The sequence below is a fragment of the Micromonospora sp. NPDC049139 genome (genome assembly GCF_055586845.1).
Genome location: NZ_JBVJHK010000012.1, coordinates 168,673 through 225,388, shown reverse-complemented (window position 1 = coordinate 225,388; position 56,716 = coordinate 168,673). Strand labels below are relative to the sequence as shown.

At 73.2% G+C, this 56,716-nt stretch carries 33 protein-coding genes and 2 pseudogenes (1 of these 35 cut by a window edge); 24 read left to right on the top strand and 11 right to left on the bottom strand.

Annotated elements, in window-relative coordinates:
- A pseudogene (locus tag ACZ6Q9_RS21180) lies at positions 1-150 on the top strand (IS701 family transposase); the annotation flags it as partial.
- On the opposite strand, the gene ACZ6Q9_RS21175 reads toward ACZ6Q9_RS21180, so the two are convergent.
- Positions 82-468, bottom strand: coding sequence for a transposase (locus tag ACZ6Q9_RS21175; protein WP_396829456.1), 387 nt, complete (start codon positions 466-468; stop codon positions 82-84). The pseudogene ACZ6Q9_RS21180 and the gene ACZ6Q9_RS21175 sit on opposite strands and share 69 nt — an antisense overlap.
- Positions 469-730: 262 nt before the next feature.
- Here ACZ6Q9_RS21175 and ACZ6Q9_RS21170 point away from each other — a divergent pair, with 262 nt between their 5' ends.
- Positions 731-1,603 (top strand): hypothetical protein, encoded by an 873-nt coding sequence (locus ACZ6Q9_RS21170; RefSeq protein WP_396829455.1) that lies wholly within the window; start codon positions 731-733, stop codon positions 1,601-1,603.
- A 115-nt stretch (positions 1,604-1,718) separates the two neighbouring features.
- Here the strand turns inward: ACZ6Q9_RS21170 and ACZ6Q9_RS21165 are convergent.
- Positions 1,719-2,827, bottom strand: a pseudogene (locus ACZ6Q9_RS21165) (IS630 family transposase).
- 289 nt (positions 2,828-3,116) lie between these two features.
- Here ACZ6Q9_RS21165 and ACZ6Q9_RS21160 point away from each other — a divergent pair.
- Complete coding sequence (locus tag ACZ6Q9_RS21160; RefSeq protein ID WP_393262589.1) at positions 3,117-3,737, top strand: L-threonylcarbamoyladenylate synthase; 621 nt, start codon at positions 3,117-3,119, stop codon at positions 3,735-3,737.
- A 457-nt stretch (positions 3,738-4,194) separates the two neighbouring features.
- A complete protein-coding gene (locus tag ACZ6Q9_RS21155; protein ID WP_396829454.1) occupies positions 4,195-5,832 on the top strand; it encodes a BCCT family transporter in 1,638 nt (545 codons plus the stop codon).
- 85 nt (positions 5,833-5,917) lie between these two features.
- On the opposite strand, the gene ACZ6Q9_RS21150 is transcribed toward ACZ6Q9_RS21155, so the two are convergent.
- Positions 5,918-7,165 carry an MFS transporter gene (locus tag ACZ6Q9_RS21150; RefSeq protein WP_396829453.1) on the bottom strand — a complete coding sequence of 416 codons (1,248 nt, stop codon included), beginning with the start codon at positions 7,163-7,165 and terminating at the stop codon, positions 5,918-5,920.
- Positions 7,166-7,712: 547 nt separating this feature from the next.
- Here ACZ6Q9_RS21150 and ACZ6Q9_RS21145 point away from each other — a divergent pair.
- The 9 genes from ACZ6Q9_RS21145 (at position 7,713) to ACZ6Q9_RS21105 (ending at position 25,328) form a co-directional block, all read left to right on the top strand.
- The gene (locus ACZ6Q9_RS21145) at positions 7,713-8,477 is read left to right on the top strand and encodes a LuxR C-terminal-related transcriptional regulator (RefSeq protein ID WP_393449358.1); all 765 of its coding nucleotides are present in this window, start codon (positions 7,713-7,715) and stop codon (positions 8,475-8,477) included.
- 5 nt (positions 8,478-8,482) lie between these two features.
- Positions 8,483-9,322, top strand: coding sequence for an aminoglycoside phosphotransferase family protein (locus tag ACZ6Q9_RS21140; RefSeq protein ID WP_396829452.1), 840 nt, complete (start codon positions 8,483-8,485; stop codon positions 9,320-9,322).
- A 337-nt stretch (positions 9,323-9,659) separates the two neighbouring features.
- Positions 9,660-10,814 carry a S8 family peptidase gene (locus ACZ6Q9_RS21135; RefSeq protein WP_393262577.1) on the top strand — a complete coding sequence of 385 codons (1,155 nt, stop codon included), beginning with the start codon at positions 9,660-9,662 and terminating at the stop codon, positions 10,812-10,814.
- Positions 10,815-11,120: 306 nt separating this feature from the next.
- Positions 11,121-14,348 (top strand): amino acid adenylation domain-containing protein, encoded by a 3,228-nt coding sequence (locus tag ACZ6Q9_RS21130; RefSeq protein WP_396829451.1) that lies wholly within the window; start codon positions 11,121-11,123, stop codon positions 14,346-14,348.
- Positions 14,341-16,611 (top strand): beta-ketoacyl synthase N-terminal-like domain-containing protein, encoded by a 2,271-nt coding sequence (locus ACZ6Q9_RS21125; protein WP_393449367.1) that lies wholly within the window; start codon positions 14,341-14,343, stop codon positions 16,609-16,611. Before ACZ6Q9_RS21130 ends, ACZ6Q9_RS21125 begins: the two co-directional genes overlap by 8 nt.
- Positions 16,611-16,877 carry a phosphopantetheine-binding protein gene (locus ACZ6Q9_RS21120; protein ID WP_350704528.1) on the top strand — a complete coding sequence of 89 codons (267 nt, stop codon included), beginning with the start codon at positions 16,611-16,613 and terminating at the stop codon, positions 16,875-16,877. The genes ACZ6Q9_RS21125 and ACZ6Q9_RS21120 overlap by 1 nt, the downstream gene beginning before the upstream one ends.
- Positions 16,877-20,431: an amino acid adenylation domain-containing protein gene (locus ACZ6Q9_RS21115; protein WP_396829450.1), complete on the top strand. Its 3,555-nt coding sequence runs from the start codon at positions 16,877-16,879 to the stop codon at positions 20,429-20,431. Before ACZ6Q9_RS21120 ends, ACZ6Q9_RS21115 begins: the two co-directional genes overlap by 1 nt.
- Entirely contained in the window at positions 20,428-23,316 is a 2,889-nt protein-coding gene (locus tag ACZ6Q9_RS21110) for a type I polyketide synthase (RefSeq protein ID WP_396829449.1), read from the top strand. Before ACZ6Q9_RS21115 ends, ACZ6Q9_RS21110 begins: the two co-directional genes overlap by 4 nt.
- Positions 23,313-25,328, top strand: coding sequence for an amino acid adenylation domain-containing protein (locus tag ACZ6Q9_RS21105; protein WP_393449376.1), 2,016 nt, complete (start codon positions 23,313-23,315; stop codon positions 25,326-25,328). The genes ACZ6Q9_RS21110 and ACZ6Q9_RS21105 overlap by 4 nt, the downstream gene beginning before the upstream one ends.
- Positions 25,329-25,347: 19 nt before the next feature.
- Here the strand turns inward: ACZ6Q9_RS21105 and ACZ6Q9_RS21100 are convergent, their stop codons facing one another.
- Positions 25,348-28,167: a condensation domain-containing protein gene (locus ACZ6Q9_RS21100; protein ID WP_396829448.1), complete on the bottom strand. Its 2,820-nt coding sequence runs from the start codon at positions 28,165-28,167 to the stop codon at positions 25,348-25,350.
- 182 nt (positions 28,168-28,349) lie between these two features.
- Between ACZ6Q9_RS21100 and ACZ6Q9_RS21095 the strand changes: the two genes are divergently transcribed.
- The 9 genes from ACZ6Q9_RS21095 to ACZ6Q9_RS21055 all read left to right on the top strand — a co-directional run bounded on the left by ACZ6Q9_RS21095 (position 28,350) and on the right by ACZ6Q9_RS21055 (position 44,738).
- The gene (locus ACZ6Q9_RS21095) at positions 28,350-33,908 is read left to right on the top strand and encodes an amino acid adenylation domain-containing protein (protein ID WP_396829447.1); all 5,559 of its coding nucleotides are present in this window, start codon (positions 28,350-28,352) and stop codon (positions 33,906-33,908) included.
- Between the two features lies 1 nt (position 33,909).
- On the top strand, positions 33,910-35,415 hold the full coding sequence (locus ACZ6Q9_RS21090) for a class I adenylate-forming enzyme family protein (protein ID WP_396829446.1): 1,506 nt from the start codon (positions 33,910-33,912) through the stop codon (positions 35,413-35,415).
- A 26-nt stretch (positions 35,416-35,441) separates the two neighbouring features.
- Entirely contained in the window at positions 35,442-38,528 is a 3,087-nt protein-coding gene (locus ACZ6Q9_RS21085; RefSeq protein WP_393449388.1) for a non-ribosomal peptide synthetase, read from the top strand.
- Between the two features lies 1 nt (position 38,529).
- Positions 38,530-38,826, top strand: coding sequence for a phosphopantetheine-binding protein (locus tag ACZ6Q9_RS21080; RefSeq protein WP_393449391.1), 297 nt, complete (start codon positions 38,530-38,532; stop codon positions 38,824-38,826).
- 109 nt (positions 38,827-38,935) lie between these two features.
- Positions 38,936-40,747, top strand: coding sequence for a hypothetical protein (locus ACZ6Q9_RS21075; RefSeq protein ID WP_393449394.1), 1,812 nt, complete (start codon positions 38,936-38,938; stop codon positions 40,745-40,747).
- 415 nt (positions 40,748-41,162) lie between these two features.
- The gene (locus ACZ6Q9_RS21070; protein WP_393450207.1) at positions 41,163-42,410 is read left to right on the top strand and encodes a globin domain-containing protein; all 1,248 of its coding nucleotides are present in this window, start codon (positions 41,163-41,165) and stop codon (positions 42,408-42,410) included.
- A gap of 551 nt (positions 42,411-42,961) precedes the next feature.
- Positions 42,962-43,600: a hypothetical protein gene (locus tag ACZ6Q9_RS21065; protein WP_393262543.1), complete on the top strand. Its 639-nt coding sequence runs from the start codon at positions 42,962-42,964 to the stop codon at positions 43,598-43,600.
- A 141-nt stretch (positions 43,601-43,741) separates the two neighbouring features.
- Positions 43,742-43,951, top strand: a complete 210-nt coding sequence (locus tag ACZ6Q9_RS21060) for a hypothetical protein (RefSeq protein WP_396829445.1) — start codon at positions 43,742-43,744, stop codon at positions 43,949-43,951.
- A gap of 142 nt (positions 43,952-44,093) precedes the next feature.
- Positions 44,094-44,738 (top strand): hypothetical protein, encoded by a 645-nt coding sequence (locus tag ACZ6Q9_RS21055; RefSeq protein WP_396829444.1) that lies wholly within the window; start codon positions 44,094-44,096, stop codon positions 44,736-44,738.
- A 1,624-nt stretch (positions 44,739-46,362) separates the two neighbouring features.
- On the opposite strand, the gene ACZ6Q9_RS21050 is transcribed toward ACZ6Q9_RS21055, so the two are convergent.
- Positions 46,363-46,788: a hypothetical protein gene (locus ACZ6Q9_RS21050; RefSeq protein ID WP_396829460.1), complete on the bottom strand. Its 426-nt coding sequence runs from the start codon at positions 46,786-46,788 to the stop codon at positions 46,363-46,365.
- 347 nt (positions 46,789-47,135) lie between these two features.
- Between ACZ6Q9_RS21050 and ACZ6Q9_RS21045 the strand changes: the two genes are divergently transcribed.
- Entirely contained in the window at positions 47,136-47,471 is a 336-nt protein-coding gene (locus ACZ6Q9_RS21045) for a hypothetical protein (protein WP_393262534.1), read from the top strand.
- 260 nt (positions 47,472-47,731) lie between these two features.
- On the opposite strand, the gene ACZ6Q9_RS21040 is transcribed toward ACZ6Q9_RS21045, so the two are convergent.
- Positions 47,732-48,439 (bottom strand): HAD family hydrolase, encoded by a 708-nt coding sequence (locus tag ACZ6Q9_RS21040; RefSeq protein ID WP_396829443.1) that lies wholly within the window; start codon positions 48,437-48,439, stop codon positions 47,732-47,734.
- Between ACZ6Q9_RS21040 and ACZ6Q9_RS21035 the strand changes: the two genes are divergently transcribed.
- A complete protein-coding gene (locus ACZ6Q9_RS21035) occupies positions 48,432-49,493 on the top strand; it encodes an IS110 family RNA-guided transposase (RefSeq protein ID WP_393449412.1) in 1,062 nt (353 codons plus the stop codon). The two genes, ACZ6Q9_RS21040 and ACZ6Q9_RS21035, sit on opposite strands and share 8 nt — an antisense overlap.
- A gap of 141 nt (positions 49,494-49,634) precedes the next feature.
- Here ACZ6Q9_RS21035 and ACZ6Q9_RS21030 read toward each other — a convergent pair whose 3' ends face one another.
- From ACZ6Q9_RS21030 to ACZ6Q9_RS21010, 5 genes are all read right to left on the bottom strand, one after another.
- A complete protein-coding gene (locus ACZ6Q9_RS21030) occupies positions 49,635-50,348 on the bottom strand; it encodes a hypothetical protein (RefSeq protein WP_396829442.1) in 714 nt (237 codons plus the stop codon).
- Positions 50,349-50,562: 214 nt separating this feature from the next.
- The gene (locus ACZ6Q9_RS21025) at positions 50,563-50,685 is read right to left on the bottom strand and encodes a hypothetical protein (RefSeq protein ID WP_466021424.1); all 123 of its coding nucleotides are present in this window, start codon (positions 50,683-50,685) and stop codon (positions 50,563-50,565) included.
- A gap of 76 nt (positions 50,686-50,761) precedes the next feature.
- Positions 50,762-52,030, bottom strand: a complete 1,269-nt coding sequence (locus ACZ6Q9_RS21020) for a TIGR02679 family protein (protein ID WP_396829441.1) — start codon at positions 52,028-52,030, stop codon at positions 50,762-50,764.
- Positions 52,027-56,163 (bottom strand): TIGR02680 family protein, encoded by a 4,137-nt coding sequence (locus ACZ6Q9_RS21015; RefSeq protein WP_396829440.1) that lies wholly within the window; start codon positions 56,161-56,163, stop codon positions 52,027-52,029. Before ACZ6Q9_RS21015 ends, ACZ6Q9_RS21020 begins: the two co-directional genes overlap by 4 nt.
- Positions 56,160-56,716 carry the end of a TIGR02678 family protein gene (locus ACZ6Q9_RS21010; protein WP_396829439.1) on the bottom strand. 688 nt of this gene lie beyond the right edge of the window, so 557 of the gene's 1,245 nt are visible here — the last part of the coding sequence; the start codon falls outside the window, past its right edge — the gene reads right to left on this strand; it ends in the stop codon at positions 56,160-56,162. The genes ACZ6Q9_RS21015 and ACZ6Q9_RS21010 overlap by 4 nt, the downstream gene beginning before the upstream one ends.

Sequence of the window (56,716 nt, the reverse complement as noted above, 5' to 3'; positions counted from 1 at the left end):
CTGACCGTCGCTGAGATCCGCCGGCTCCTCAACGCCTTCGTCCTCACCGCACCGCTATCACCAGCGCACACCCTGCACTGGTCAACCTGGCGACGAAAATCCCAAGCCCGAGCCCGACGATCCCACTACCAGCGCAGACAGGCAAAGTGACGTTGGAGTATTAGGCGGCGTCTCTTCGAGGGTCTTGACGATGACCGCCTCGACCTGCGCGTCGGTGATCTTCCGCGGCGCACCAGGACGAGCCTCGTCCTGCAACCCCGCCAGTCGCTGCGTGATGAACCGCTTGCGCCACTTACCGACCGTCGGTAGCGACGCCCCGAGTTGCCGTGAGACCTCGCTGTTGGACAAGCCATCCGCACACGCCAACACGATCCGCGCCCGCAACGCCAACGCCTGCGCCGTCTTCCCACGACGAGCCCAGCCCTGCAACACGTCCCGCTCCTCAGCGGTCAACGCCAGCAACGCCAACTTCGGAGCGTTCACCGGGCTGGTGACACGCCGAGTGTCGTCCGTTTGGACGAGGCGGTAGGGGCTCACTCTCGACGGCGGTGATGGTGCTGCTGAGAGCGGGGTACGCGGGTTGGCCGAGCCGGTACGGGCACGGCGGTTGACGCGCCGCAGCCGGCCCGCAGGGAGCGACCTGCAACGCGAGATGCCGGCTCGCGCTCCCCCCGACGCCGACACGGCCGGGGACATCGACTGGCCGGCTCTCGGTCTCCAGAATGGAGTGATGACAGCCGACGCGACCCCGCGACGACATCCGCTTCTGCCCGTCCTCGCCGGTTCCCGAGCCGTCCTCGTCGGCCGGGACACCCCCGACCCCGACGCCGACCATGGCTTCGGCCACGGCTACGAGTCGGCGGTGGAGGCGACCAGGGCGTTGGCCCGCACCCTCGTCTCCCCGAACATCGGTACGCCCTTCCTCGAAGCGCACACCGAACAGCTCGTGCGCGGGGAGTCCCCCGACGCGGTGATCGACGCCGTGCGCCGGGCCGCGGCGGCGGCGTCGGACACGTTGCTGTTCTCCTACGCCGCGACCGGCCCGGAATACTGGGAGACCCCCGAGGGCGCGGAGCAGTGGACCGAGGATCCGGGCAGCCGGCGGTCCGTGCTCAGGAGGGTCGCCGACCTGATGCGGAACAGTGCGGCCACCCGACTCGTCGTCCTGCTGGACTGCGATTCCCCGCAGATCGCCGCGCGGCACTTCACCCTGCCGGACCCACCGGCCGGTCACTGGCACGGCCCACAGTTGTCGCTGCTGGGCGCTGGCCGGGTAATGCTGTTCGGGAGCGAGATCGACCCATTCACGAGCACCCTCACCAGAGCGCTTCAAGCAGGGGTCGACGGCGGTCCCGAGGCCCTGAATCTGGTGGCGCTCGGCAACGCGGTGCGGGCCAAGTTCACCGAGCTGCGGTATCAGGTCGAGAACGAGTACATTCCGGGAGCGAAACAGCTACTCCTCCACGGCGGCTACGAGGTGGCACTCGGCATCAATCGGGCCTTTCCGCCCGATGACCGCGACGTCGCCCTGCGGTACCCGCCGCGCTATCCTGGCGCCTTCTTCGCCCACCCCGACGCCGTGAGTGAATTCGAAGGCTACTGACCCGACGACGCCGGGCCCGGGCGCTCCACCACGTCGGATCGGCGTGGGGCACAGTGGCCCGCCGAGGCCCACGGGCCGGCTGGTGCTCTGACCACGAACGTTGACGGTGTTGGGGTCAGGCTGCGCGAGTGGCGGGTTGGCCCCAGTGTCGTTGTCGTTCGCTGCAGATGCGGGCGCGTTCGCGGCGTTGGGCGGCCAGTACGTCGGGGTGGCGGGCGTTGGCGTTGCGCCAGCGCAGGTAGGCCTGCAGTTTCCGGGTCAACGCGGGGTGGTTCGAGCCGGCGATCACGAAGGTGCGTAGTGGCCCGAACTGGGCTTCGATCGGGTTGGCCCAGGAGGCGTGGGTCGGGGTGAAGCAGAGCTCGACCTTGTTCCGGGCCGCCCACCTGCGGATCTTCGAGCCCTTGTGCGCGGACAGGTTGTCCAGGATCACGTAGATCGGCGCCCCGTCCGGACGCACGGCCCGGATCGACTTGAGCGCGGCGAGGGTGTTCGCGGCGCTCTGACGGCGCCGGACGACGCCCCAGAGCTGGTCGTCACCGACGGAGTAACAACCGTGGAACTGCCGGACCCCGTGCAGCTTGTGGTAGTTCGCGGGCAGCCGGTGCGGGTGCCCGGCCGGCGCCCGCCCGGCCCTGCCTGCGGGCGGACCACCAGGGGCCCGAACTCGTCGAACGCGAACACTCGCTGCGGGAAGTGGCTGCTCACGTACTCGATCCGGGCGAGCTTGGCATCGCGCTGCGGGTCGGTGGACTCCTTCCACGTCTTGGTCCGCTGGAAGGTGATCCGGTGCCGGTGCAGGATCTGCCGCAGCCGTTCCCGGCCCACCCGGACCCGTCGGGTGGGATGCAAGCAGAGGTGGTCGGCGAGTTTGCGGATGCTCCACCGGGTGAACGGCCGCCCCAGCTTCTTGGGGCGGGTGTTGGCCGTTTCGACGATGAACTGCTCTTCGTCAGGACTGATCTGGCGGGGACGGCCACCCGCCCACCGAGGGTCCAGGCTGGCCATTCCCATCTCGTTGAACCGGTGGATGACCTGCCGGATCGTGTCCTCGTCCGCCTGAACGAGGCGAGCGATCGCCGGCACCGTATTCCCGCCGGCAGACGCCAACACGACCATCGCCCGCCGTAACCGAATCGGCGAGCCGGTACCTCTACGAGTGATCTTCAGCAGCTGCTGACCCTCCTGGTCACTGAGCCGCCGTACGCGAACGGGTTCTGCCACCGCCACAGCCTGAGTGCCACCAGACTGCCGGGCCGGCAGGCCAGACGGCGTGTTATCCAACACGGTGAACGTTCGTGGTCACGGCACTAGAGATCGCCCTTGGCGTGAAATGCAGCGATGGGCGGCCGGAGGCGCCATGAGCACGGCGGTCTGCAGGCGACTGGGTCGAACGCAACCCGTGGGGACGGTCGCGGTAGCGGCGGCACACCTGATCACCACCATCCGACCACCCGACCACCAACATCGATGGTAACGATGGCGGCGTCGGCTGAAGTACTAGTCTCGGCGTATGGCGAGGTACTACGACGTGCATCCGGACAATCCCCAGCCCCGGGTCCTCCGCCAGGTCGCCGACCTGATCCGGGACGGCGGGCTGGTCGCCTACCCGACGGACTCGTGTTTCGCGTTCGGCTGCCGGCTGGGCAACCGGGCCGGGCTGGATCGGATCCGGGAGGTCCGGCGACTGGACGAACGGCACCACTTCACGCTGGTGTGCCGGGACTTCGCCCAGCTCGGTCAGTTCGTGCAGGTCAGCAACTCGGTCTTCCGCCTGGTGAAGGCATGCACCCCGGGCAGCTACACCTTCATCCTGCCCGCCACCCGTGAGGTGCCGCGTCGGCTGCTGCATCCCAAGAAACGCACGGTGGGCGTACGCGTCCCCCGGCACACGGTCGCCCAGGCGCTGCTGGCCGAACTCGGCGAGCCGTTGGTGTCGAGCACCCTGATCCTGCCGGACGAGGACGAGCCGATGACCCAGGGGTGGGAAATCAAGGAACGGCTGGACCACGTCCTCGACGCGGTGATCGACGCCGGCGACTGCGGAAAGGAGCCGACGACCGTGGTCGACCTGTCGCAACCCGAGCCGGAGATCCTACGCGAGGGGGCGGGGGACCCGTCCCGCTTCGCGTGAGTTCACCGCCGCCCTGATCGGCGTCCACCTACCCGTCGGCTTTCCCTCCGCGGCGTGCGCGGCCGGCACGACAGCTTGCGCAAATGGAAGGCGCGTCCGGCCTGATCACGATGGCGCTGCTGCGCGTGTCACCGCGCGAGGCCGTGAGACCGCCCTCGTCCACGGTCCGTGACGTTTCGCCGGTCTTGTCATGGGACTGTCATGAGATCGCAGGGTCTCCTCCAAGATTGACACCGAGAGTGATTGCGGCCCGTCGCCGGCGTCAGTGGCGGTCGAGCCCCGGCGAACCGCGCGTACGTTCGCCATTCACGCAAGATCGCCTATGAACCGGAGACACCATTCCGAGTTCCCAGACCGCTGACCAGGTCGGGACAAACCGGAACTGCGGGCCCACCGGCGGGAAACAGCGCCGGAACTGCGGCCTGCGTTCCCGCGAGCCCACGGAGGTCCACAGACCATGGCCGTGCCCGCCACAGGTACGTCAACTGACAACAACACCCCGTTAGGAGAAGCGCCGGTCCAGCCGGGCCGCCGCCCGGGAGACGTCGACCGGACGGTGCTGGGGATCGCCGCCGCGGTGTCCGTGCTTTTCGTCGTGTGGGGCATCGTGGCCACCGACAACCTGGCGTCGGTCACCGGCGCGGCGCTCGACTGGGTGGTCAGGGCGTTCGGCTGGGTCTTCGTGCTGGCCAGCGCCGCCTTCGTCGTGCTGTCGGTCTGGCTGGCGTCCAGCCGGTACGGGCGGATCAAGCTCGGCCGGGACGACGAGAAGCCGGAGTTCTCCACCGTCTCCTGGGTGGCGATGATGTTCAGCGCCGGCATGGGCATCGGCCTGATGTTCTGGGGCGCCGCCGAGCCGCTGTCCCACCTGGGGACCCCGCCGCGCGGTCTCACCGAACCGAACTCCCAGCAGGCCGCCCGCGTGGCCATGGAGTACTCGTTCTTCCACTGGGCGCTGCACCCGTGGGCGATCTACGCGGTGGTGGGTCTGACGCTGGCCTACTTCACCTTCCGTAAGGGCCGGCGCGGCCTGATAAGCAGCGCCTTCTTCCCGCTCATCGGAGAACGGGCCAACCGGGGCCCCGGCAAGGCCATCGACATCTTCGCGATCTTCGCGACGCTGTTCGGATCGGCGGTCTCCCTCGGGCTGGGCGCCCTGCAGATCAACAGCGGCCTGGCGAACCTCTGGGGCGTGCCGAAGTCCACCCCGCTGGCGATCGGGATCATCGCGGTGCTCACCGTGGCGTTCGTGGTGTCCGCCGTGACCGGCGTCAAGCGCGGCATCCAGTTCCTCTCGAACACCAACATGGTGCTCGCGGTGGCGCTGATGTTCTTCCTGCTCGTGGTGGGCCCGACGGTCTTCATCCTCAACAGCCTCACCGCCTCGACCGGCGGCTACCTCAACGACCTCATCCCGATGAGCTTCCGCACCGGCGCCTTCGGGGGCGAGAAGTGGATGGCGGGCTGGACCATCTTCTACTGGGCGTGGTGGATCTCCTGGACCCCGTTCGTCGGCGCGTTCATCGCCCGCATCTCCAGGGGCCGCACCATCCGCCAGTTCGTCCTCGGTGTGGTGGCCATCCCGAGCCTGGTCAGCTTCGCCTGGTTCTCGGTGTTCGGCGGTACCGCCATCGACCTGCAACTCGGCGGCACCGACCTCTCGGCCGCCGTGGCGGAGAGCCCGGAGGCCGCGCTCTTCGCGGTCCTGCGGGAGTTCCCGCTCTTCACCGTCACCGCGATCCTGGTGATGGTGCTGGTGGCCCTCTTCTTCGTCAGCGGGGCCGACGCCGCCTCGGTGGTGATGGGCACGCTCTCCTCGCGCGGCAACCTCGAACCGAGGGCATGGCTGGTCTCCATGTGGGGCATCCTGACCGGCCTGGTGGCCGCCGTGCTGCTGCTCGCCGGTGGCCTGTCCGCCCTGCAGTCGCTGACCATCCTCGCCGCGTTGCCGTTCCTGTTCGTGATGGTCGGCATGGTCGCCGGGCTGCTGCGCGAGCTGCGTCGCGAACCCCTCAGCGCGACGATGGCCCCGGAGATTCGGGCCCTGGTGGCCGCCGCCGCGCGGCCGGAGCACGCGGACCCCGACCGTTCCTGACCCATCACGCGGCCGCGAGCCGTCCCCACACCGGGGCCGGCCCGTGGCTGCGTGGTGCTGGCCGTTTCGGTGGTCGAGCCGCTGTTCACGGGCTTGTCGCGGAGGCCGTTTCCGGGACGAGGGTGGCCTGGCTGCGCTGCGCGACCGGGATGATCAGCGCCGACGCCACCAGCGCGGCGACCGCGATGCCGAGCCAGCCCCAGAAGCCGAACGCGATGACCAGGCCGGACAGCACGGCCGGTCCGATGATGTTCTGCGTGATCACGTGCAGGTCGAACGCGCCCAGGTACTCGCCCTGCGCGTGCTCGGGGGCGAGGCCGAACGCGAGACCCCAACCCGAGGCGGCCTGCATCACCTCGGCCACCGACAGGATCAGCACCGCGGCGACGATCGCGACGGAGACCAGCACCACGTTGTCGTCCAGGGCCGTCACCGCGATCACCGCGCAGCCGCCGGCCAGCCAGTAGCCGGAGCGCCGCGCGAGCCTGCCGGCCCCTTCCACGGTGTCCGCGCCCCGGCTGGCCCGTACCTGGAACAGGATGACGAACACCGTGTTGAAGATGAGCAGCAACGGGATCAGGAAGTGTGGCAGCGAGGTGCGGTTGAGCGCCCACAGCGGCATCGTGACCAGGATGACGGTGACGTGGGAGGCGAGCACCGTCGAGACGCCGATGACGGAGAGGAAGCGCGGGTCGCGTACGGCGGCGAAGCGCTTGAAGCCCACCGGGACGGGACGCGACGGCACGTCGGGCAGGCGGGTGACCAGCAGCGCGGCGCTGGCCATGAGCGCGGCGGTGGTGAGCGGGATCAGCACGAGCAGCCGCTGGTCGAGCGCGGCGACGGCGGCCACCCCGATGCCGATGCTGAAGCCGATGTTGAACACCGACCGCATCATCGCCTTGAGCTTGACCCGTTCCTCGGCGGGCACGAGGTTGCCGACGAGGGCCCCGTTGGTCGGGCCGGTGCCGTACTCGATGAAGCCGACGGCGACCACCAGGGCTAAGAAGTGGATCGCGTTGTCCACCAGGGCGTAGAGCCCGAAGCCCACCGTCAGCGCGGCGAACAGCATGACGAGCAGCCTGCGCGCCCCCACCCGGTCGGCGATCACGCCGAACACGACCGACGAGATGAAGGCGGACAGGCCGGCGGCGGACAGGCCCAGGCCGACCTGCTTGGGGTCGAGGCCGACGCGGAGCGTGAAGTAGACGACACTGCCGCTGAGGAAGACTCCCTTGCCGATCGATTCGGCCAGCCGGATCGCGATCAGTTTCCTGCGTAGCGGGTCGGTCGGCACCAAACGGGATGAAAAATCAATCATTCGTGACAAGGGCATATTCGCACATCCTTGTGTGGTGGAGCGGCCGGCGTCAATCCTCGCCGCGGCGAAGCCGGGCGGGACAGGGCGTTCGGCGGACCGGGGTCGGGACGACTTCCCGGGTGGGCAGGGAACTTTCCCGCTGGACGTCCGGGGCGCGGTGCGCTAGGCGCCTGTCCTGGTCCGGGCGGGCGGTGCGTCCCGGCGTGCGGCGCGGAGGCGGGACCTGCGGGTACATCGTCCCGGCATTCCCGGTCTGTCGCGGGCTGCTCCGTCGGCCGAGAAGGGTACCGGATGGTCGTATTAAATTGATTTCGGAAAATACGTCAGAAGATTGACATGGCTTCCGTCCGACTGACTTCATGTGTTGTTCTGTTCGCCGTCAGTAGATGTTCACGCCGACGCGGAGGTCGGCGCTTCCGCGACGCCTCCGGAAGGGAGGCGTCGCGGGCCGGTTAGGACGGGGTGAGGTGTCGTAATGGTCAGCGTTGGCTCGACCTCGGAACTGGCTCATACGATGAGGCGGAGCCCGGGAAGTGTCGCGGGCGAGGCGAAGCCTCGCACCGTGACGGTGGTGCTGGCCGACGCTCAGCCGGTGGTACGCAGGGGCCTGCATGCCCTGCTGTCCTCCTCGGCTGAGGTCAGCGTGGTCGCCGAGGCGGGGACCACGCGGGAGGCGATGACATGCGCGGCGTCGCTGCGCCCCGACGTGCTCGTGCTCGACATCGAGCTGCCGGGCTTCCAGGTGGGGGTGACGCTGCAGGAGATCGCCCGGATGTCGCCCTCGACCGCCGTGCTGGTCTTCACCGCGGTGGAGGACGAGGGTGCGGTCTTCGCGGCCATGCGGGCGGGTGCGCGGGGCTACGTGCTCAAGAGCTGCCCGGGCGACGGCATCGTGCGGACGATCCGGGGCATCGCGACGGGCGAGGTGATCCTCGGCCCCCGGGTGGCCGACCAACTCATCGGGCAGTTGGGCCGCGAGCCGCGCAACCAGCAACTCTTCCCGGAGCTGACGACGCGTGAGCGGCAGGTGCTGGAACTGATCGCGTCGGGCATGCGCAACGTGGCGATCGCCACGCGGCTGAACCTCTCGCCGAAGACGGTCAGCAACCACATCTCGACCATCTTCAGCAAGCTGAACGTGTCGGACCGGCACGAGGCGATCGAGGTCGCCCGCAAGGCCAGGCTGGAGCGCCCCGGGCCGTACGGGTCGAGTCTCGACACGGTGTCCGGTGGCGGCGTACCGCTGGCGCGTAGGCGTGGCGCCATGTCCCTGCCGGGGGTGGGCGGCTCGGCCGCCTGCGCCGGCGCGCGATCGATGGAGAGGTGAGCGGGATGACCCTGGATCTGGAAGCGATCGCGAGCCGGCTGGAGCCGCGGTTCGGCAAGGCGGCGCACCGCTGGGTCGGCACGCTGCCCCAGCGCCTGGACGAGCTCGTCGCACAGTGGCAGCTCGACCTCGGCGACCGGCTCAAGTCCGGCAACTCTTCGGTGGTGTTCCGGTGCCGCGGCCCGCAGGGCGACGCGGTGCTGAAACTGTCGCCCGACAGCTACGCCGTACGGGAGGAGGTCGACATGCTGCGCCAGTTCGCGCCCAGCGGGCGGGTGCCGGCGGTGCTGGCGGCCGCCAAGGGCGCCGTGCTGCTGGAGTCGATCCACCCGGGCACGCTGGTGGAGAAGATGCCGCAGCCGCCGTCGCCGCGGGAGTACGCCGCGTTCCTCAACGACCTGCACGGCGCCGGGGACCCGGCTGCCGCGCCGCGGCGGCTGGAGGACTGGATCGACGTGCTGTTCAACTCGGCGGTGCGGCGGGGCGCCGACCTCGCCGGGTCGAAGCGGCTGCGCGACGACCTGTTCGCGGTGCCCACCGACACCGTGCTGCTGCACGGCGACCTGCACCTGGGCAACGTGCTCAGCGGCAGCGCGAAGGGTCTGGTCGCCATCGACCCGATGGCCTGCGCCGGCGACCCGTGCTTCGACGCGGTCGACTACGTGCTGGAGGGCCTGGACCGCGCGGAGATGCTGCGCCGGCGCGACGAGCTGGCCGCGGCGGCCGGCATCGACGTGGAACGGCTGGACATGTGGTGCCGGGTGACCGCCCCGATCGGGGCGACGTACGTCAGCAACCCCGGCCACTCCGCGGAGCTGGCCGCCTTCGGGCGTGGCGAATACTAGTCGTCGCTCCGTCGGGCTCGGTGGCGCTTGTCGCGGGGGAACGGTTCACGGTTGGTGGCAGGTGGCGCGGGCTACGCCGACGCCAGGTCTGCTGACCGTGCGGTGGCGGCGGGGCTCACCCGCCGCCACCCTGTCCACCGTCTTCCCCGGCCGGCGTCGCCGGGCCGGACGCGACAGTCGATGTCACGACCGGCCGTCGGCCACCTGCCCTCCGGTCCGCAGGGCGAGGAAGGCATTGACGCTCGACAGTGCTCCGACTAGCGTGCCTCTTCACCGCGGCGTCATCCAGTGATGACACCGGGTCATTCTGGGAGGCAATGTGAGATCAAGAGTCCTGATGGCTTCGCTGGTGGCGGCGGGCTGCACCCTGGTCGCCGTACCGGCTGCGGCGGCACCCGCGTCCACGTCGTCCGCACCGGTCAACGCGGCGTCCGCCGCGCCCGGCGTGCGGCCGGTGCCCGGCGAGTACATCGTCCGGCTGCGCCCGGGCGCCGAACCGCGTGGCATCGCCCGTGCCCTGTCGGTCAACCCGCGGTTCGTCTACGAACGGGCTGTCAACGGCTTCGCCGCCGAGCTGACCGCCGGGCAGGTGCAGGCGCTGCGCCGCGATCCCGCGGTGCTCGCCGTCGAGCAGGACGCCTGGCTCGACGGCGTCGCCGAGGGCACCCAGGCCAACCCGCCGTCCTGGGGCCTGGACCGGGTCGACCAGCGCACGCTGCCGCTGTCCAACAGCTACACCACGACCGCCACCGGCTCCGGCGTGCACGCCTACGTCATCGACTCGGGCATCGACGTGACCCACCCGGACTTCGAGGGCCGGGCGAGCTTCGACTACAACGCCATCGACCGGCGCAACACCGACTGTGACGGGCACGGCACCCACGTCGCCGGCACGATCGGCTCGAAGACGTACGGGGTGGCCAAGGGCGTCCGGCTGCACGCCGTGAAGATCCTCAACTGCCAGGGGTCGGGCAAGACCTCGGCCACCATCGCCGCGATCGACTGGGTGACCGCCAACGCGGCGAAGCCGGCGGTGGCCAACACCTCGTGGAACTGGACCTACTCCGACACGATGGCCGCCGCGATCACCGGGATGATGAACTCCGGTGTCTTCCTGGCCACCTCGGCGGGCAACACCGGCGCGGACTCGTGCGATCGGCTGCCCCGGGCGGTGACCGCCGCGGTGGCCGTCGCCGCGTCGACCAACACCGACGCCCGGGCCAGCTACTCCTCGACCGGCGCCTGCGTCGACCTCTACGCTCCCGGCTCGGCGATCCTGTCGACCCAGCCGAACAACACCACCGCCGTCTTCAACGGCACCTCGATGGCCACCCCGCACGTCGCGGGCATCGCCGCGCTCTACAAGAGCGTGAACGGTGACGCCTCCCAGGCCACCCTGCACAGCTGGCTGGTCGGCAACGCCACCACCGGCGTGGTCCAGGGCGACCTGGCCGGTACGCCCAACCGGCTGGTCTTCACCGGCGGCCTCTGACCGTCCCACAGACGCGTGGGGTGGCCGGCACCTGCCGGCCACCCCACGCGCCGCTCCAGGCCGGGCCCGCACCTCCCGAGCAGTCGAACCGTCCCTCACCACCATCCGCCGGCCGGTCCTGTCGGGACCTGCCTGGCGTGCCCAGCCTGACCGGCCCCCGGTCCGACGGTTGACCCGCCGGACCGGGGGCCGAGTCGTGTCCGGCGACGGCGTGTGGGTGTCCGGCACCCGACCGGGAGGTTTTCCCTGGCGGGGCGGGGAAGGTCGCTCTGCCGGGCGGGACGTCCGGCGGACCACGATCGATGCATGGTTCGTACCGGTCGTGCTTCCTTCGCTCAGGAACGGCTCTATTTCCTCAACCAGCTCCAGCCCGGCAATCCGGCGTACGTGGTGGCCTTCGCGGTCCACCTGCAGGGCGCGCTACAGCCCGAGGCGCTGCGCGGGGCGCTGACTCGCGTCGTCGCCCGGCACGACGCGCTGCGCACCACGTTCGCCCTGGTCGACGGTGTGCTCACCCAGCGGGTGTCGGCCACCCCGCACGCGGACATCGACGTCCAGGCGGGTGGGCGGGCCGACCGGGACACCCAGGAGACCTTCCTGCACGCCCTCGTCGCCGAGCAGGCCCGGCGCCCGTTCCGGCTCGGCGACGGGCCGGTGCTGCGCGCCTTCCTGCGCTCCTGGGGCCCCGACGAGCACACCCTCGCCGTGCTGGTGCACCACATCGCCTGCGACGGCTGGTCGGTGGGCCTGCTGCTGCGCGACCTCGCCGCCGAGTACAACGCCGCGGTGTCCGGCCCGGATGCCGCCGCGTACGCCGAACCGGCGGAGTCCTACCTGGCGTACGCGCGGCGGCAACGCGAGTCCTGGGAGCGCGACAGCTCCGGGCTGGACTTCTGGCGCGCCGAGCTGCGGGACGTCCCGCAGCTCGCGCTGCCCACCGACTTCCCCCGGCCGAGCGTGCTCAGCGCCCGCGGCGCGGTGCTGCGGCGCCCCGTCGAGCCCGAGCTGGTCGAGCGGCTCACCGCGTGGGCCAGGTCGCGGGGCGCGACGCTGTTCGCGGTGACGCTGGCCGCGTACGCCTCGGTGCTGTCGCGGTACGCGCGCCAGGACGAGGTGGTGGTCGGGGTGCCGGTGGCCAACCGGATGGACGAGGCCGAGGAGCGGATCGTCGGCTGCCTCGTCAACACGCTGCCGATCCGGCTCGACGTGTCCGGCCGGCCGGGCTTCGCCGAGCTGGTCGAGCGGGCCCGCCGGGCCAGCATGGCCGCGTTCGCCAACCAGGACGTGCCGTTCGAGCAGATCGTGCGGGCCACCGTGGGGGAGCGGCAGCTCAGCCACGCGCCGCTGTTCCAGACCTCGCTGACGGTGCAGAACTTCCCGTTCGCGTTCCCCGAGTTCGACGGGGTGAAGCTGACCGAGGTCGACGTCGAGGTCGACGTCACCAAGTTCGACCTGGGGCTGACCCTCGACGTGTCCACCGGCGCGCCGTTCGTGCGCGCCGAGTACAGCACCGAGCTGTTCACCCCGGAGACCGTCGCGACGCTGCTCACGCACTACCTGGCCTTCCTCCGGTCGGTCGTCGACGAGCCGGACGCCGAACCGTCCATGGTGGACGAGGCGGAGCGGCTGCTGCTGACCGCCGGGGTGAACCCGCCGATCCCGGAGCAGCCCGTCGACCACCCGTCGGTGCTGCGTCGGTTCGCCGGGCACGTGGCGAACTCCCCGGACGCCGTGGCGGTGCGCCACCGGGACGTGGAGGTCACCTACGCCGAACTGGACCGCTGGGCCGGGCGGATCGCGGCGGGCCTGGCCGACCGGGGCGTGCGGCGCGGCGACCGGGTCGGGCTGCTGCTGCGCCGTTCGCCCGCGGTCATCGCGGCGATCCTCGGCGTCTGGAAGCTCGGCGGCGTCTACGTGCCGCTGGACCCGGAGTATCCGCAGCAGCGCCTCGAACTGATCACGGCCAGCGCCGCCATGCCGATCATGCTGGTGGAGGCCGGCACCGCGGACGCGGCCGCCGCGTTGGCGCGGGGCCGCGACATCCGAATGGCCGACGCGCACACCCTCGACGGGGCGTCCGTGGTCGCCGAGACGTTCCCCGGGCCGGGCGACCAGGCGTACATCATCTACACCTCGGGCTCCACCGGCGTGCCCAAGGGCGTCATCGTCGGCCACGGCGGCCTGGACGCGCTGAACAGCCCCACCCCCGCCGGCCTCGACATCACCGCCGACGACGTGTGGCTGGCCGCCAGCTCGTTCTCGTTCGACGCCTCGGTGTGGGAGATGTGGGGGGCGCTGAGCACCGGCGGCCGGCTCGTCATCGCCGACCAGGCCGACCTGGTGGACCGGGAGCGGCTCGCCGCGTTGGTGCGCCGCGAGGCCGTCACGGTGGTGTTCCAGACCCCGGGGGCGCTCTACCGGCTGCTGCCCCCGTACCTGCGGCTGCTGGGCGCGGACGAGGTCTCCAGCATCCGCTACGTCGTCCTCGGCGGCGAGGCGCTGAGCTGGTCGCGGGTCACGTCGCTGGTCGCCGGCGCGCCGGGCATGCGCGCGGTGTTCGTCAACATGTACGGCATCACCGAGGGCACCATCCACGTCACGATCGTCGAGGTGCCCACCGGCGAGCTGGCCCGGGTCACGGAGGGCGACATCGGTGTGCCGCTGCCGTCGGGGCGCTGCTACGTCCTGGACGAGGACCTGCGGCCGACCGGTGTCAACGTGCCCGGCGAGCTGTACTGCGGCGGCGTGCTCGTCGCGCACGGCTACGTGGACAACCCGGAGCTGACCGAGGCGCGCTTCCTGCCCGATCCGTACGGCGGGGGCGTCATGTACAAGACCGGCGACGTCGTCAAGTGGGGCGTCGACGGGAACATGGTGTACCTCGGCCGCAACGACACCCAGGTGCAGCTGCGCGGCTACCGCGTCGAGCTGGCCGAGGTCGAGGGCGCGTTCCTGACCCACCCGGCGGTACGCTCGTGCGCCGTCGCGGCCGAGAACGACCAACTGGTCGCCTTCGTCGTCGGCGAGGTCGGCCCGGACGCCGAACGCGAGCTGCGTGCCCACGTGCGGGCGATCCTGCCGGCGTACATGGTGCCGTCGCGGATCCTGTCCGTCGCGGCGATCCCGCTCACCGCGCACGGCAAGGTGGACACCGCCCGACTGCTGGCCGACAGCCGCGCCGCGCGCACGGCCGCCGCACCCGCGACGCGCCGCGAGCACACCGCCGGCACCGGGTTGGAGGAGCGGATCCGGGCCGCCTGGGGCGAGGTGCTCGGCCGGGGCGACATCGGGCTGCACGACAACTTCTTCGACCTGGGCGGGCACAGCTTCGCGCTGATCGCGTTGCAGCAGCGGCTGTCCGAGGAGGGCCTGGAGGTCTCCGTGACGGACCTGTTCCGCGCCGGCACGGTCGCCGGCTGCGCCGCGCATCTGCAGCAGGCGGCCCCCGTGGTCGCCGACGCGCACGCCGCGCAGCGCCGCCAGGGCCGCGCCCTGCTCGCCGCCCGCCGGGCCGGGGGAGGCAGCCGTGGCTGAGTTCGACGACAGCGCGGCGGTGGCCGTGGTCGGCATGGCCGTCCGCGTCCCGGGCGCCGAACGCGACCTGGACCTGTTCTGGCACCACGTGGTCAACGGCATCGACGCGGTCACCTTCTTCACCGCCGAGCAGCTCGTCGGCTGGGGCGTGCCCAAGGACCTGGTGGAGCGGCCCGACTTCGTGCCCGCCCGGGCGGTGCTGCGCGACGCGGACTGCTTCGACCACCGGCTGTTCAGCTACTCGCCGTCGGACAGCACGCTGATGGACCCGCAGCAGCGGATCCTGCTGGAGTGCGCGTGGGCCGCGCTGGAGCACGCCGGCCACCCGCCGGTCGCCGCCGACGGCAACCGCATCGGGGTGTACGTCGGCACCGGCCTGAACGTCTACCTGCTCGACAACGTGTGGCCCGACGAGCGTGCCGTCGAGGCGGCCGGCGGCCTGGGGCTGATCATCGGCAGCGACAAGGACTTCGCCAGCACCCGGATCGCGTACAAGCTGAACCTGCAGGGCCCGGCGCTGACGCTGCAGACCGCCTGCTCGACGTCGCTGGTCGCGGTGCACCAGGCGGTGCAGGCCCTGCTGACGTACGACGCCGACCTGGCGCTGGCCGGGGGCGCCACGGTGGCCCCGCCGACCCGGCGCGGGCACCTGCACGAGCCCGGTGGGATCTTCTCCGCCGACGGCCGGTGTCGGGCCTTCGACGCCGCAGCCGACGGCACGGTGCCCGGCGACGGCGCGGGCGTGGTGGTGCTCAAGCGACTCGTCGACGCGCTGCGCGACGGCGACACCGTGCACGCGGTGATCCGCGGCTGCGCGGTCAACAACGACGGCGCCCGCAAGGCGGGCTTCACCGCGCCCGGCCCCACCGGCCAGGCCGGCGTGATCTCGGCAGCGCTGAGCGTGGCCGGCGTCGACCCGGACACCATCGGCCTGGTCGAGACCCACGGCACCGGCACCGCGCTCGGCGACCCGATCGAGGTGGCGGCGCTGCGGCAGGTCTTCGACAGCGACCGGCCCGACCGGGCGCCCTGCGCGCTCGGCGCGGCCAAGTCGGTCGTCGGGCACCTGGACACCGCCGCCGGGGTGATCGGCCTGATCAAGACGGTGCTGGCGCTGAAGCACCGCGTGATCCCGCCGATCGCCCACCTCGCCACGCCCAACCCGGCGGTCCGGCTGGACGGTTCGGTGTTCGAGCTGCCGGCGGCGGCCCGGCCGTGGGCGCCGACCGACGGCGTACGCCGGGCCGGGGTCAGCGCCTTCGGCATCGGGGGCACCAACGCCCACGTCGTGCTGGAGGAGGCCCCGGCCGCCCGGCCCCGGCCGCGCCGCCACGTCACCGAGCTGGTCGTGGTCTCCGCCAAGACCGCCACCGCGGCGCAGGACAGCCTGGACCGCGCCGTCGCGTGGGTGGCCGGGACCGCGCCCGGGGAGCTGGCCGACCTCGCGTACACGCTGCGGACCGGCCGGGCGGAGCTGCCGTGGCGGGCCGCGTTCCTGACCGGAGCGCACGCCTCGCCGCCGACGGTCCGGCAGGTCGTGGCCAAGGCGCGGGCGCGCGGTGTGGCGCTGCACCTCACCGGGGCCGGCGAGCTGACCGGCAACCGGCCCAACTACGACGCCGACCCGGTGTACCGCCAGGTCGTCGACGAGGGCGTGGCGCTACTGCGCGGGCGCGACCTCGACGAGGCCGTCCGGGAGCGCTGCACCCGGCTGCTGGCCTGCGTCGGCCTGGCGCGGTCGCTGCGCAGCCGGGGCGTGGCACCGCGCGCCCTGGCCGGCGTCGGCCTCGGCGCGGTGGCCTGCGCGGTCGTGGCCGGGATCATGTCCGTCGCGGACGCGCTGGCGCTGATCCGCGGCGCCCACGTCGACGGCAGCCGGTTCGGCCCGCCCGACCTGCCCGTCCACACCTCCGGCGGGGAGCCGCTGACCGAGTACGACGACCTCGCGTACTGGCGGGCGCAGGCGGCCGAACCGCCCGCGCCGGCGACGCTGCCCGCCGACCTCGACCAGGTGCTCTGGATCGAGGTCGGCACGAGCGTCACCCCGCACCTGGGCCCGGAGCAGCCCGCGCTGCCCGCCGACCGGCACGCCCGGCTGTTGGCGACCGTCGGCGCGCTGTGGCAACTGGGCGTCGTCGACGCCTGGGACCGCGCGCACGACGCCGGCCGGCGCCGCGTGCCCGCCCCCACCTACCCCTTCGCGGCCACCCGGCACTACCTGGACGCCCCCGCGACCCGACTGGACACAGAGAGGCACCACTGATGCGCGACGTAACCGACCGGACCTGGGTGGCCGAGCTCGAACAGCTGTGGATGGAGGTGCTCGGCGTCGACACCGTCGACGACGAGGACGACTTCTTCGACCTCGGCGGCCACTCGCTCAGCGCGCTGCGGCTGAGCACCCTGATCCGCCAGGAACTCAACCTCGCGGTGATGTTCGGCCACGTGCTGGAGAACCCCCGCTTCGCCGACCTGCGCGACATCGCCGGCCAGGTGCCGCTGGACAGGCCCGTGGCGGAGAGCGTCTGATGGCCGCCCCCGACCTCACCGCCTGGGCGCCGCTCGCCGCGCAGGTGCTCGGCCTCGCCCCGGAACACCTCCGGGACGCCGCGGCCTCCGAGTCGTTCGTCGGCCTGGGCGGCACCTCGCTGCAGGCCATCGCGCTGGTCTCGCTCGGCCAGCGGGAGCTGCGCGCGCACGTGGAGAGCGCCCGGCTGCTGTCGGCGCTGCCGCTGGCGCAGGCACTGGCCGGCGCGGTGGACCACGTGGACACCGCGCCGCCGCCGGCGGCCCAGCGGCCCGCCGAGCTGGAGCTGCTGCCCGGCCAGCGGTCCATGCTGGCCGCGCACCTGCTCGACCAGGACGCGCCGTACCACCTGATGTTCACCCTCGAGGCGGACGGGCCGCTCGACGCGGCCCGGACCCGCGCGGCGCTGCGCGAGCTGACGACCCGCCACGAGGCGCTGCGCACCCGCTTCGTCCGCGACCCACGCCAGGCCCGGATCGTGCTGCCCGCGCCGTACGAGCCCCGGCTGCTGCACCAGACGCTGCCCGGCGACGACCCGGTACGCGCCGTGCACGACCTCTACGGCCGGTCGGCCGCGCAGTTGCTGCGCCCCTTCGAGCAGCCGCCGGTCGTCTTCGTGCTGACCCGTGCCGGGCAGCGGGACCTGCTCACCATGCTGGTGCACCACACGATCAGCGACGGCTGGAGCATCGGGGTGCTCTGGCGCGAGTTCGCCGAGCTCTACGCCGGCGCCGGTCCGGCGGGCCCCGCGCCGTCGCCCGACTGGATCGGTTCGCGGCTCGCCGCGCGGGAGAAGGCCGGGGCGGTGGACGAGGCGCTGGCCCGGATCGCGGACCGGCTGGACGGCGCGCCCCGGACGGTGGCGCTGCCCACCGACCTGCCGCCCGTCGTCGAGGCCGACGGACGCGGCGCGCGCCTGCACTTCCACCTCGACGCCGAGGCGGCGCGGGCCGCGACCGAACTGGCCCGGCACTGCCGGGTGACGGTGACATCGGTGGCCATGGCGGCGTGGGCGCTGGCCGCGTCCCGCCGCGCCGGCCTGACCGACCTGGTGCTCGGGGTGCCGGCGGCGGGCCGGTTCGAGGCGGGCATGGACGCCGTCGTGGGCCTGTGCACCCGGGCCGTCCCGGTGCGCTGCGCCGCGCCCGACGACGCCAGCGTGCGCGACCACGTACGCGGCGTGGCCGGCGCGATGGCCGAGGCGGCCGCCGACGCCGACGTGCCGTTCGAACGGGTCGTCTCCGGGCTCGGCGTCACCACCGACCCGGGCCGCAACCCGCTCGCGCAGCTCGGCTTCGCCGCCCACCACGAGCTGGTACCCGACGAACTGGTCGCGGGCGGGCGCACCTGGCGGGTGCACGAGGGCCACTGCCACGGCGCGGTCTTCGACGCGCTGCTCTACCTCCAGTCGTGGTCCGACCGCCCCCGCTTCGCCCTGGAGTACGCCACGTCGGCGCTCACCGCCGCCGACGCCGGGGAGCTGGCCGAGTCGTTCCAGGCGGCGCTGCGGCAGATGGCCGCCGACCCGGACGCGGCCCTGCGCGATCTCACGACCCTGTCGGCGGGGCAGCACGCCCGGCTGCGGTCGCTGGGCGCGGGCGGGCCGCACGACACCGCCGACGACGTGTGGAGCCGGTTCGCGGCCCACGCGGAGGTTGCGGGCGAGCGGATCGCGCTGGTCGACCCGCACGCCGGGCTCACGCTGACCTACCGCGAACTGCACGACCACGCGGTCGCGCAGGCGCGGCTGCTGCACGTGCACGGCGTGCGCGCCGGCGACGCGGTGATCCTGGAGGTGCCGCGCTCGGCGGCCGAGGCGGTCGCGGTGCTGGGCGTGCTGCGGCTGGGCGCGCACTACGTCGCGGTCGACCAGCACGCCACCGGCGAGTGGCGGGCGCACCTGGCCGCAGCCGTCGCGCCGCGGGCCCGCCTCGGCGCGGGCGCGCCCGGCCCGGAGTGGTCGGGCGCGGCCGACTGCCCACTCGCCCGTCTGGACGCCTTGGCGCAGCCGGGAGAGGGCCCGGTCGAGGCGCGCGGGGGTGCGCCGGGCCGGGCCAACTCGGCGCCGGCCGGCCCCGCGCGGTCCGACGACGGCCCGGTCGAGGCGGCGCCGGCCGACCCGGCGCGGACCGCGTACGTCTCCTTCACCTCGGGCTCCACGGGCGTGCCCAAGGGTGTGGTCGTGCCGCACCGGGCCGTGCTGCGGCTGGCCGACGACCCGCGGCTGTTCGCCGACCGGGCGGGCATGCGGATGATGCGGCTGTCCCCGCTGGCGTTCGACGCGTCCACGCTGGAGCTGCTGGTGCCGCTCGCCAACGGCGACACCGTGGTCGTGTTCCCACCCGGCGAACCGACGCCGAGCGGCCTGGCCGAGTTCCTGCCCACCGCCGGGATCACCCACGCCTGGCTCACCTCGGGCGTGTTCCACCTGGTCGCCGACCACCGCCCGGACGCGTTCGCCGGGCTGCGGCAGCTGTTCACCGGCGGCGGCGTGGTCTCCCCGGCGCACGTGCGCCGGGTGCTGCGGGCCTGCCCGGGGCTGCGGCTCACCAACGGCTACGGCCCCACCGAGAACACCACGTTCACCACGACGTACTCGGTCGAGCACGCCGACGCGACGCCCGACCCGCTGCCGATCGGTGCGGCGGTGCACGGCACCGACCTGTACGTCGTCGACCCGTCGGGGCGCCTCGTGCCGCCGGGCGCGATCGGCGAACTGTGGGCGGCGGGCGGCGGGCTCGCCGACGGCTACCTCAACGACCCCGTGCGCACCGACGCGTCCTTCGTGCGGCACGCGGGCCTGGGAGTGCGCCTGTACTGCACCGGGGACCTGGTGCGCTGGGGCACGGACGGCCAGCTGCGCTTCCTGGGCCGCAACGACCGCCAGGTGAAGATCGCCGGGCACCGGGTGGAGCTGGTCGACGTCGAGCGCCGGCTGCGCGCGCGGCCCGGGGTGCGGGACGCGGTGGTGTTCACCACCGGCGACCCGGTGACGGGCGTACGCCTGTGCGCCGCGTTGAAGCCCGCGCCCGAGGGCCTTGTCGTGGCCGACGTGCGCCGTGCGGTGGAGGCCGAGCTGGCCCCGTACGCCCGACCGCAGCAGTGGGTGACCGTGGCCGAGTTCCCGCTCGACCGCAACGGCAAGGTTGACCTCCGTGCCCTGGGCGCGCTGGCCGCGGTGCCGCAGCCCGCCGCCGCGGCGTCCGCCGTTGCCGCAGTGCCCGCCGCCGCGACGGCGAGCGACCAGGCGACCGCTGCCGCGACGGCCGGACAGCCGGCGCGGGTTCCCGCCCAGCGCTCCGCGTCGCTCGCCGAGTTCGAGGAGCTGGTGACGGGGGCCTGGGTGGAGGCGCTGGGCACCGACGACTTCGACGTCGACGAGGCGTTCTTCGACGTCGGCGGGGAGTCGCTGCGGCTCGCCATCGTGCGCCGGCTGCTCCAGGAGCGGCTGGCCGGCCGGACCGTCGCGCTGACCGACCTCTACCGCTTCCCGACCGTCCAGACGCTGGCCCGGCATCTGCACGCACAGACCGAAGGAGCAGGCGCATCATTATGAACGGCGACATCGCGATCGTAGGCATGGCGGGCCGGTTCCCCGGCGCCGCCGACGTCTGGGAGTACTGGTCCAACGTGGCCGCCGGGAAGATCACGATCAGCGAGCTGACCCGCGGCGAGCTGCTGGCCGCCGGCGTGCCCGCCGACCGGCTCGACGACCCGGCGTACGTGCCGGCGCGCGGCGTGCTGGCCGAGGCGGACCTGTTCGACGCCGCCTTCTTCGGCATCACGCCGCGGGAGGCCGAGACCATGGATCCGCAGCACCGGCTGCTGATGCAGACGGCGTGGGCCACGCTGGAGTCGGCCGGCCTGGCCACCCGGGAGCCCTTCGGCCGGGTCGGCGTGTTCGCCGGGGCCGGCTTCAACTACTACGCGCTGCACCACGTGTTCGCGCAGCCCGGCCTGGTCGAGACCCAGGGGCTGCTGTCGGTGGTGCTGGGCAACGAGAAGGACCACCTGGCCGCGAAGGTCGCGTACCGGCTGGACCTGGGCGGCCCCGCGGTCACCGTGCAGACCGCCTGCTCGACGTCGCTGGTGGCGGTGCACCTGGCGTGCCAGAGCCTGCGCACCGGCGACTCGGACGTCGCGCTCGCCGGCGGCGCCTGCGTGGCCGTGCCGCAGCAGGCCGGCTACCTCTACGAGACGAAGGGAATCATGTCGCCCGACGGCACGTGCCGGCCCTTCGACGCCTCGGCCGACGGGACCGTCCCCGGCAACGGCGTCGCCATGGTGGCGCTCAAACGCGCCGAGGACGCCCGCCGCGACGGGGACACCGTGTACGCCCTGATCAAGGGCTCGGCGGTGAACAACGACGGCGGCATGAAGGTCGGCTACACCGCGCCCGGCATCGCCGGACAGATCGACGTGCTGACGCGCGCGTACGCCGCCGCCGGCGTCGACCCCGCGACCGTCGGCTACCTCGAGGCGCATGGCACCGCCACCGAGGTCGGCGACGCGATCGAGCTGGCGGCGTTGACCGAGGTGTTCCGGCGCGGCGAGCAGCCGTGCTCGATCGGCTCGGTCAAGGCCAACGTCGGCCACCTCGACGCGGCCGCCGGCGTCGCCGGGCTCATCAAGGCCGCGCTGGCGCTGCACTTCCGGCAGATCCCGCCGCTGGCCGGCCTCAAGCAGGCCCGCCCCGAGCTGCTCGACGGGTCGTCCCCGTTCACCGTGGACAGCGTGGCCCGGCAGTGGGACTCCGCCGGAGGCCCGCGCCGGGCGGCGGTCAGCTCCTTCGGCCTGGGCGGCACCAACGCCCACGTGGTGCTGGAGGAGGCCGACGGGCCGGTCGCGCCCGGTCCCGTCGTGGTCGACGGTCGCACCGAGCTGATCGTGCTGTCCGGGCGCAGCCCGGAGGCGGTCCGCGAGGCCGCCGAGCAGCTCGGCGAGCACCTGCGGCAACGCCCCGATCTGGCCGTCGGCGATGTCGCGCTGACGTCGCAGACGTACCGCAGGCACTTCCCACACCGGCTCGCGGTCGCCGCGCGGGACGTCACCGCGGCGCTGACCCGGCTGCCCAAGGCGCCGGTCCGCGAGGCGGCGCGCCGGCCCAGCGTGGTGTTCCTGTTCCCCGGCCAGGGTGCGGAGTTCCCCGCCATGTCGCGGGGCCTCTACGACCGCCACCCGTCCTTCCGCGCCGACCTCGACCACGGGGCGGCGCTGCTGGCCCCGGTCCTGGGGCTGGACCTGCGCGACGTGCTGGTCGACGACGACCCGCACGGAATCGTGCACCGCACCGACGTCACCCAGCCCGCGCTGGCGCTGCACGAACTCGCCCTCGGCAAACTGCTGGTGTCGTGGGGCGTCCGCCCGGCGGCGTTGATCGGCCACTCGATCGGCGAGTTCGCCGCCGCGGCGCTGGCCGGCGAGATGGCCGCCGACGAGATGCTGCGCCTGGTCGCGACCCGCGGCAGGCTGATGCAGGACGCGCCCGAGGGCGGCATGCTGGCCGTGCTCGCGCCGCCGTCCACCGTCGAGGAGCACCTGGCGGGCCTGGACGGCCTCGACGTGGCCGCGTACAACGCCCCCGAGTTCACCGTGCTGGCCGGGCCGGTGGCGCAGCTCGCCGAGCTGCGGGAGCGCCTGGCCACGGCCGAGGTGCACTGCCGGGCGATGCCCGCGCAGCGCGCCTTCCACTCGCGGATGATGGCCGACGCGGCACGACTGCTCGGCACCGAGGCGGACCGCATCGCCCAGCGACCCCGCACCGTCCCGGTCGTCAGCAGCATCGACGGCGTACTGCTCGGCAGGGGGCTGCCCCGTGCCGAGGGCTACTGGGCCGCGCAGCTGCGCAGCCCGGTGCGCTACCACGACGCGCTGCTGACCGCGCTGGACCTGCCCGACCCGGTCCTGGTCGAGGTCGGGCCGGGCACCGCCCTGACCGGCATGGCCCGGCAGACGACGCAGGACCGGGGGCGGGTGCCCACGTTCGCCCTGCAACCCCGGCCGAGGGCGCAGGTCGACGCCGGTGACGTGCTCGCCGGACTCGGCGGGCTGTGGACCGCCGGGGCGGCCGTGGACTGGACCGCGGTGCGGGGTGAGAGCAGCGCACGGCGGGTCGCGCTGCCCACGTACCCGTTCGCCCGCACCCGACACTGGCTCGACCCCGTACCGGCGGCGCCGGCCGCCGGCATCGCGGAACCGGAGCAGGCCTCCGTCGGCGCCGGCGAGACCGAGGTGGTGGACGAGATCATGGAGCTGTGGGGCAGGATGCTCGGCACTCCCGACATTGACCCGGACGCGAACTTCTTCGTGCTGGGTGGTGAATCGCTGCTGTTCATCCGCATGATCACGCAGGTGCAGCGCAGGTTCGGGGTGCGTATCCCGGTCGAGGTGCTCTCCGCCGACCCCACGCCGCGCACGCTGGCCGGGCTGGTGACGATATGAGCGGCCACGACGATCTGGACCTGGTCGCGGCGGTGGCGGCCGTGCTCTGCCACCGCCTTTCGGCCGCGACGTCGGTCGCCGTGCACGGCCCGCGGGGCGACGTCCTGGTGCGCGTCTCCCCGGACAGCACCCTGACCCAGGTACGCGCGCAGACGCCCAGTCGGCAGCAGGGGTCGGCGTCCGCGGACGTCGTGCTGGCAGAGCCCACCACGGGTGGCCCCGGGGTGCCGGCGGTCCTGGCCGGGGTGCCGGTCCGGTTCGCCCGGCATCACGGCGATCCCACGTACCTGCAGGAGCGCCTGGACACCCTGCACGCCTGGCTCGCCGCCCATCCGGACCGGCCGGTCCGGGAGGCCGCGCTGGTCGGCCCGGCGGAGCGCGCGACGCTGCTCGGCTTCAACCCCGCGCCGGTCCCCGCGCCCCGCACGCCGGTGCACGAGACGATCTGCCGCCAGGCGGCGCTCACCCCGGACGCCGTCGCGCTGCGCGGCGGCGGACGGGACCGCACCTACCGCGAGTTCCTGGACGAGGCGGCGACGCTGGCCGGGCGGCTGCGCGCCGAGGGTGTGGGACCCGGGTCGGTCGTCGGGCTGTGCACCGAGCGGAGCCCCGAGATGGTGGTCGCGGTGCTCGGCGTCCTGCTGGCGGGCGCGGCGTACCTGCCGCTGGATCCGTCCCACCCGCGCCCCCGGCTGGACCTCATGCTCCGCGCGGCCGACGCCGCGCTGGTGCTGGCCGACGACCCGGGGCGGGCCGCGCTGGGCTCCGGCGGCGAGCCGTCCGTGCCCGTACGGCCGCTGACGGGCGGTGACCTGCCCGCCGCGCCGGTCGACTGGCGCGGCTACCGGGCCCCCGAGGAGGTGGTGCGGGGTCTGTCGTACGTCATCTTCACCTCCGGCTCGACGGGGGCGCCCAAGGGCGTGCAGATGACGCACCTGTCGCTGGCCAACCGGCTGGTGTGGATGCAGGACGAGTACCGCATCGGCCCCGGCGACGTGGTGCTGCAGAAGACGCCGTACACCTTCGACGTGTCGGTGTGGGAGCTGCTGTGGGCGTTCATGGCCGGCGCGACACTGGTCACGGCCGAGGCGCAGGCGCACCGCGACCCGCAGGAGATGGTCGACGTCATCGCCCGCGAGTCGGTGACCACGGTGCACTTCGTGCCCTCCATGCTCGCCCTCTTCGTCGAGGAGGCCGGCCTGGGCCGCTGCACCGGACTGCGCCGGGTCGTCTGCAGCGGGGAGGCGCTGCCGCCGAAGCTGGTCAACAAGCTCACCACCGTCCTGCAGCAGGTCGAGGTGCACAACCTGTACGGGCCCACCGAGGCCGCCATCGACGTCACCGCCTGGCCGTGCCGCCGGCCCGAACCGGACGACACCGTCCCCATCGGCCGGCCGATCACGAACGTCGCCGCGTACGTCCTCGACGAGCGCGGCGCGCTCGCCCCGCTGGGCCAGCCCGGGGAACTGGTCCTCGGCGGGGACTGCCTGGCCCGGGGGTACGCCGGGCGGCCCGACCTGACCGCGGAGCGGTTCGTCGAGACGGATGTCGCCGGCCGGCCGCAGCGGGTGTACCGCACCGGCGACCTGGCCTGGTGGTCAACGGACGGGCACCTGCACTACGGCGGGCGCATCGACACCCAGGTGAAGGTCCGCGGGCAGCGGGTGGAGCTCGGCGAGATCGAGTCGGTGCTCAACCGGCACCCGCTCGTCGCCAACAGCGTCGTGCTGCTGCGCGACGACCTGGGCGCCGCGGCGACCCTCGTGGCGTACGTGGTGACCGAACGCGACGCCGACCCGCAGCGGGTGGCCGAACGCGCGCTGCGCGCCTTCATGGCGCAGCAGCTGCCCGACTACATGGTGCCCCTGCGGTACGTGGTCCTGCCGGAGCTGCCCGCGACCGCGAACGGCAAGGTCGACCGGCGTGCCCTGCCCGCCCCGCCGGCCCGGGTCCGCCGGCGCGTCGCGACCGCCGACGTCGCCGCCGAACTGTCGAACGTCGGGAGTCCATGACCGAGGCACGTACCGCCACTCAACGCGTGGCGGCGATGTGCGCCGTGTCGTCGACGGCCGCCTCGACCAGCAGCGCCTCGACGCCGCGCAGCAACCCCTCGGCCCGCCCGGGCGGGAGGTACCGGGTGTCGGCGGTGACGATCAGCTCGACCGCGCCGGGCGCGTCGCGCACCTGGAGGCGGCACCGCCACGGGAACTGCGCCAGGTCCGGCAGCCACCGGACGGTGCTTCGGGTCAGCAAGGCCCGCAGGTCGGCCTCGTCCGGTCCGGCCGTCAAGGGCCGGGCGGGGCGCGACAGGCGGGCGTCGTTGAGGTAGCAGAACGGGGCCAGGAAGGTCCGGTGGTCGTGGCCCAGCTCGGTGACCGCCTGCTCCCACGCCGTCGGGTCGTAGTAGGCGTGCCGGTAGGCGTCCAGGGCCGAGCGTCGCGTACGGGACAGCAGCTCGGCGAAGCCGGGCCGGTCGGCCAGGTCCACCCGGCAGAACCCGATCTGGTTCAGGGTGCCGACGGCGCGGTCGTGGTCGGGTTGGAAGCGGTTGTTGGCCATGACGACGATTCCGCAGGCGCCCCGCCCGCTGCCCGCGTCCAGCACGGCGGCGGTCGCCGCCAGCAGGGCGTCGGAGGTGCTGACCCCGTGGCGGGCCGCCACCAGCCCGGTCGCGTGGTGCAGCGCCGGGGACACCAGCGAACCGCGCAGGTGGCGGGCCGCCGCCGCGGACGGGTCCGGGTCGGACAGGCTCCCGGTGAGGCCGTCCAACTGCCGGACCCAGTACGCCACGGCCCGCTGCGAGCGCCCTGTCCCGACGCGGCGTTCCCGCTCGGCGAGGTCCAGCGACTGAAGACCGGGCGGCGTGTCCAGCGCGCCGCGCAGCAGGAGCGCCCGCAGGTCACGCAGCACGGTGTCGGCGGCGTGCAGGTCCACGACGGCGTGGCTGAACACCGCGACGATCTGCCGTACCCGGTCGTCGACCGTGACCAGCGCGACGCGCAGCGGCCACTCGGCGACGTGGTCGAAGCGCGGCTCGCCCAGCCGGGCGGTCAGGGCAGCCGCGGCACGCCGGCCGTTGGGGTCGTCGGCCGGTCGGGCCACGGCGTGGACGAGGACCGGCAGCCGGCCCGTCGCCGCCGCCTCCTGGTGCAGCTCCCGGTCCCGGAGGCGGAACCGGGTACGCAGCGACTCGTGCCGGGCGACCAGCGCGCCGACGGCGTCCAGCGCCCGGGGCACGGTGAGGTCGGCCCGTGCGGGGACCGTCAGGGTGCGGGGGAGGGCCAGCACCCGGTAGGCGGCGGGGGAGTCGAACTCCTCGACGGTGCGCCACATCGCGCGTTGCCCCCAGGTCAGCGGCGCACTCGCGGCGCGTCCGCCGTGGAAGGACGCGTACGCCACCTGCTCGGTGCCCGTGGCGTCGGGGGTGACCGGCCCGGCGGCGGCCGGGAGCCCGGCGCGGACGGACGACCACGGCCACGGCACCGCCGCGAAGGCCGCCTCGACCAGCAGCTCCTCCAGCCCACGCAGGAACGGCTCGACGGCGTTCATCGGAAGGTGGCGGGTGTCGGCGGTGAGCGTGACGCCGACCCCGGCCGGCTCGTCGACCACGTGGGCCAGCAGGTGCCAGGCCGCCTGCTGGAGGCCGGCGGTCCAGGAGAAGGTGCTGCGCTCCACGGCGGCCCGTAGCTCGCCGGGGGTCACCCGGGGCGCCGGCTCGGCACCGCCGGTGGCCAGTCGGACGTCGTTGAAGTAGTGGTACGGCAGGAACGCCGAGTCGAGGTCGACGCCCTGGGCCTCGAAGGCGCGGCGCAGCGCGGGCGGTTCGTAGTAGGCGTGCCGCAGGCCGTCCAGGGACGCGGCCCACACCCGGGACACCAGCTCGCCGAAGTCGGGACGCCCGGTCAGGTCCACCACGCAGAAGCCGATCTGGCCGAGGTTGGCTACCGCGTCGGCGTACTCGACGCGGAACCGGTTGTGGGCCATCGGGAACAGGCCGCACAGCTCGCGCCCCGAATCGCGGGCGGCCATCGCCGTGTACCCGGCCAGCAGCACCGCCGACACGCTGACCCGCTGCCGGGCGGCGATCAGCCGGGCGGCGGTGTCGATGGCGGAGGAGACCAGCACGCCCCGGCGCAGCGGAGGGTCGAGCCCCGGCCCGGTCGGGGTCAGCGGCCGGCGGGGCAGGCGCTGGAACTCCCGCAGCCAGTGCGCCACGGCCCGCTCCGAGCGGCGCCGGTCGGCCCCGTGCTGGCGGCGGCCCACGTCCGCCGACTGCGGGCCGGGCGGCGTGGGCAGGGGGCCCCGGAGCAGGATCAGCCGCAGGTCGCGCAGCACCACCTCGGCGGCGTGCGCGTCCACGGTGGTGTGGCTGAACACCACCACGATCTGCCGTACCCGGTCGTCCACCGTGACCAGCGCGACCCGCAGCGGCCACTCCTCGGCGTGGTCGAACGCGACGTCGCCGAGGCGGCCGGCGGCCTCCCGGGCGGCCCCGGACCCGTCGTCGGCGCCGGCGTACACCAGCAGCGGCAGCACCCCGGCCGCCGCCGTCTCCTGGCATGGCTCGCCGTCGCTCACCCGCAGCCGGGTGCGCAGCGCGGAGTGCCGGCCGACCAGCTCACCCACCGCGCGGGCCGCGGCGGCCACGTCCGCGCCGGCCCGCGCGGAGACCGCCACGGTACGCCGCAGGTTGAGGAAGCGGTGGTTGGACCCGAACCGGGTGAGCGCCCGCCACAGCACCTGCTGCGCCCAGGTCAGTGGCGCCGTTCCGGCCCCGACGCCGGCGAACTCGACGTGCACGAGGGCATCCGACGCCCACTCGGCGGGCACGACCATGTCGGTGAATCGCATTCCCGACCGTACGACGGTCCGTTCCGGTTCCGGATCGCTCGATCATCTTGTCCACCGTGGACCAACAGCTTCCGGACCGCTCGATCATGTTGTCCACAGTGGACCGATCAGCCGATCCACCCGGTTGGTTGCGGCGTGCAAACTACTGGCTCCCGTCCGTCACCGCAGCAGAGGGTACCCGCGTGACCAACGTTGACGTACCGTCGCGGAGCCCTGCCCTCGCGCCGGCCGCCACCCGTCCCCCCGCCGACCCCCGCCTGTCGTTCGGCCAGGAACGGATCTGGTTCACCGAACAGCTCACCCCCGGCACCGCCGCGTACGTCGTCCACTCGACCACCCGGCTGCGCGGGCCGCTGGACGTCGACCTCCTGCGCGCCGCCCTCGACGCCACCGCCGGCCGGCACGACAGCCTGCGCATGCGGTTCGTCGAGAACGCCGACGGCGAACCCGTCGTGCACGTGCTCCCGCAGGTGCGGGTGCCGGTCACCGTCACCGCCGCGCCGTCGGAGGCCGCCGCCCGCGCGCTGGTGGCCGCCTCCGTCGCCACCCCCTTCGATCTCGGCCACGCGCCGCTGCTGCGGGCCCTCGTCGTCCGGCTCGGCGACGAGGAGCACCTCGTGCACCTCGCGATGCACCACATCGTCAGCGACGGCTGGTCACTGGACCTGCTCCTCGGCGAGCTCGCCGCCACCTACGCCGCGCTGCGCGACGGTGGCGTCCCACCCCCGGCCCCGGCCGTCGACTACGTCGACTACGCCGCCTGGCAGCGGGACCGGCTCGACGGGCCGGCCACCGGCGACGGCTTCGCGTACTGGACCCGCGCGTTGGCCGGGGTGCCCGCGCTGGAGCTGCCCACCGACCGCCCCCGGCCGGCCGTGCAGTCGTACGCCGGCGCCACGTACCGCTTCGCCCTCGACGCCGACCTCACCGACGGCCTGCGCCGGCTCAGCCGCGCCCACCGCGCCACCCTATACATGACCCTGCTCACCGGTCTGCAGGCCGCGCTGTTCCGGTACAGCGGCCAGCGGGACTTCGCCGTCGGCACCCCGGTCGCCGGCCGGGTGGTGCCGGAGCTGGAGAACCTCGTCGGTCTCTTCGTCAACACCCTCGCCCTGCGCGCCGACCTCTCCCCGGTCGCCGCGACCGCCGACGCCCCGGCCGCCGAGCCCAGCTTCGCGGCCCTGCTGCGGCGCACCCGCACCACCGTGGTCCGGGCCCTGGCCCACCAGGAGATCCCGTTCGAACGGCTGGTCAAGGAGCTCAACGTCGCCCGCGACGTCAGCCGCTCCCCGGTGTTCCAGGTGCTGTTCACCCTCCAGAACTACGCCCACGGCGGCGACCGCTGGCCCGCCGGCCTGCACGCCGAGGGCGTGGGCACCGACGCCGCCACCGCCCGCTTCGACCTCTCGCTCTACGTGGGCGAGACCGCCGACGGCCTGCGCTGCATGGTCGTCCACAACACCGACCTGTTCGACGCCGCCACCGTACGCCGGCTGGCCGGCAGCTTCGAGACGCTGTTGCGCGCCGCGGTCGCCCGGCCGGACCTGCCCGTCGTCGACCTGGACCTGATCGGCCCCGCCGAGCGGGACCGGGTGCTCGCCCTCGCCCGGCCCGAGCGTGGCGACGCCGGCGCGGACCAGGCACGCCATGACCACCGAGCCGACCACCCGGCCGCCGGCGCCGGCGTCACCGGCCCGGCGCACACCCTGGCCGACCTCATCGCCCCCTTCGTCACTGCCACGCCCGACGCGCCGGCCGTGGTCTGCGGGCCGGACACGCTCACCTACCGGGAGCTGGACCGACGGGCGAACCGGCTGGCCCACGTGCTGCGCGCCCGCGGCGTCGGCCCGGAGCGGCTGGTCGGGGTCCTGCTGGAGCAGTCCGTCGACCTGGCCGCGACGCTGCTCGGGGTGCTCCGCGCCGGCGGCGCGTACCTGCCGCTGGACCCGGAGCAGCCCGCCGCCCGGCTGGCCCTGATGCTCGCCGACGCCCGCCCGACGGTGGTGCTCACCAGCGCGGACCTGCGGGACCTGCTGCCCTCCGACGCCCCGACCGCCTGCCTCGACGAGATCGCCGTCGAGGCCGCCGCCGTGCCCGACACCGCACCGGAGACCGGGGCGACCGGCGGGAACCTCGCGTACGTCATCTACACCTCCGGCTCCACGGGCACGCCGAAGGGCGTCGCCGTGGCGCACCGGCAGGCGCTGCGCTACCTCGACGGGGTGGCCGACCGGTTCGCGGTCGTCCCGGCCGCCCGGTACGGGCTGCTCCAGTCGATGTCGTTCGACTTCAGCGTCACCCTCTTCTACCTGGCGCTGGCCACCGGCGGCGCGGTGCACCTGCTGCCCCGCCGCGGCACCGGCGCCGAACTGGCCGAGCGGCTGCGCGACGGGCACATCGACTACCTCAAGATCACCCCGTCGCACCTGGCGGCGCTCACCGCCGACGCCGAGCCGGCCGAACTGCTGCCCGCCCGCGCGCTGATCCTCGGCGGCGAGGCGTCCGACCTGGAGCGCGTCGGCCCGCTCGCCGACGCCGGCCCGGCCCAGGTCTTCAACCACTACGGCCCCACCGAGGCCACCGTCGGCGTGGCCACCTACGAGGTGGTCGCCGACAGCCCGCGCACCGGCCCGGTGCCGATCGGCCGGCCCCTGCCGCACGCCCGCGTGTACGTGCTCGACGAGCGGATGCGCCCGGTGCCGGTCGGGGTGGCCGGCGAGCTGTACCTCGGCGGCGACCGGCTCGCGCGCGGCTACCTGAACCGACCCGGCCTCACCGCCGAGCGGTTCGTGCCCGACCCGTACGGACCCCCGGGCGCCCGCCTCTACCGCACCGGCGACCTGGGCCGCTGGAACGCCGACGGGCAACTGGTCTTCCTCGGCCGCCGTGACCACCAGGTGAAGATTCGCGGCTACCGGGTCGAGCTGGGGGAGATCGAAGCCACCCTGCGGAACTGCCCCGGCGTACGACAGGCAGCGGTGCTGTTGCGCGACGACCGGCTGGTGGCCTACCTGGAGCCGACACCCGGCGCGGACGGGCCGGACCCCGCGCGCCTGCGCCGCCGCCTCGCCGACCGGCTGCCCGAGCACATGGTGCCGACCCGCTGGATGGTCCTGGACCGGCTGCCGCTGCAGGAGCACGGCAAGGTCGACCGGCGGGCCCTGCCCGAGCCGACCGACGCACCGCCGGGCGGCGAGCGGGTGGCGCCGGTCGGGCCGGTGGAGACGCTGGTGGCCGGCATCTGGCGGGCCGTGCTGGGGGTGGCCGAGGTCGGCGCCACCGACGACTTCTTCGACCTGGGCGGGCACTCGCTGCTGGCCACCCAGGTGGTGGCCCGGCTGCGCCGGGAGCTGCCCGTCGTCGTGGGCGCCGAAGCGCCGGCGGTCAGCGTGATGGACCTCTTCCGCCACCGCACCGTACGCGAGCTGGCCGCCCTCGTCGCCGGGGTCGCCGCCGGTCCCGCCGGGCCGCTGCACGAACTGACCCCGCCGGTGCCGTCCGCCGAGCGGGTCGCCACCCTGGTCTGCGTTCCGTACGGCGGCGGCAGCGCCGTGGTGTACCAACCGCTGGCCGACGCGCTGCCGGCCGGGTACCGGCTGCTGTCGGTGGCCGTGCCCGGGCACGACATCGGCCTCGCCGACGAGCCCGCGCCCATCGCCGACGTCGCCGCCGACGTCGTCGCGGAGATCCTGGCCCGGGTGGAGGGCCCACTGATCCTCTACGGACACTGCGGCCCCGGCGGCGCGCTGGCCGTGGAGGTCGCCCGCCGGCTGGAGGCCGCCGGCCGGGACCTGCTGGCGGTGTACCTCGGCGCGGTCTTCCCGTTCGCCCGGCCGGCCGGCGGGCCGCTCGGCCCGCTGCTGCGGCTGCGGCTGGCCGAACGCCTGCGCAGCGACCGGATCTACCGCACCTGGCTGCAGGCGCAGGGCACCGCCGTCGGGTCGCTCGCGCCCGACGAGGTCCGGTTCCTGATCCGGGCGATGCGCCACGACGCCGAGGTCTCCGAGGACTACTTCACCGACCTGATGCGCCGGCGGGTCACCCCGCTGCGTGCGCCCGTCATCTCGGTGGTCGGCGAACGCGACCGCAGCACCGACTACCACGAGGAGCGGTACCGGGAGTGGCACCTCCTCACCGACCGCACCGCCCTGGTCGTGGTCGACGAGGGCGGGCACTACTTCCTCAAGTACCGGGCCGCCGAGCTGGCGGAGATCGTCACCGACGTGCACCGACGCCTCGACGGGCCGCCACCCGCGCCGGCCGAACCGGACGCCGCCCGGCCCGCCTGGCAGCTCACCGCCGTCTCCCACCGGCCCGCCGGCCCCCCACCACCGGGCGCCGACACCCCGGCGGACACCGCGCCGCCGCCCAGCATGCGCCGCTTCGGCCTGGTCGCCACCGGCCAGATCGTCTCCGGCCTGGGCACCGCGCTGACCACCTTCGCGATCCCGCTGTGGATCTACACCGAGACCGGGTCGCTCGCCCGGTTCGCCCTCTTCGCCGTGCTGGGCCTGCTGCCCGGCCTGCTCGTCGCCCCGCTGGCCGGGGCGCTGGTCGACCGGACCAGCCGGCGGCGCGTCCTGCTGCTCGCCAACGCGGCCGCCGGCGGCGCCAACGCGGTGCTGGCCGGGCTCGTGCTCGTCGACCGGGCCGAGGTGTGGCACTTCTACCCGCTGACGGCGTGGCTGTCGGTCGCGCTGGCGTTCCAGCGCCTCGCGTTCGTCTCGGCGCTGCCGCAGCTGGTGCCCAAGCGTTACCTCGGCCACGCCAACGGTCTCACCCAGACCGCCGTCGGCCTCACCCAGTTCACCGTGCCGCTGCTCGCCGTGGCCCTGCTACAGGCCGTCGGGCTCCGGGGCATCCTGCTCATCGACGTGGCGTCGTACCTGTTCGCGATCGGTGTCCTGGCGGCCGTGCGGTTCCCGCGCACCCTGGCGCTGCAACGGCGCGAGGGCATCGGCGCCGAGATCGTCGCCGGCTTCCGGTACTCGCTGCGCCGCCGGGAGTTCCGCGCCATGCTGGCGTTCTTCGCCGCGCTGAACTTCTTCCTGTTCCCGGTGCTGTTCCTGCTCTCCCCGCTCGTGCTCGGCTTCGCCGACCTGGACGAGGTGGCCCGGGTCGCGCTGGCCGGCGGGGTCGGCGCGGCCGTCGGCGGCCTGGTGATGCTGATCTGGGGCGGCCCCCGCCGACGCCGGATGCGGGCGGTGCTGCTGGGCACCTGCGGCATCGCGGTGGCCGCCGTGCTGACCGGGCTGCGACCGAACCTGCTGCTCATCGGCGTGGGCGCGTTCGGCATCTACCTGGCCCTCGGCATCGTCAACGGCGTCTACCACACGATCATCCAGACCAAGGTGCCGGCGCGCGTCCACGGCCGGGTCTTCGCGCTCAACCAGATGGTCGCGCAGTCCACCCTGCCGCTGGGCTGGGGCGTCGTCGCCCCGTTCGCCGCCCGGGTCGCCGAGCCGATGCTGCTGCCCGACGGCGCCCTCGCCGCCACGGTCGGCGCGGTGATCGGCGTCGGCCCGGGCCGCGGCCACGGCCTGCTGTACGTATTGTTCGGGGTGTGCATCGCGGCGACGGCGCTGGTGTCGCTGCTCACGCCGACCCTCGCCCGGTTCGACGACGAGGTGCCCGACGCGCCGCCGGACGACCTGGTCGGCATCGAGGAGCGCCGCGCCCGGGTCGCCGGTGTCCGGGACCGCCGGGAACCCGCCGCCACGACCGGACGGAAGGCCGCCTGACATGACGCCGACGACCACCGGCCAGGCCACCCTCCGTACCGTGCCCGAGCTGCTCGACTGGCGCACCAGCCTGCACCCCGACCAGGTCGCGGTCGAGGTGCACGGCGTGGCGACGCTGACCTTCGCCCAGTGGTCCGCCGGCGCGACCGCCGTGGCCGCCGCGCTGCGGCACCGGGGCCTGTGCCGCGGCGCCCGGGTCGGCCTGCTGTTCGGCGCCCGCGACTGGACCCGGTTCGCCGTGGCGTACTGCGGGGTGCTGCGGGCCGGCGGCGTCGCCGTGCCGCTGTCCGACCGGCTCGCCGCCGGGCAACTCGGGTACGCGCTGACCCACTGCGCGGCCACCGCCGTCCTGCACGGCGACGACACCCCCGCCCCGCCCGTACCGTCCGGCGTGTCGACCTGGACGGTCGGTGACCTGCTCGCCGGTCCCGGAACCGACCTCGACCCCGCCGGCCCCCGCCCGGGCGACCTCGCCCAGATCCTCTACACCTCGGGCACCACGGGCCGCCCGAAGGGAGTGGCCGCCAGCCACGCCAACCTCACCGTGGGCGCGCCGACCCACCCGCGCCGGCTGGCGCTGGCCCACTCGCAGCGGTTCCTGCACGCGTTCGCCATCGGCACCAACGCCGGGCAGACCATGCTGGCCAACGCGCTCACCGCGAAGGCCGCCGCGTTCACCCTGCCCCGGTTCACCCCGGCCCGGTTCGCCCGGCTGATCGAGACGCCCGGCACCGGGACCGTCTTCGTCGTCCCGTCGATCGCCGTCGAGCTGCTCGACTCCGGGGCGCTGCGCGGGCGGGACACCGGCGCCGTGCAGCTCATCGGCTCCACCGCCGCCCCGCTCGCCCCGGCGGTCGCGGCCCGGCTGGCCGAGGCGTTCCCGCAGGCCACGATCGTCAACTACTACACGTCGACGGAGGCGGCCCCGGCCCAGACCACGATGATCTACGACCCGTCCCGCCGGGACGCGGTCGGGCGGCCGGTGGGTGGGCAGTTGATGGTCGCCGACGCCGACGGGAACCCGCTGCCGGCCGGAGCCACCGGCGACGTGTGGCTGCGCGCCCCCCACCCCCGCGCGTACTACCGCGACGACGCGGCCAACCGGGCCACCTTCCGCGACGGGTGGGTCCGGATGGGCGACGTCGGCCGGATGGACACCGACGGCTACCTGTACCTCACCGACCGGCACCAGGACGTCGTCAAGACCGGCGCGTTCAAGGTCTCCACCATCGAGGTCGAGGCCGCCCTGCACGAGCACCCCCTGGTCGCCGAGGCGGCCGTCGTCGGCGTCCCGCACCCGGTGCTCGGTTCGGTCGTGGCCGCCGCCGTCGTGCCCCGCCCCCCGGCCGGCCCGGACGGGCTGTCCCTGCCGGTGCTGCGCGGCTTCCTCGCCGACCGGCTGGCCGACTACCAGCTGCCCGCCCGACTCCTGCTGCTGGACCGGCTGCCCCGCAACGAGGGCGGCAAGGTGCTCAAGCGGCAGCTCACCGACCTCTTCGACAACTGACCACCAGCACGACCATGGGAGCACATGTGGGTACCGCCGAGGCGACCTCCGCGCAGCACGCCGTCTGGTTCACCGAGCAGGCCGGCGTCGCCGGCACGGCCTACCACATGGCGTTGGGCGTACGGTTCGCCGCCGAACTCGACCGTCGGGCCCTCGTCGCGGCGTGCGCCGCGGTGACCGAACAGCACCCGGTCCTGGCCGCCCGCGTCGTCACCGACGACGACGGCATCCCCCACCTGGCCCCCGCGGACCTGCGCCCGGCGGTCACGGTCGGCGAGTGGACCGACGCCCGCGTCACCGAGGAGATCGCCCGCCGGCACGACCTGGGCACCGGCCCGCTGGCCCGGTTCACCCTGCTGACCGCCGCCGACGGCAGCCACCTGCTGCTCGTCACCGCGCACCACCTGGCCTTCGACGGCACGTCCAAGGACGTGCTCGTCCGCGACCTGGCCGCCGCCTACGCCGCCGCCCGCACCGGCGGCCCGCCCGCGCCGTCACCCCGCGCCGACGGGTACGCCGGCCTCGCCGCCGCCGAGCAGCAACGCGTCACGGCCGACCTGCCCGCCGCCCGCGACCACTGGGCGCGGCACTGGTCCGGCCCCGGAGACGTCGTGCTGCCCGGCCTACGGCGGCTGCCCACCGCCGCGGAGCCCGGCGAGGCCGTGCCCCTGGACCTGTCCGCCGGCCTGATCGACGGCGTCGACCGGGCCGCCCGGTCGATCGGGGTGACCCGCTTCGAGCTGCTGTTCGCCGTGCTGCACGCCCTGCTCGGGCGCTACGGCAACCAGGGCGCGCCGGTCGGGGTGGCCCTGTCCACCCGCACCCCCGACCAGGCCGACCGGGTCGGACTGTTCGTCAACGAGCTGCCCGTCGCGGTCGCCCCGGCGCGGGGCACGTTCCGCGACCACGCCCTCGCCGTCCGGGCCCGCCTGCGCGAGGCGTACCGGCACCGCGCCGTGCCGCTGGCCCACGCCGTGTCCGGGTTGCGGCCCGCCCCGGCCCTGACCCCGGTCAGCGTCGCCTACCGGCGGCGCGGTGCGGAACCGGCGTTCCCCGGGGTGGCCAGCGAGGTCGACTGGACCCTGTTCTGCGGCGCCGCCCGCAACGCCCTGCACGTGCAGATCGTCGACGCCCCGACAGGCGTCACGGTGAGCCTCCAGCACAGCCCGGCGGCCATCGACACCGACTCCGTACGCCGGATCGGCGGGCACCTGCGCACCATGCTCGCCGCGGTGGTCGCCGAACCCGACCGCCCCGTGGCGGACCTGCCGCTGCTGCCCGCCGACGAACTCGACCGGGTCACCCGCGCCGTCAACGACACCGTCCGGGCGTACCCCGCCGTGACGGTGCCGGCCCTGTTCGCCGCCCGGGTCGCCGCAGACCCGGACGCGCCGGCCCTGGTCGACGGCGACCGGACGCTGACCTACGCCCAGCTCGACGCCGCCGTCGTCCGGCTCGCCGCGCTGCTACGCCAGCGCGCGGTCGGCCCCGGCACGCTGGTGGCCGTCGCGCTGGACCGCTCCTGGCAGGCGGTGGTGACCGTGCTGGCGGTGCTGCGCTGCCGCGCCGCCTACCTGCCGGTCGACCCGGGCAACCCGCCGGCCCGGCGGGAGGCGATCCTCGCCGACGCCGCCCCGGCTCTGGTCGTGACAGGTTCTGCCGTCGAGACGGGCCGGCCCACCCTCGCCCTCGACGGGACCGACCTGCTCCACGGCCCGGTCCCGGCCGGACCCGCCGACGGGCCGCCGAACGCCGACGACCTCGCGTACGTGCTCTACACCTCCGGGTCGACCGGCCGACCCAAGGGCGTGGCCGTGCGGCACGACGCGTTGGCGAACCTGCTGCTGGGCGTCCGCGACCTGCTGGGCAGCGGGCCACGGGACCGGTGGCTGCACCTGACGTCGCTGTCGTTCGACATCTCCACCGTGGAGGTGCTCCTGCCGCTGGTCACCGGTGGCAGAGTCGTCGTCGCCTCGGCGGTCGGCGCGCTGGACGGTGCGGGCGTGCTGCGGCTGGTCCGCGACACCGGCGTGACCCACGCCCAGGCCACCCCGTCCGGCTGGCGGGTGCTGCTGGACGCCGGTCTCGGCGTTCCGGCCCCGGACGCCGGGGGCACGCCGGCGCCGCTGGTCGCGGTCGCCGGCGGGGAGGCGCTGCCGGTCGCCCTCGCGCGGGACCTGCGGGCCCGCACCGCCCGCCTGGTCAACGGGTACGGGCCCACGGAGGCGACCGTCTACGCGACCATGGCGGAGATCCCCGCCGGTCCCGACGAGGTCACCATCGGTCGGCCGCTGCCGAACGTGCGGGCGTACGTCCTGGACGAGGCCCGCCGACCGGTGCCGCTCGGGCTGCCCGGCGAGCTGTACCTGGCCGGCGCGGGGCTGGCCGCCGGCTACCTCGGGCAGGACGACCTCACCGCCGAGCGGTTCGTCCCGGACCCGTTCGGGCGGGCCGGCGAGCGGCTCTACCGCACCGGCGACCGCTGCCGGTGGCTGCCCGACGGGCGGATCGAGTTCCTCGGTCGCATCGACGACCAGGTCAAGATCCGGGGACACCGGGTCGAACTGGGGGAGATCGACGCCCGGCTCCTCGATCATCCGGCCGTGGCCGCGGCGGCCACCGCGCTGCGGCACGACGCGGACGAGCCGCGCCTCGTCGCGTACGTGGTGTGCCGCGCCGGGGCCGCCCCGCAGCCGGCGGAGCTGCGACAGCACCTGGCGCTGAGCCTGCCGCAGGCCGTGCTGCCCACCGACTTCGTGACGCTCGACCGGCTGCCGCTGAACCCGAACGGGAAAGTCGACCGGGCCGCACTGCCCGCCCCCGCGCCCCGGGAACCGGTCGGCGCGGCCCCGGGCGGGTCCGCCGCCGACGGAACCGGCGACGACCCGGTGGTGGAGCAGCTGCGCCAGATCTGGCAGGAGGTGCTGCGCGTCCCCGACATCGGTGTGCACGAGGACCTGTTCGACCTGGGCGGACACTCGCTGAGCATCACCCGGATCAGCGGCCGGATCCAGCAGCGGCTCGGGGTCGAGGTGCCGCTGGACGACTTCTTCGACACCCCGACCATCGCCGAGATCGCCGAGATCGTCCGGCAGTCCGCAAAGGAGTTCTGACATGGGCAGCAGCACCGACCTGCGCGAGCGGATCGCGGAACTGGTGAGCGAGGCCACGGCCGGCGAGGTCGCGGCGGCCGACGTGCTGGCCGGCGGGTCGATGGTCGCACTCGGCGTGGACTCCCTCGGCCTGCTGCGCCTGGTCGACGCGATCGAGCTGGAGTACGGCGTCGAGGTGGACCTGAACGGTCCCGGCCGCACCCTGGACACCCTCGACGACCTCGTGGCGCTGGTGGGCGCGGCAGGGGCCGGGCGAGCTGCCACCGGATCCGGTGGGGCGGGCGGGCCGCTGAGCTGATCCGCCGCGTCCTTTTCCCATCGTCCGCGACGCGGAACGTTCGACGGGTCGCGGGCCGTGGCCCGGTCCGGGGGATCGCGGGATGGCATGGCTGTCCATTATTGGTGCCATGACGTCAGTGAGTCGCCAGCGGGTAAGGAACGCGGACGGTCGAGCGCACAGTCGTGTCGAGCAGCGACTGATCAAGTCCGTCGCCCGCGGCGAGGTGCTCGATCTGGCCGGTGACGGGCCGGTCGACGAGGCAGCGATGCGGTCCTGGGGCGATGAGCGGACGGTCTCGGCCTCGGTCATCCGTGAGCTCGTCCGCGGCCGCCTGGTCGGCGAGCCCGACCCACACGGCCTGCGGCTACGCGGAGCCCGGATCGCCGGCCAGATCGATCTGGAGAACATCACCAGTGACCTGGCGCTGGAGCTGCGCGACTGTCTACTCCCCAGCGGCGTGAATCTCCGCAACGCCCGACTGTCGGCGGTTGCCATGACCGGGTGCCGCATCGAGCAAACGGCAGATTCGGACGACGCGCCAGTCGACGCCACACGCTTTGCCGCGCGGGTGCTCTCGCTCGAAGGGAGCACCGCCACCAGCGCCAGCGAGCAGGGCACGGTCCGGCTGCTCGCTGCCCACCTCGGCACACTGGACTGCAGCGGAGCGCGGCTCGAGAACGCCACCGGGCCCGCCCTCGACGCCGACGGCCTCCGGGTCGACCAGAGCGTGTTCCTGCGCGGCTCCACCGCCACCAGCGCCAGCGAGCGAGGCACGGTCCGGCTGCTCGGTGCCCACCTCGGCGGCCAACTGAACTGCACCGGAGCGCGGCTGCGGAACACCACCGGACCCGCCCTCAACGCCGACCGGCTCCAGGTCGACCAGGACGTGTTGCTCCGCAACGGGTTCACCGCCACCAGCGCCAGCGAGCAGGGCACCATCCGGCTGCTCGGTGCCCACCTCGGCACATTGGACTGCACCGGGGCACAGTTGAAGAACACCATCGGACCCGCCCTCGAAGCCGACCACCTCCAGGTCGACCGGGACGTGGCCCTGGACGCCGGGTTCACCGCCACCAGCGCCAGCGAGCTGGGCACGATCCAGCTGCCCGGCGCCCACATCGGCGGCGTCCTGTACTGCGGCGGGGCACGGCTGGAGAACACCACCGGACCCGCCCTCAACACCGACGGCCTCCGCGTCGACCAGGACGTGCTCCTGGACGACGGGTTCACCGCCACCAGCGCAGACGGCCAGGCGGTGCTGGTGTTGACCGGTACGCGGATCGGCGGGACGCTCCGCCTCGACACCGACCGAACGACGCACACGGCACCGGACCAGGGATCACTGGTCGAGCTGGACGGGCTCACCTACAGCGGGCTGCCGCGGCCCGCGTCACTGCCGCGCTGGCTGACCCTGCTGCGCGAGCACACCCCCCGCTACGCAGCCCAGCCCTACCAGCACCTCGCCGCCGCCTACCGCGCCGCCGGCCACGACCGCGACGCCCGCACCATCCTCATCGCCCAACGCCGCGACCAGATCCAGCGCGCCGGACTGGCCGGCTCCGAACGGGCCTGGGGCCGCCTCACCGGCATCACCCTCGGATACGGCTACCAGCCCTGGCGCGCCCTGCTCCTGCTCCTCGCCACGCTTGCGACCGCAGTCACCCTCAGCGTCACCATCGGCCACCGCGGCGGCCTCGCCCAAAAGCCGGCGATCACCGGAGAAGTCGCAGCCACCGCCTGCACCACCATCGACGAGATCGGCGTGGGCCTCGACCTCGGTACCCCACTGATCAAGACCGGCGCCCGCGACCGCTGCCAACCCACCGACACCCCCGCCGGCCACACCCTCACCATCGCCAGCTGGTTCCTGCAACTGCTCGCCTGGACCTTCGCCACCCTCTTCATCGCCGGCTTCACCAGCGCAGTCCGCAGAACCTGACCCATGTCACGCTGAGCCACCAACGCCAAGGGAGCTTGCTCCGATCAACTGCGTCGCTCCTGCCAGTCAAGCGCCGGGCACACTGTCGGCGGCAGCACCAGCCCAAGCTCAACGAGCAACGCTGCTCCGTGCAGCGACCATCGCCAGCGGGACCGCGATCGTCGGCTTCGGCGCCGCCGTACATCGAGCAGCAGAACCGCCCGGTCTAAGGCACTGCCCGGGCCTTGACGGCCCTTCCAGCACGGGCCTTCACCCCCGCCCTGAAGGGCGGAGCACTGGCCGCATTCCGATAGCACGACTGGATCGGTCGTGGAAGGGCCGTCCGCCCCGACTACTACAAGCGGTGGTAGATCGCACATTTGTCCTGATGAGAGGCACTTCGCCGGCGGGCCGCGCCTAGCATGCCGGCGTGACGATGAGGGAGAGGGACCACGCGTACGACTACCACGATCTGCTCGGCCTGCACCACTCCATGGTGCTGCGCCGGAGGATGCGCGGGGACGTGCCGGCGCCGGACGAGCGGGAGGCGTCCGCCGGGGCGCTGCTGGCGGCGTGGCCGCAACGAGTGGACGACCAGCGGCTGCTGCGGGAGAGCCTCGCGTTGCTGGAGCCGCTCACCGACACGCTGACGTACCTGTACGCGGCGCTGTTCCGGGACGGATCGCACCTGAGGTCGCTGTTCCCCGACTCGCTCGCGGCCCAACGCGACCAGCTCACCTGGTCGGTGCGGCAGCTTATCGAGGGGCTGGACCAGCCGGAGGTCATCGTGCCGGTCTTCGAGGAGCTTGGCCGGGCGCACCGCAAGCTCGGCGTACGCGCCAGCCACTACCAGCCGTTCGGTGCGGCGCTGATGGAGGCGCTGCGGTCCCGTGCCGGTGCCGGCTGGTGTCCCGAACACGACGACGCCTGGTCACGGGCGTACCGGTTCCTGGCCGGCGTGATGAGCAACGCCGCCACGGGGGAGCTCTCCGCTCCGCCGTACTTCAACGGCACCGTGGTCCACCACGAGCTGCGCGGCCCCGACCTGGCAGTCCTGCGGGTACGCACCGCCGAGGCGTACGACTACCGGGCCGGGCAGTACGCCACCGTCGGATCTGGGCGGCTCCCGCGCACCTGGCGGTCCTACTCCATAGCCAACCCACCCGGCGGTGACGGGGTGCTGGAGTTCCATGTGCGGGCGACAGGCGCCGGCCGGCTCAGCGACGTCCTGGTGCACAAGAGCGCCGTGGGTGATGTGCTGCGGCTCGGCCCGGCGCGCGGCATCACGACCCTCGCAACCGCCTCGGGTAATCGCGTACTGCTGGTCGCCGGCGGCACCGGTCTGGCCACGATCCGGGCGCTGCTGGGTGGGCTGGCCCGTCTGGCCAGCCCGCCGGCAACCTGGCTGTTCTTCGGCGCCCGCACTCGGGACGACCTGTACGATCTCGAATCGCTCCGCTCGTTCGCGGACCGCTTCCCGTGGCTCCGCTTGGTGCTGGCGGTCTCCGACGGTGACGCCGGCCCGTACGAACCCGGCACGGTGGTGGACGTCGTGACCCGCTACGGCGGCTGGGCCGGACACGACGCCTACCTCGCCGGACCGGCGGCGATGGTCACGGAGATGGCCCACCGCCTGGTCGACCTCGGCGTCGACCCTGACCACATCCGGTACGACCGGCAGTAGGGACACCGGCCCGGCGGGCGGCGTCCGCCCGAACGGCGGCTCACTGCCGTGCGGGATGGCCAGGCGCCGGTCGGTCCGCGAGTGGAACTTGTCGGCGATGCGGCCATGCTCGAGGCTGTGGTCGCCGACCCGGCCGGCGCAGAAGGCGCGAGTGATCTTCCTGACCCGGCCGCGGACGGCAGGACGGAGGTGGTGCTGGAGGTCTCCGGCGAGATGGGCGGGGGGCCGACCCGCCGGGCGCCGTGCCCGAGGTGGGCGAGTGGCTTTGCCACACCACCCTGTCCGACGCGTTCCTGCCGGCCGGGGCGTTTTCGACGCCGGAGGAGACCCCGTGGACGCATGGCGACCCGCCAGCCGTGCGTCGACGACGGGCCCGCCGTGAGCGACGGCGACCTGACCGACGAATGGCCCTGAGGTGGCCGGACGGCCCGGGCGGGGGAGTCGAAGGTCACGGACCGGACAGGGGGTTTGGCCCTGACTAGGGACCGCCGTGGTGAGCCAGGATGAGACGCGACACCAACGGACGTTGCCATCCTCACAGGAGTTCCGACATGAAGCGACGCACCCTGGACCTACTTTTCAGCATCGGTGGGCTGGGCCTGACCGTTCTGCTGCTCATCGCCGGCCTCGTCCTCACCACGAACGCGAACTTCGCCAACGACTACGTACGCGACCAGCTCGGCGCGCAGCACATCACCTTCAAGCCGGCCGACAAGCTGACCGACGAGGAGAAGAAGGCGGACTGCCTGGTCGAGTACGCCGGCCAGAAGATGACCACCGGCAAGCAGGCCGAGTGCTACGCCAACGAGTTCATCGGGCTGCACCTGAAGTCCATGGCCGGTGGGAAGACGTACGCCGACCTCGGCGCGCCGGAGAGCGAGCTGCGGGCCAAGGTCGAGCAGGCCACGCAGACCAACGACCCGGCCCTGGCCGACCTGCAGAAGCAGTTGGCGGAGGTCAGCGGCCAGCGGGAGACCGTATTCAAGGGCGAGACGCTGCGCGGCATGCTGCTCACCTCGTACGGCTTCAGCGAGTTCGGCCGTAAGGCCGAGCAGGCCGCTCTGGTGACGTTCATCGGGGCGGGGCTGCTCCTGCTGCTGTCGATCGCCGGCCTGGTGCACGCCTTCCGCACCCCGGCCACCGAGGCGTTCGCCGCTCCCGAGCCGGCGAAGAACCGCATCACCGCCTGACCGCTGCCGACCCGGGAACCCCCGGTCTCCTCCACCCTCTAGGAGGCCGGGGGCCCCGCGTGCGCGGCTGGACGCACGACTGGCTCTGACGGTGGCGGAAGCGGTGGCGGCGGGCGACGCGGCGGTGGCCGGGCTCGGGTGGTGGTGCGCGGCATCCGCACCCTCCTGCGTGCCCTGACCAAAGCCCTGGCCGACCTCGACGTCGAACCCCAGGAGGCAACCAGCACACTCGCCAGCCAGCTTCGGAGCAACCTTGCCGACGTGAGCACCACCGGCTCCGGCGTGGAGCCAGGCATGGGCCGACGCCAGCTCGGAGGGATGGGCAGCGGTCAAAGCGGCGGACTGCCATGACCGCGGGCCGTATCCCCTCCGCAGAGCGCGAATGCCGTCTGGAGTGGACGGGGCGAGTCGCGTGGTTGTGGCATCGTGTCACCGCAAGGGGGAGGTGACGCAGGTGGATGTGTCGTTCGCGTCGACAAGGTACGCCGAAGCGTTGCTGTTCGCCGCCGAGGTGGTCGATGCGGCCACCCGCCCCCCTCACGGCGACCACGGCGAGGAAGTGCTGCGCGACCCCTACGCGCAGAAGCTGTTGCGACACCAGAGCGACTGGTCGTGGTGCGACAACCGACAGGATGTCGACCTTGCCGCCAGTGGGGCGCTGCGCGCGACCGTCGAGTACGTCGCCCGTCGTCACGCCACGGCGCTGCCCGACCACACCGGTCGCGCCGGTGAACACTGGCCTGACGTCGATGACCGCCTGGCTCGGCTGGCCTCGGCGCTGCGCTTCGCCGCCGAGGCCGCCGAGCAGGCCTGGCCGCACCGGCTGCAGCAGGTCCTGGCCCCCTGGGTACGCCGGCGGCTCGCCGCGCTGCTGGCCGCCACTGACCGGGCGGAAGGGCTGGGCAGTATGGACGCCCGCGTGCGGCGCGCGGTCGTGCTGGCCTGGCAGTACCGGTCGGTGCGGCACGAGCTGTTCGCCGACCACCACTGGCAGGGGCGACCGCCGGCACCAATGGTGGTGCCTCGACGGCACGATCGCCGTCCGCTCGCCGTTCGACGGCTACGCCACCACCCAGGTGCCGTCCTACGCCCTGCACCTGACCCACCTCGACCTCACCATGGGGCGAGGCGAAGGTGAGCTGACCGTCGCCCACTCCGGCACCGCCCCACTCACGGCATACCCAGTCACCATCACCGACAGTGCGCCGACGCTGGCCGCCGACGTGAAGGCCGAACACCGGACGGCGGTGGCCGACGCGCTGTCAGCCCTAGGCCTCACCCACGCCGAAGACTGGGGACCGACCTCATCAGGCCGCTAGACCGTTGCTGATCTCAGAGGCGAGGCCCGCCGAGCACCCCAGTGGGACGCCTGGTCCACGGGGTTGCTGCGTCCGGCCTGTGGAGACGACAACACACCTTGATGCCTACGGCGGCGGTCCCCACCAGGTGTCCGCTCATGCCGAGTTGAGTGCATACAGGAAGGGCGACTGTCCCGAGATGGCGTGTTACTCAACGGTGTTGTCCCATATTCCGGATGCCTTCGCCCGGCAGGTTACGTCACACTGCCGCTGTGGAGAGCTTTCGGTGTGCGACGTGCGGGAACGCACTGAGCGTCCCGGTACGGCTGGTGGAGTTGCCAGCGGGCCCGCACTGGTCGCTTCTGGACTGTCACCATGTGAACCCTCCCCTGCTCGACCCCGGTACCTACGCCGTCGATGAGGCAGCGTATGGCCGTGATCAGGTCGTCGGCACCTTCGTACTTTCACCCGGCGACGTACGCGGTACGCGTTTCGTCCACGACCTCGTTCTCACCGGCTGCTGGTCCCTGGCGGGTTAGAGCCCGTGTGTCGCGTGCGAAAGGTGCGGCGCCCTGGTCGCCTCCCGAACGGACGACTGCAACGTGGCTCAGGAGACGCGCTTTTACCCTTCCAAGGTCGTCCGGGAGACCTGTGACATTGAGGCGGATCGCGCCACGGATCCGTTTGCGTTGATCGCCGACTGGGACAACGCTGCGCCCGACACCAGACAGCATGGCTGGCTGCCCAAACCTACCCGCCCACGGCCGGAACTTGCTGCGACCCGCTGGGGTGGCCGAGGTGTGAAAGCGCATCTCTATCGAGACGATCCACCAGCCTGACCGCACTAGTCGATATCGAGCCACCATGCGGCATACGGAATGAGCCAGCACACCAAGCCGCGGCCGACTCAGCTACCGGCTGCCCGGCTTGGTCTGAAACCAGAGAATCACGGTCGCGGCGAAGAACAGCAACACAAAGAACGCGCACGGGCACAGCATGAGCCAGGCCATTCCTTCCATGGCACATAGCCTAGGCTCGCCGCACGCCGAGCTCGGCAACCTGAACACGGTCACGGTGATCCGCACTTGGGTCGGTACTGGTGGGGCATCCGCATCTGCCGCGATCAGGGTGGGGGAGCGTGGAGTCAGTGTGTCGTCGGTGCCGGCCTGCGGCGAACCCGCCACCACACCTCGACGAGGATCGGTGGCAGCGCGATCGCGGCGCCGGCGAACGCAAGTGCCCGGGTGCACCGTTGCTGGATCTCGTCACGTAGTTCTTCGCAGGTGGCCTGGTGTTCGATGACGTCGCCGCGGGACCGTACGCATTCGTCGCCGGGCCCGATCAGGACATCGTGGTTGGCCGGGTTGGCCTCGAAGCAGGCGATTCTGGTCGGCTTCAGTTTCCAGTTGACGCGGTTCGAGGACCAGGCGCACTCATCTGCCGCTGGCTGCGCGCCGACCGATCCTAGCGGTGACGGCTGCCTCCGGCGGGCCTGATCGTGCCGCCGTAGAGATGCACGCGGTTGTCGGCGTCCTGGTCCGGTTCGCGTTGGATGAACCTTTCGGGCTCCACTGGGCCATTGGCGACGTGCACTGCCCAGTCCTCGTAGAACCAGCTGGGATTGCAGGCGCATTGGGTGAACGTGAACCGGAAGTTGGCCCGGTAGCGGCCCACCTGCCCCGATGCGAGTGGGAACAGGCGGGCTGTACCACGGTCGCGGGGAAATGCCGCCCGGCCTGGCAGCCGTTCCACGATCACCGCGGAACCCTCAAGGGTGAGCCACAAGCCCACGTCGCGGGCTCGCTCCACGCCCCCACTGAGAACCTCGTCATGGCGCACGTAGCCGGTCGCCTCGTTATACAGCACCTCGTGCACGGCCACGTCGCACATTGGTAGTGAGGCAGGAAGGGGCACCGGGCAGCTCAGGCCACGACGGAGGTTGGCCTGCTGAGCGCCGCGTGCCGCAGCGCTCCACCGCACCCGCACTCGTTGGATGGTGATCATCGCGCAACAATGACGCGTAGCTGTCCGCCTCGCCAGCTGTCATCCGGATCTGCCGCCCGTCGTGCGCGCTGACGGGGCCAGTACAAGTCACGGCGAGTCTGCATGGCAAAAGCAGAGACATGAGATGACGACTGGATGAGCCGGGGCCGTAGAGTGCTGTGATGGTCGACAGTTGGACTCCTCCGCAGCGGGGGAACTGTACCTGCACCGTTCACCTCGAACACCTCCTTGAGGTGGTGCTGCCGCCGGCCCATCCGGATTTGGAACCCATGACCGTCGCCGAACTGCTTGACACCGGCGACCTCAAAACCGACCCGCTCACGGAGGCGGACCGAAAGCGGGGCGGCACCGGATACCACTGGTCCCTCTGGGTCGGTGACGCCGCCCGCGGATACTACGACGACCACGCGTCGCTACAGCTCGACGTGGGCATCCTGGCCGCGCCGGGCGTCGAGCGCGTGGAGTGGCTCGACCGGGAGGAGTTCATGGTCGGCGCGCCGACGCTGTGCGTCGACGGGATGACGGCCGCGGTCGCCAACGTGCTGGCCGATCCCCGCGTGCGGGTGTGAGAAGCCTGCATCGGCACGAGACATCCCCGCTACGCCGGCGACCGGCCGGGGAGCATCGCGGCGGCGCGCGGACATCGAGTTGTCCGGCGTGGAGGAGGGCAAGCCAGTCCGCACCCCGCGCAGCTCCTCGACGGTCAGTTCGAGGAAGCCGACTGGACCAAGCCCGGTGACGTCTAAAGCCGTGCAAGGTGGTAGGCCGAGACGACCGCTCACTGCCGCGCAGGGCGTTCGCTGACCAGCAGGGCAGGGCTAGCAGCCGGTCACTCGGCCGTGAGTAGCACGTCGACAGCTTCGGCGACCGACATGACAGTGGCGTCGGGTGCGGGCGGGAGGAAGAAGTCCGGTCCGTATGTGGCGTGCTGACGGGCGAGGCGGGGCTCGGGGATCCACACCGTCCGTAGGCCGGCGCAGGCACCACCGGCGATGTCCAGGATGAGACTGTCGCCGATCATCCACCCGCCGCCGTCGAGGGTGAGGCCGCAGCGGTGGGCCGCGAGCTGGAAGATGCGTGGGTCGGGCTTGCGGATGCCGACGTCGTGTGAGATGCACCAGGCGTCGACGTGCCGGTCCAGGCCGGTGTTGCGAATCTTTCCGAGCTGGTTGTCGGTCATGCCGTTGGTGACGATCCCGATCTTCCAGTCCTGACGGCGGAGCTTGGCCAGCCCCGCGAGGTCCTCGGCGGAGCATGAGACCAGTTGTGGCATGCGGTGTCGGTACTGTCGCCACAACTCGTCTGCGGGAGTGGTCAAGGCGAACTCGTCGCGGACGATGTCGAAAAACGTGTCCATCGGGCCGTCGTGATGTGCGTCGGCGAAGATCAGCCAGGTGGCCCACTTGGGGTCAAGGTCATGCTCTGCGGTGAACTCCTGTGCCCAGGCGGCGAATGCCCGATCGCGCTGGACGAGGGTGTTGTCGAGATCGAACAACGCTAACCTCTGCATCGGAAGGCAGGACGCCGCAATGGCCATCGTCGCAGACCACTACGACCTCGTCGTCGGCGTGGACACTCACGCCGCCTCCCACACCCTCGCACTCATCACCGCCGGCACCGGCGCAGTCCAGCAGCACGCCCAGTTCCCGACCAGCCCGGCCGGGCTACGCCGCGCCACCGGCTGGATCCAACGCCACACCCAGGACGCGACAACACTGATCGTCATCGACGGGGCCGGCTCCTACGGCGCCACCTTCACCGAACAGCTCACCGCAGCCGGCCTCGCCGTCGCCGAAGCACCCGACATCCCGGCCATCAGCAGGCGACGCCACGGCAAGAGCGACGCCCTGGACGCCATCGCGATGGCCCAAACAGCCCGCAGTCTGAACGTCAACGAGCTGCGCTGGCCCCGCGCGACCGGCGCCCGCACCGCTCTGCGCGTCCTGACCGTCGCCCGCGAACAGATGAGCGGCGAACGCACCCGCGCCGTCAACGCACTGACCGCCCTGCTACGCACCGTCAACCTCGGCATCGACGCCCGCCGCGCCCTGACCACCACCACCATCACCACCATCGCGGCCTGGCGCACCCGTGACGAGACTCCGACCCTGACCGTCTGCCGAGCCGAGGCCATCCGCCTGGCCCGACGCATCCGCGCCCTCGACGCCGAACTCGCCGCCAACCACACCGCCCTGCACGAAGCAGTCACCACACAGGCCCAGCAACTGCTCGACCTACCCGGCGTCGGCGCCGTCGTCGCCGCTACCGTCCTGCTGACCTGGTCACACCCCGGACGCATCCGCTCCGAGGCCGCGTTCGCCGCCCTCGCTGGCGCCTCACCACTACCCGCCTCATCAGGCAACACCACCCGACACCGACTCAACCGCGGCGGCGACCGACGCCTCAACCGCGCCCTCTACACCGTCGCCCTGGTCCGCATGGACCACGACCCCCGCACCCGCGCCTACGTCACCCGCCGCACCGCTGAAGGCCGCACCAAACGCGAGGTCATGCGCAACCTCAAGCGCTACATCTGCCGGCAACTCTTCAGAACCCTGACCGGCGCACACCCAGCTACCAGCACCCCTTGACAGCTATAGAAGTCTCTCAATGGTTAGGTTGAGTCGGGTTCAAGGCTCAGGCCGATGTGGGCCAGGAGACTGTCGAGTAGGTCGGGGAGTGGCGACTGGACGAGCCGAGCGCGTTGCTCGTTGACATGGTCTCGGTGTTCTTCAGGCCAGGAGACACTCCCGCATCCTCGCGCCCACATTGATCACGCCTACCACCCGAGGGCCGGTCGGATCGTGCACGTCGAAGGTGTTGTTGCGGCGCATCCACTCACGAACCGGAGGTGGCAGCCGGGGCGGGTCGTCCATGGCTGTAAGGACCTGCCCAGCGCTCGAGATCAGTCTATCCGCCAGGGCGGCAGCGTCGGTGTCTATCCGCACCCGGCCGTACTCCCAGCCGGCGGTGGTGAGGTCGAGCACCTCGAACACGCGGGTCAGGAGCGGGTTCGGGTCGGTCACTTGGTCGAGCCGGGGCGCCTGGCCGCCGACCACCGCGACGGCGGCGGCCACCTGCGCGTACGGGTGGAAGCCGCACGGCAACGTGAACAGTGGCCACCGCAGGGCTGAGCCGGTCTCCTTCCACAGCGGCCGATAGTTCCGGCGGTGCACCACGAGCCGCCGGCCCGTCCGTCGGTGTATTTCGTTGGCCTGGGCCTGTAGGTCCGCGTGGGCCTCGTCGGCGACCTGGCTCACGATCCGGGCCGCCACCACCAAGCCGTCGTCGCCGTTCAGCATTGCGGTGACCGCCTCGACCTGCTCGGAAAACCGGACCTCCGCGCGGGCGCCGTACCGGTACTGAACGTCCCGTAGCAGTGCCTGCTGCCGCCCCGTATCGAGCTGGACCCGCCCGCCGCCCAGTAACCGCCGGAGCCAACGCATTTCGCCTCGTTTCAGCAGAGCCGTCCCGGACTGCGGCAATGCTAGTACCTCAGACCTCCCTCGTATGGATGGGGTGGCTGCGGATGCTGTGGCTGAGCGATCTCTGGGAGATCCGCCGCCTCGGACAGGGCGGACACGACGCACTCCTCACCGAGGACTACTCCCATGAAACCAGCTTCCTTTGCTGGTCAGCGAACTGCTCCTGCACCGGGTTTCACTGTTCGGCGTAGTAGCTCGCGTCGAGGTGAGTCAGTGGTGAATTGAAGATCCGGGCCAGCTGGCGGGCGACGGTTGACTTGCCACTGCCGCCGCAGCCGACGATTGCGATCCTGTCCATGACCCCCCGGGCGAGACTCGTCGACGTCGTGCGGTTGCAGCCGCTTCGCAACGCCTACGGCCCGACAGCGGCGACCTCAATGTCCCGTCGCCGCCGACAAATCGGTGATCAGCTTGTCGAGCACCAGTTCCTCCTCGACCCGGACCCCGGCCGCGAGCATCGCCGCAGCGAGTCCCGGATCCCAGGCCGCGTCGGTCGGCGTGCCACTCAGCGACCCTCCGGTAATCGGCTGGGCGGTGCGGGCCGCGACCCCGGCCAGGTAGTCGACGGTCCTGTAGCGCCACGGCTGCCAGGGCACCCTGCCGTGCAGCAGGTTGGCGATCCGCAGGCCACCCCAGTCGAAGTCGCCGTGATACCGCAGGCGGGCGCCGGACTGGACCAGGCTGGCCAGCAGCCGCAGCGCCGCGGTGCTGGGCTGGCCGCCGACGCAGACCAGCGGCGGGCACGCCGCACCGAGCTGGTCGGCCGCGGCGGCCAGCACAGTGGGGTTCTCGCAGGCGTACACGGTCCGCGCGGCGAACCGGGGCTCTCCGCGAGCGAGCTGGCGCAGGGTCACGACGACCGGTTCCCCGAGTGCGGCGGCGGGGGCGACGAGGTCGTGCAGCCGGCATCCGGGGATCGTGGGCAGGTTGACGGCGAGCACGGTCGAGGAGAGATCGTCGAGGAACACCCCGGCGGCGTACCAGAGCATCCGGCGTTGCTCGGCCGCCGACTCGGGCAGTGGCGCGTCCCCCCACCAGGTGGCCCGGACGGCAGAACGGGTCACTGTCTCCAGCGCCCGGCCGGCGTCGAGCGCGTGCGCGTCGCCGGTGGTGCGGGCTGCGATCCGGCCCAGCGGTTCCCCGTCCGCAGGCAGCGCGGCGAGGACGGCAACCAGGTCGGCCACGAGCCGCGCCGCCGCCGGCGGCGTACCGGCCAGTCGCCGCAGCAGCGCGGCCGTGCCCGAGGCGGCGCACCATTCGGCCAGTTCGGCGCGCACACCGCCGAGTGCGGCGAGCGGTGCGAGGGCGGCCTGCCAGGCGGCGGCCTCGGCGGCCCGCACCTCGGCGAGCACCGCGACGCCTCCGGTCAGCGCCTCGACCGCCCCGGCCAAGCCGCCGGGGTGCATTCCGCTGCGCCGGATGATCCGATCCAGCTCGTCGAGGTTGATGGTCAGGGTGCTGCCGCGACCGGGCGGGCGGCCCAGGACCCGCTCCACCGCCCGCCGTTCGTCCTGGCTGGGCCCGTCCAGGCTCAGGGTGCCGGTCAGCGGCTGACCCCGGGCGATGCGGCGGCGTAACCGCTGGAACAGCCGTTCGGTCTCCGCCCCGCCGAGCTGCCGGCGCAGCCGTTCCAGGTCGGTCACGGCACGTCCCACAGGCCTGGGGTCGTTTCCGGCTCGGGATGATGCTCGTGCGGCTGTGGGTTCCGCTGCCGCGGCGCCCGCCGATCCGGCGTGGACAACAGGTGCCGTTCGCGTCCGTCCCAGCGCCACGGGGTGACCAACACCGCGTCGATGCCGTCGTGCCGGGCAAGGTGGGCGATCCCGAGGCCGGGCACCTGCGGATAACAGCCCCACTCCCGCTCGCTGGTCATCACCACGTCGAGGTCGAAAGTGGCCAGCAGGCCGAGGCACTTCGCCCGGGAGTCGTCGTCCACCCCCGCGAAGGCCTCGTCCAGGGCGATCAGCCGCGGCGCGTACGGGTTGCCGGCCGAGCCGTAGTAGGACGACGCGGCGGCGAACAGCGGAACGCTCGCCGCGAGCACCCGCTCACCGCCGGACGCGGGCCCGGTCGCCGGGCGCCACTGCCCGTCCTGGTGCCGCTGGATCGTGAACTCGTGCCACGCCCGGTAGTCCAGCGCGCGGGTGAGCTGCTCCGACCAGGTCGCCGCGTCGTCGCGTAGCCGTTCCCGGTTGATCTGCTCCTGGAGGAAGGCGCCCACGGCGCGGCGGTCCTCGTCGTTCCAGACGTCCGTGCTCTGCCGCAACTGCTTGGCGCGCAGCTCGGCCAGCCCGGCCGGGGCGTCGCGGGTCGGCCGCCACAGCAGCCGCAGCCGCATGCCGGTCGAGGTGGGCCGTACCTCCAGCTCCTCGTTCATCCCCGCGACCTGCCGCTCGGCGCCGACGATCAGCTCCTGGAGCGCCCCGGCCACCTCGTTGACCAGGTGCGTCTCCAGCACCTCCCGCTCGTGCGCGGAGAGCATCCGCTGCCGCTCGTCGATCTCGTCAACCAGCGCGGCGGCCAGGTCGGCGACGGGGCGGCTACGCCCCTGGAAGCTGACCTCGACGACCATCGTCTCCTCACGGATGGTCGTCACCACCTGGTGACCCTGCCGCAACAGGCCGTCGGTCAGCGCCTTCACATCCATGCTGACCTGCTGCTGCAGCCGATCCCAACGGCGGTCGTCGTCGTCGGTGTCGGCCAGTTCCCGCTCGACGGCCCGGGCCAGCGCCACCGCTGGGGTCGCCGCCCACGACTGCGCCACGTCTGGCACCTCGAGGCCGGGGCAGGCCAGGTCGACCAGGCCGGTGCCGGCGAAGGCGCGCAGCCCCTCGACGGCGGCGTCCCGGGCCCCGGTCGCCGCGTGCAGCTCCTGTTGCAACCGGCCGTGTCGCCCACCGGCGTCACCCCGGGCGTCCCGGGCCGCCGCCTCCTGCCGCCGGGCCTCCTCACGGTCGTGCTCGCAGCCCTCCAGCAGGCCGGTCGCCTCCGCGATGCGGCGCTGCAGGTCCGCCACGGACGCGCCGGCGGTGGCGTCCAGCGTCTCGAACTCCACTCGGGCCGCCCGCGCCGCGTCCCGCGCCTCGGCCGCCTCGACCGCCGCCGGCGCCAGCCGCTCCAGCCGTTCCTCGTGTAGCTGGGCCGCCTCGTCCCGGCGGGAGCGCGCCACACGCACGCCCCTCACCGTCGGCCACCAGGCGGCCAGGGCCACCCGGTACGACTGCAGCCCGTCCCGCACCGCGGCCAGCTCCTCGACGTCGTACGGCAGGTCGACGTCGTCGGCGAACTCGGTCGCCTCAGCCAGCGCGGCCTCCGCCTCGGCGAGCCGCCGGCCCAGCGCCGCATCTGCCTCGTCCCGCCGGCCGACGATGCCGCGGCGGGTCTCGTACGCGCCGCGTACCTGGGTGTGGGCCTCCCGCAGCGGCTGGTCCGACGGCAGCGCCCGCGCCTCGGCGACGACCCGCTCCCGCCGCTGGCGCAGCTCGCCGCGCTGGCCCGCGACGGCCGCGAGCCGCGCCGACAGCTCCTCGGCTTCCCGCCGCAGCTGGTTGATCCGCGCCCGGCGGGACGCCTCCCGGGCACTGTCGCCGATGTGCTCCGCCGCCGGCTTGGCCCACCGTCCGGCGAGGACCCCGTTGCCGAACGCGCCGGTCACGTCGACCCAGGTCACCGCCGAGCCGGCGCCGAGGCCGATCGCGGCGAGCACACCGGCGACTGCTTCGTCCGACAGCGCCGCGCAGGCCGGGTCCGCCCGGTCGACCGCCGGGCGGAGCAGCGTGGCCAGGTTTGCCGTCACCGCCGCGCCGGGCCGCAGCACGGTGTCCCCGCTGAGCGGGTCGCGCAGCCCTCCGTCGGGGTCGAGCCACGCGTCGAGAATGCCGGCCGCCTCCAGGGCCGCCTCGATGCCGGCCCGATCCGATGCCGGCACCTCCGGGGCGAAGTCCACCACCCGCCACAGCGGCGCGCCCGGCCGGTCCCGGCGTGCCTCGTCGGCGCGCGTGTGCGGCACGGGCGGCGGCTGATGCGTTCCCGCCTCCAGCCGGCGCAGCTCCGCCTCGGCCCGCTGCAGACCGTCGCGGACCTCGCGTTCGTCGGCCTCCAACGCGGCGTCGGCGCGGGCGAGGGCCTCCGTCGCGGCCGTGGCGGCGCGCGTCGTCTCCCGCGCCGCCGGGTTCTCTCCGGCCAGCGCGCCGACCCACTGCTCCAGTTCCGCGAGGACGCCGTCGAGGTCACCGACCGGCAGTTCGACCACGCCGCCGAGGTGCTCCCCGGTCCGCCGGAGCAGCAGCTCACTCGCCTCGGTCGCGGCCGACTCGGCCTCCGCGATCCGCAGGTCCGCGGCGGCCATCTCGGCGTCGAGCCGGTTCACCTCGTCGCGGGCCCGGTCCGCCCGGCCCCGGGCCGCGTCGGCGGCGTCGCGGAGCCGGTCCAGCGTCCGCAGCGAACTCGACCGTGAGGCGACCAGTTCGTCCGCGGCGCGGGTCGCCTCGGCCAGCCCGACCGGCAGTGCGGCCACCACCCGCGCCGCGTGCCGGTCGGCCAGCCGCGCCACCGCGGCGTCCCGCTCGACCTGCGCGCGCGCCGCGTCCTCGGCGTCCTGCGCCTGCCGCAGCTCCCGGGTCGTGTCCTCCGCGGACCGGCCGGCGCGGGCCACGTCGGCCTCCAGGTCGCGCAGGCGCCCCTCCTGTCGGACGGCGAACCGGTCCCGCTCGTCGGCGATGCCCCGCAGCCGGCGCAGATGCTCGGCGGTACGTGCCTCCGGGCTGTCCCGCAGCGCCTGCAGCCGCGTGGTCAGCTCCCGGGACCGCTCCGTCAGCCCGTCGATGCGCGCCAACGCCCGGGTCAGGTCGGCGTCGGCCTGGTCGTAGGCCCGCTGCGCCTCGGTCAGCTCCCTGCCGAGCTGTTCGTAGCGGCTGTGCTGCTGGCGCAGCAGCCCGGCCCGGCGGCGCGTCGCGACCCGCGCGTACTGCCGGTAGCGGGTGAGGAAGTCGTCGGCGGCCCGTTTCGTCTCGGCCAGCTCCCGCAGCGTCATCCGCTCGTCGTCCAGGCTGCGGAACGCCTCCGCGACCTGGGTGATCAGGTTCTCGTCCAGCGGCGGCAGCGCGTCGGTGAGCGCCCGGGACAGGCTCTTCTCGTCCGGCCGCTTCGACAGCTGCGGCTGGCGCAGCCGGATCAGCAGGGAGACCAACGCGTCGTATCGGCTGCCGAGCCCGAACAGCGCCTCGTCCACGGCCCGCCGGTAGTCCGCCGCCCGGTCGTAGACCATTCCGGCGGGCCCGACCGCGTCGCGCAGCCGCTCCCGGGTCAACGTCGTGCCAGTCGCACCCACCAGCGTCAGGTCGACGCCGACCCGCTGGCTGGTGACGAAGAACCAGTGCCGGGCGATGCCCCGCCCGGCGACCGCCTTCAGCCCGCAGCCGATGGTGAGAAAGCGGTCGCCGTCGCGGTCGCGGCGGCCGAACTCCAACCAGGTGTAGCCGAGCCGCTCCTGGTGCGGGTACCTGCCGCCGAGCAGCAGGTTCCACTCCATCCGCTTGTGCGGGTCACCGTCGGGCTCCACCCGGTACGGCGCCAGGTCCCCGTCGAGCAGGAACGGCAGCATCAGCGCCAGCACCTTCGACTTGCCGGTGCCGTTGTTGCCCCGCAGCAGCAGGCTCCCGCCGTGGAAGTGGAACTCCTCCTGGTCGTAGTAGAAGATGTCGACCAGCCCGGCGCGCAACGGCTGCCAGCGTTCCTTCGCCGGGAGCGGCAGCTGGTCGGCCAGCGGTACGGTCATCGCGCAGTTTCCCTCGATCGTTCGGACTTGTCGGTGCCCACCCGTCGGGCGGCCGGCTCGCGGATCGTCGGCGCGGCCAGGGCATATCGGGCGATCGCCGGTCGGGGCAGCACGAGCGGGTCTGCTCCCGGCTTGACCCGGATCAGCTTCAGCGCGCGCAGCGCCTCCAACGCCGTGGCGACGAGGTCCACCTCGGCGCCCGGGTCGGTGGCGTGCTTACGCCAGTACGTCTGGTGCTCGACAGCGAGCTCCCGGGTGCGCCGCTGCAGCTCGCTGACCCGTACCCCGTCACCGGCGGCGATGTGCTCCGCCAACAGCAGGGTCAGGTGGCTCTGCATCCCCTCGGCCGGCATCCGCACGTCGGTAAGCTCGTCCTCGGGATCCACCATCGCGATCCCCTCCGCGCGCACCTCGGCGACCAAGCCCGTGAACTGGGTGATCCGGGTCAGCAGCGCGTGACGCTGGCTGGTCAGGTAGGCGCGCTCGGCCTCGGAGAGCTCGTCGTGGTAGACCACCGGCTGCTCCAGCAGCAGCCGGGTCAGCCGGTGCCGCA

Excerpts from the sequence above, each read along its gene's own strand:
- ACZ6Q9_RS21170 (WP_396829455.1), top strand. The coding sequence starts at position 731 with ATGACAGCCGACGCGACCCCGCGACGACATCCGCTTCTGCCCGTCCTC.
- ACZ6Q9_RS21160 (WP_393262589.1), top strand. The coding sequence starts at position 3,117 with ATGGCGAGGTACTACGACGTGCATCCGGACAATCCCCAGCCCCGGGTC.
- ACZ6Q9_RS21155 (WP_396829454.1), top strand. The coding sequence starts at position 4,195 with ATGGCCGTGCCCGCCACAGGTACGTCAACTGACAACAACACCCCGTTA.
- ACZ6Q9_RS21150 (WP_396829453.1), bottom strand. The coding sequence starts at position 7,165 with ATGCCCTTGTCACGAATGATTGATTTTTCATCCCGTTTGGTGCCGACC.
- ACZ6Q9_RS21140 (WP_396829452.1), top strand. The coding sequence starts at position 8,483 with ATGACCCTGGATCTGGAAGCGATCGCGAGCCGGCTGGAGCCGCGGTTC.
- ACZ6Q9_RS21135 (WP_393262577.1), top strand. The coding sequence starts at position 9,660 with ATGGCTTCGCTGGTGGCGGCGGGCTGCACCCTGGTCGCCGTACCGGCT.
- ACZ6Q9_RS21130 (WP_396829451.1), top strand. The coding sequence starts at position 11,121 with ATGGTTCGTACCGGTCGTGCTTCCTTCGCTCAGGAACGGCTCTATTTC.
- ACZ6Q9_RS21120 (WP_350704528.1), top strand. The coding sequence starts at position 16,611 with ATGCGCGACGTAACCGACCGGACCTGGGTGGCCGAGCTCGAACAGCTG.
- ACZ6Q9_RS21115 (WP_396829450.1), top strand. The coding sequence starts at position 16,877 with ATGGCCGCCCCCGACCTCACCGCCTGGGCGCCGCTCGCCGCGCAGGTG.
- ACZ6Q9_RS21110 (WP_396829449.1), top strand. The coding sequence starts at position 20,428 with ATGAACGGCGACATCGCGATCGTAGGCATGGCGGGCCGGTTCCCCGGC.
- ACZ6Q9_RS21105 (WP_393449376.1), top strand. The coding sequence starts at position 23,313 with ATGAGCGGCCACGACGATCTGGACCTGGTCGCGGCGGTGGCGGCCGTG.
- ACZ6Q9_RS21100 (WP_396829448.1), bottom strand. The coding sequence starts at position 28,167 with ATGCGATTCACCGACATGGTCGTGCCCGCCGAGTGGGCGTCGGATGCC.
- ACZ6Q9_RS21090 (WP_396829446.1), top strand. The coding sequence starts at position 33,910 with ATGACGCCGACGACCACCGGCCAGGCCACCCTCCGTACCGTGCCCGAG.
- ACZ6Q9_RS21080 (WP_393449391.1), top strand. The coding sequence starts at position 38,530 with ATGGGCAGCAGCACCGACCTGCGCGAGCGGATCGCGGAACTGGTGAGC.
- ACZ6Q9_RS21075 (WP_393449394.1), top strand. The coding sequence starts at position 38,936 with ATGACGTCAGTGAGTCGCCAGCGGGTAAGGAACGCGGACGGTCGAGCG.
- ACZ6Q9_RS21070 (WP_393450207.1), top strand. The coding sequence starts at position 41,163 with ATGAGGGAGAGGGACCACGCGTACGACTACCACGATCTGCTCGGCCTG.
- ACZ6Q9_RS21065 (WP_393262543.1), top strand. The coding sequence starts at position 42,962 with ATGAAGCGACGCACCCTGGACCTACTTTTCAGCATCGGTGGGCTGGGC.
- ACZ6Q9_RS21050 (WP_396829460.1), bottom strand. The coding sequence starts at position 46,788 with ATGTGCGACGTGGCCGTGCACGAGGTGCTGTATAACGAGGCGACCGGC.
- ACZ6Q9_RS21035 (WP_393449412.1), top strand. The coding sequence starts at position 48,432 with ATGGCCATCGTCGCAGACCACTACGACCTCGTCGTCGGCGTGGACACT.
- ACZ6Q9_RS21040 (WP_396829443.1), bottom strand. The coding sequence starts at position 48,439 with ATGGCCATTGCGGCGTCCTGCCTTCCGATGCAGAGGTTAGCGTTGTTC.
- ACZ6Q9_RS21030 (WP_396829442.1), bottom strand. The coding sequence starts at position 50,348 with ATGCGTTGGCTCCGGCGGTTACTGGGCGGCGGGCGGGTCCAGCTCGAT.
- ACZ6Q9_RS21025 (WP_466021424.1), bottom strand. The coding sequence starts at position 50,685 with ATGGACAGGATCGCAATCGTCGGCTGCGGCGGCAGTGGCAAGTCAACC.
- ACZ6Q9_RS21015 (WP_396829440.1), bottom strand. The coding sequence starts at position 56,163 with ATGACCGTACCGCTGGCCGACCAGCTGCCGCTCCCGGCGAAGGAACGC.